Source organism: Wenyingzhuangia sp. IMCC45533, from assembly GCF_054111225.1.
The window spans coordinates 960,857-1,018,527 of record NZ_CM134197.1 but is presented as its reverse complement, the minus strand read 5'-3'; the positions used below and the strand labels follow the sequence as shown (position 1 = coordinate 1,018,527).

General features: G+C 35.6%; 39 protein-coding genes (2 of these 39 running past the window's edge). 23 read left to right on the top strand and 16 right to left on the bottom strand.

Translation table 11 applies throughout. The features are described from left to right. Both trpB and trpA read left to right on the top strand, forming a co-directional pair. Positions 1-140 carry the 3' portion of a tryptophan synthase subunit beta gene (trpB, locus tag ACXGQW_RS04450; protein ID WP_457823894.1) on the top strand. It extends 1,066 nt beyond the left edge of the window, so only the last 140 of its 1,206 coding nucleotides appear in the window; its start codon lies off the left edge, out of view; the stop codon is at positions 138-140. Further along, positions 133-900: a tryptophan synthase subunit alpha gene (trpA, locus tag ACXGQW_RS04445; protein ID WP_457823893.1), complete on the top strand. Its 768-nt coding sequence runs from the start codon at positions 133-135 to the stop codon at positions 898-900. The genes trpB and trpA overlap by 8 nt, the downstream gene beginning before the upstream one ends. Before the next feature lie 347 nt (positions 901-1,247). Here trpA and ACXGQW_RS04440 read toward each other — a convergent pair whose 3' ends face one another. The 3 genes from ACXGQW_RS04440 to ACXGQW_RS04430 all read right to left on the bottom strand — a co-directional run bounded on the left by ACXGQW_RS04440 (position 1,248) and on the right by ACXGQW_RS04430 (position 4,162). Beyond that, a complete protein-coding gene (locus ACXGQW_RS04440; protein ID WP_457823892.1) occupies positions 1,248-1,874 on the bottom strand; it encodes a carbonic anhydrase in 627 nt (208 codons plus the stop codon). Between the two features lie 5 nt (positions 1,875-1,879). Beyond that, on the bottom strand, positions 1,880-3,154 hold the full coding sequence (serS, locus tag ACXGQW_RS04435) for a serine--tRNA ligase (protein ID WP_457823891.1): 1,275 nt from the start codon (positions 3,152-3,154) through the stop codon (positions 1,880-1,882). A gap of 63 nt (positions 3,155-3,217) precedes the next feature. Then, positions 3,218-4,162, bottom strand: coding sequence for a bifunctional riboflavin kinase/FAD synthetase (locus ACXGQW_RS04430; RefSeq protein ID WP_457823890.1), 945 nt, complete (start codon positions 4,160-4,162; stop codon positions 3,218-3,220). Positions 4,163-4,420: 258 nt separating this feature from the next. Here ACXGQW_RS04430 and atpD point away from each other — a divergent pair, with 258 nt between their 5' ends. The 8 genes from atpD (at position 4,421) to bioA (ending at position 28,030) form a co-directional block, all read left to right on the top strand. Continuing rightward, positions 4,421-5,929, top strand: coding sequence for a F0F1 ATP synthase subunit beta (gene atpD, locus ACXGQW_RS04425; protein WP_457823889.1), 1,509 nt, complete (start codon positions 4,421-4,423; stop codon positions 5,927-5,929). Positions 5,930-6,033: 104 nt separating this feature from the next. After that, the gene (locus ACXGQW_RS04420) at positions 6,034-6,327 is read left to right on the top strand and encodes a FoF1 ATP synthase subunit delta/epsilon (RefSeq protein ID WP_457823888.1); all 294 of its coding nucleotides are present in this window, start codon (positions 6,034-6,036) and stop codon (positions 6,325-6,327) included. A gap of 17 nt (positions 6,328-6,344) precedes the next feature. Next, positions 6,345-7,544, top strand: coding sequence for an aminotransferase class I/II-fold pyridoxal phosphate-dependent enzyme (locus ACXGQW_RS04415; RefSeq protein WP_457823887.1), 1,200 nt, complete (start codon positions 6,345-6,347; stop codon positions 7,542-7,544). A 139-nt stretch (positions 7,545-7,683) separates the two neighbouring features. Further along, positions 7,684-8,292, top strand: coding sequence for a dethiobiotin synthase (bioD, locus tag ACXGQW_RS04410; protein ID WP_457823886.1), 609 nt, complete (start codon positions 7,684-7,686; stop codon positions 8,290-8,292). A 96-nt stretch (positions 8,293-8,388) separates the two neighbouring features. Next, positions 8,389-24,168: a Calx-beta domain-containing protein gene (locus ACXGQW_RS04405; protein WP_457823885.1), complete on the top strand. Its 15,780-nt coding sequence runs from the start codon at positions 8,389-8,391 to the stop codon at positions 24,166-24,168. Positions 24,169-24,176: 8 nt separating this feature from the next. Then, entirely contained in the window at positions 24,177-25,082 is a 906-nt protein-coding gene (locus tag ACXGQW_RS04400; protein ID WP_457823884.1) for a PorP/SprF family type IX secretion system membrane protein, read from the top strand. Between the two features lie 14 nt (positions 25,083-25,096). Further along, positions 25,097-26,659, top strand: coding sequence for an OmpA family protein (locus ACXGQW_RS04395; RefSeq protein WP_457823883.1), 1,563 nt, complete (start codon positions 25,097-25,099; stop codon positions 26,657-26,659). A gap of 105 nt (positions 26,660-26,764) precedes the next feature. Further along, positions 26,765-28,030, top strand: a complete 1,266-nt coding sequence (bioA, locus tag ACXGQW_RS04390) for an adenosylmethionine--8-amino-7-oxononanoate transaminase (RefSeq protein WP_457823882.1) — start codon at positions 26,765-26,767, stop codon at positions 28,028-28,030. A 193-nt stretch (positions 28,031-28,223) separates the two neighbouring features. Here bioA and ACXGQW_RS04385 read toward each other — a convergent pair whose 3' ends face one another. The 7 genes from ACXGQW_RS04385 to ACXGQW_RS04355 all read right to left on the bottom strand — a co-directional run bounded on the left by ACXGQW_RS04385 (position 28,224) and on the right by ACXGQW_RS04355 (position 35,574). After that, positions 28,224-29,399, bottom strand: coding sequence for a class I SAM-dependent methyltransferase (locus ACXGQW_RS04385; RefSeq protein ID WP_457823881.1), 1,176 nt, complete (start codon positions 29,397-29,399; stop codon positions 28,224-28,226). Between the two features lies 1 nt (position 29,400). After that, a complete protein-coding gene (locus ACXGQW_RS04380) occupies positions 29,401-30,483 on the bottom strand; it encodes an AI-2E family transporter (RefSeq protein ID WP_457823880.1) in 1,083 nt (360 codons plus the stop codon). After that, positions 30,461-31,063: an acyl carrier protein phosphodiesterase gene (locus ACXGQW_RS04375; RefSeq protein WP_457823879.1), complete on the bottom strand. Its 603-nt coding sequence runs from the start codon at positions 31,061-31,063 to the stop codon at positions 30,461-30,463. The genes ACXGQW_RS04380 and ACXGQW_RS04375 overlap by 23 nt, the downstream gene beginning before the upstream one ends. A 91-nt stretch (positions 31,064-31,154) precedes the next feature. Beyond that, positions 31,155-32,273 (bottom strand): DNA polymerase III subunit beta, encoded by a 1,119-nt coding sequence (dnaN, locus tag ACXGQW_RS04370; RefSeq protein WP_457823878.1) that lies wholly within the window; start codon positions 32,271-32,273, stop codon positions 31,155-31,157. A gap of 113 nt (positions 32,274-32,386) precedes the next feature. Beyond that, positions 32,387-34,018, bottom strand: a complete 1,632-nt coding sequence (gldG, locus tag ACXGQW_RS04365) for a gliding motility-associated ABC transporter substrate-binding protein GldG (RefSeq protein ID WP_457823877.1) — start codon at positions 34,016-34,018, stop codon at positions 32,387-32,389. Then, positions 34,011-34,730, bottom strand: coding sequence for a gliding motility-associated ABC transporter permease subunit GldF (gene gldF, locus ACXGQW_RS04360; RefSeq protein WP_457823876.1), 720 nt, complete (start codon positions 34,728-34,730; stop codon positions 34,011-34,013). Before gldF ends, gldG begins: the two co-directional genes overlap by 8 nt. Further along, positions 34,714-35,574 carry an SAM hydrolase/SAM-dependent halogenase family protein gene (locus ACXGQW_RS04355; protein WP_457823875.1) on the bottom strand — a complete coding sequence of 287 codons (861 nt, stop codon included), beginning with the start codon at positions 35,572-35,574 and terminating at the stop codon, positions 34,714-34,716. Before ACXGQW_RS04355 ends, gldF begins: the two co-directional genes overlap by 17 nt. A gap of 106 nt (positions 35,575-35,680) precedes the next feature. Between ACXGQW_RS04355 and ACXGQW_RS04350 the strand changes: the two genes are divergently transcribed. From ACXGQW_RS04350 to ACXGQW_RS04315, 8 genes are all read left to right on the top strand, one after another. Then, entirely contained in the window at positions 35,681-36,628 is a 948-nt protein-coding gene (locus ACXGQW_RS04350; RefSeq protein WP_457823874.1) for a PhoH family protein, read from the top strand. Positions 36,629-36,664: 36 nt separating this feature from the next. After that, complete coding sequence (locus ACXGQW_RS04345) at positions 36,665-37,918, top strand: hypothetical protein (protein ID WP_457823873.1); 1,254 nt, start codon at positions 36,665-36,667, stop codon at positions 37,916-37,918. Between the two features lie 106 nt (positions 37,919-38,024). Further along, on the top strand, positions 38,025-38,972 hold the full coding sequence (locus ACXGQW_RS04340) for a phosphoribosylaminoimidazolesuccinocarboxamide synthase (RefSeq protein WP_457823872.1): 948 nt from the start codon (positions 38,025-38,027) through the stop codon (positions 38,970-38,972). 209 nt (positions 38,973-39,181) lie between these two features. Next, positions 39,182-40,084 (top strand): helix-turn-helix domain-containing protein, encoded by a 903-nt coding sequence (locus tag ACXGQW_RS04335; protein WP_457823871.1) that lies wholly within the window; start codon positions 39,182-39,184, stop codon positions 40,082-40,084. Between the two features lie 297 nt (positions 40,085-40,381). Beyond that, positions 40,382-40,750 carry a cupredoxin domain-containing protein gene (locus ACXGQW_RS04330; RefSeq protein WP_457823870.1) on the top strand — a complete coding sequence of 123 codons (369 nt, stop codon included), beginning with the start codon at positions 40,382-40,384 and terminating at the stop codon, positions 40,748-40,750. 150 nt (positions 40,751-40,900) lie between these two features. Beyond that, positions 40,901-42,034: a PAS domain-containing sensor histidine kinase gene (locus ACXGQW_RS04325; RefSeq protein ID WP_457823869.1), complete on the top strand. Its 1,134-nt coding sequence runs from the start codon at positions 40,901-40,903 to the stop codon at positions 42,032-42,034. Between the two features lie 101 nt (positions 42,035-42,135). Next, positions 42,136-43,590 carry an RNA polymerase factor sigma-54 gene (rpoN, locus tag ACXGQW_RS04320; RefSeq protein ID WP_457823868.1) on the top strand — a complete coding sequence of 485 codons (1,455 nt, stop codon included), beginning with the start codon at positions 42,136-42,138 and terminating at the stop codon, positions 43,588-43,590. A 1-nt stretch (position 43,591) separates the two neighbouring features. Continuing rightward, positions 43,592-44,191, top strand: a complete 600-nt coding sequence (locus tag ACXGQW_RS04315) for a hypothetical protein (protein ID WP_457823867.1) — start codon at positions 43,592-43,594, stop codon at positions 44,189-44,191. On the opposite strand, the gene ACXGQW_RS04310 is transcribed toward ACXGQW_RS04315, so the two are convergent. Together ACXGQW_RS04310 and rsmG are read right to left on the bottom strand one after the other, a co-directional pair. Beyond that, complete coding sequence (locus ACXGQW_RS04310) at positions 44,186-44,857, bottom strand: outer membrane beta-barrel protein (RefSeq protein WP_457823866.1); 672 nt, start codon at positions 44,855-44,857, stop codon at positions 44,186-44,188. The genes ACXGQW_RS04315 and ACXGQW_RS04310 overlap by 6 nt on opposite strands. Continuing rightward, positions 44,854-45,498 carry a 16S rRNA (guanine(527)-N(7))-methyltransferase RsmG gene (gene rsmG / locus ACXGQW_RS04305; RefSeq protein WP_457824188.1) on the bottom strand — a complete coding sequence of 215 codons (645 nt, stop codon included), beginning with the start codon at positions 45,496-45,498 and terminating at the stop codon, positions 44,854-44,856. Before rsmG ends, ACXGQW_RS04310 begins: the two co-directional genes overlap by 4 nt. Before the next feature lie 173 nt (positions 45,499-45,671). Between rsmG and ACXGQW_RS04300 the strand changes: the two genes are divergently transcribed. After that, a complete protein-coding gene (locus tag ACXGQW_RS04300) occupies positions 45,672-46,763 on the top strand; it encodes a fatty acid desaturase family protein (RefSeq protein WP_457823865.1) in 1,092 nt (363 codons plus the stop codon). Between the two features lie 19 nt (positions 46,764-46,782). Next, entirely contained in the window at positions 46,783-47,970 is a 1,188-nt protein-coding gene (locus ACXGQW_RS04295; RefSeq protein ID WP_457823864.1) for a pyridoxal phosphate-dependent aminotransferase, read from the top strand. Positions 47,971-48,352: 382 nt separating this feature from the next. On the opposite strand, the gene ACXGQW_RS04290 is transcribed toward ACXGQW_RS04295, so the two are convergent. From ACXGQW_RS04290 to ACXGQW_RS04280, 3 genes are all read right to left on the bottom strand, one after another. After that, positions 48,353-50,611, bottom strand: a complete 2,259-nt coding sequence (locus tag ACXGQW_RS04290) for an inorganic phosphate transporter (protein WP_457823863.1) — start codon at positions 50,609-50,611, stop codon at positions 48,353-48,355. A gap of 357 nt (positions 50,612-50,968) precedes the next feature. Then, positions 50,969-51,652: a tRNA (adenosine(37)-N6)-threonylcarbamoyltransferase complex dimerization subunit type 1 TsaB gene (gene tsaB / locus ACXGQW_RS04285; RefSeq protein WP_457823862.1), complete on the bottom strand. Its 684-nt coding sequence runs from the start codon at positions 51,650-51,652 to the stop codon at positions 50,969-50,971. A 45-nt stretch (positions 51,653-51,697) separates the two neighbouring features. After that, positions 51,698-52,750 (bottom strand): endonuclease/exonuclease/phosphatase family protein, encoded by a 1,053-nt coding sequence (locus tag ACXGQW_RS04280; RefSeq protein WP_457823861.1) that lies wholly within the window; start codon positions 52,748-52,750, stop codon positions 51,698-51,700. 55 nt (positions 52,751-52,805) lie between these two features. On the opposite strand from ACXGQW_RS04280, the gene ACXGQW_RS04275 reads away from it, so the two are divergent. From ACXGQW_RS04275 to ACXGQW_RS04265, 3 genes are read left to right on the top strand one after another with little or no spacing between them, the layout of a single operon-like run. After that, a complete protein-coding gene (locus tag ACXGQW_RS04275) occupies positions 52,806-55,358 on the top strand; it encodes a TonB-dependent receptor (RefSeq protein WP_457823860.1) in 2,553 nt (850 codons plus the stop codon). A 10-nt stretch (positions 55,359-55,368) separates the two neighbouring features. After that, positions 55,369-56,712 (top strand): DUF5689 domain-containing protein, encoded by a 1,344-nt coding sequence (locus ACXGQW_RS04270; protein ID WP_457823859.1) that lies wholly within the window; start codon positions 55,369-55,371, stop codon positions 56,710-56,712. A 32-nt stretch (positions 56,713-56,744) separates the two neighbouring features. Beyond that, the gene (locus ACXGQW_RS04265) at positions 56,745-57,302 is read left to right on the top strand and encodes a thioredoxin family protein (RefSeq protein WP_457823858.1); all 558 of its coding nucleotides are present in this window, start codon (positions 56,745-56,747) and stop codon (positions 57,300-57,302) included. Between the two features lie 103 nt (positions 57,303-57,405). Here the strand turns inward: ACXGQW_RS04265 and ACXGQW_RS04260 are convergent, their stop codons facing one another. Then, positions 57,406-57,671, bottom strand: the 3' end of a protein-coding gene (locus tag ACXGQW_RS04260) for a glycoside hydrolase family 31 protein (protein WP_457823857.1). 2,131 nt of this gene lie beyond the right edge of the window; 266 of the gene's 2,397 nt are visible here — the last part of the coding sequence; its start codon lies beyond the right edge, outside the window — the gene reads right to left on this strand; its stop codon occupies positions 57,406-57,408.

Sequence of the window (57,671 nt, the reverse complement as noted above, 5' to 3'; positions counted from 1 at the left end):
CTCACGCGCTAGCCGTTTTAAACAAAATGGAACTTAAAAAAGATCAAGTAATTGTAATCAACCTGTCAGGTAGAGGAGATAAAGATTTGGCAACATACATCACCGAGTTAAACAAAAGAGAAGAAAGAGGAAATGAGTAAATTAAGTCAATTATTCAAAGAAAAACCAAACAGATTATGTTCTGTTTATTTCACATCAGGTTATCCTCAATTAAACGATACGGGTGCTATTGTAAAGAATTTAGAAGCTGCGGGAGCAGATTTTTTAGAAGTAGGGTTGCCGTATTCAGATCCAATGGCAGACGGTCCTACCATTCAGCACACGAGTTCTATTGCCTTAAAAAATGGAATTAACTTAGATGTTATTTTCAACCAGCTAGAGGAAATAAAAAACGAAATTAATATACCGTTAGTAGCCATGGGGTACTTTAATCAGGTAGTGCGATACGGAGCGGAGAAGTTTTGTGAAAAATGTCAGTCTGTAGGGGTTGAAACTTTGGTTTTGCCCGATATGCCCATGATTGAATACGAGAACACCTACAAAGCGCTATTTGCCAAATACGGACTATCTAATGTGTTTTTAATCACGCCACAAACCTCAGAAGAGCGCATCAAAAAAATCGATGAGTTAACCGAGGCCTTTATTTACGTAGTGGCTTCGTCTTCTATCACGGGAGCCAAAGGCAGCATTTCAGATGGGCAAATAGCTTACTTTAACAGAATTAAATCTTACAACTTAAAAAGCACGTTAATAGCAGGCTTTGGAATTTCTAGTAAAGAAACTTTTAACACCGTTTGTAGCCACGTGAACGGAGCTATCATTGGCTCTGCTTTCGTAAAACACATAGGTGTCCACGGAGTAAGTAGTATAGATGCATTTGTTAAAAGCATTATAGCTTAGGGCGTTACCCTAACGGGTCAGGCTTTCGGTACTCGCTTTTTATGGGTTGGTGTTCGAGCGGAGTCGAGAACACCAACCCATAAAAGAGCTCAAACAAAACCTCAATCCTTAACGCAAAAACAGGAGAATCAAGTACTCAATTCAACCCCAATACAGGTGTTTTAGAAGAAACAGACGAAACCAAAATAAAACCAGCCAATCTAACCATTGGTCTAGCGGGATTTGCTCTTAATATCGTCAATTACTTAGTACATAGAAATAAGAGAAAATATCTAAAGCAAGCCATTTATACTTACAATCAATAACAAACAAAAAAGCTTCTGAATTTTCAGAAGCTTTTTTGTTTGTTAATCGAGTTTATAAATTTCCATAATCTCTTTTAAGATTCCCTCAAAATTAATTTCTAAGTCTATCAATTTTCCCTCGGATATATCAAAAACCCAACCGTGTACAGTAACGTTTCTGTCTTTAAATGCTTTTTGATACTGAGAAGTTTTAATAATATTAATACATTGCTCCTGAACGTTCAGTTCAATTAATCTATTGTACCTTCTTGCTTCATCTTTAATAGCATTTAGTTCAGATTTGTGTAACCTATAAACATCTCTAATGTTTCTAAGCCACGGATTTAGAATCCCCAAATCTTCAGATTTCATAGCAGCTTTAACACCGCCACACTCATAATGCCCACAAACTACAATATGATTCACTTTTAAGTGAGTTAAGGCATAATCAATTACGGACATAGCGCTTAAATCCGTATTGGGAACCATATTGGCGATGTTTCTGTGTACAAACACCTCTCCAGGTTTAGCACCCATCATTTTTTCTGCAGTCACCCTACTATCAGAACATCCGATGTATAAAATTTCAGGACTCTGACCTTTGGATAAATCCTTAAAAAAGTCTTTATCAATCGCAGTTTTTTCTTGAATCCAAGTGGAGTTTTTTTCAAAAATAGATTTTAACGGCATCGCAGTTAGTTTATGGTATCAAATCCAGTATAAGGAACTAAAACGTCAGGTATTTTAATACCATCCTCTGTTTGGTAATTTTCTAAAATTGCGGCTAATACTCTTGGTAGTGCCAAAGAACTCCCATTTAGAGTATGTGCCACTGTGCTTTTTCCTTCGCTATTCTTAAACCTTAGTTTTAAACGGTTCGCTTGAAAAGTTTCAAAGTTAGATACAGAGCTAATCTCTAACCATCTATCTTGCCCAGCAGAAAACACTTCAAAATCATAAGTTAAGGTAGAGGTAAATCCTAAATCGCCACCACAAAGATTTAAAATTCTATAAGGAAGCTTTAATTCTTGTAAAATTTCTTTTACGTGGTCTACCATTCCATCCAAGGCCTGTGCAGATTTTTCTGGATGCTCAATTCTTACAATTTCTACTTTATCAAACTGGTGTAATCTATTTAATCCGCGTACGTGTGCTCCATAGGAACCTGCTTCACGTCTAAAACAAGGAGTATAGCCTGTTAAACAAATAGGAAAATCATCTTCTTTAATCAGCTCATTTCTAAAAATGTTTGTCAAAGGAACTTCTCCTGTAGGTATTAAGTACAAATCATCAATAGTAGCATGGTACATTTGTCCTTCTTTGTCTGGTAACTGACCTGTCCCCATTCCAGAAGCTTCATTTACCAAATGAGGCACTTGAGTTTCTTCATATCCTGCACCACTGTTTTTATCTAAAAAGTAATTGATTAAGGCACGTTGTAAACGAGCTCCTTTTCCGCGATAAACAGGAAAACCAGCTCCAGTGATTTTATTCCCTAATTCAAAATCAATTAAATTATATTTTTTTGCCAATTCCCAGTGAGGAAGTTTTTTATCCCCTAACTCAGGAATGCTTCCTTCTTCAAAAATAGTTTCGTTGTCGTCTTCAGAATTTCCAGCAGGAACTATTTCGTTAGGTACGTTCGGAATGTTGTACAAAAGTTCCGTTAATTTACCATCTGCAACATTAAATTGTTCTTGTAATTCTTTAGATTCAGCTTTTAACTGACCAGATTTTTCTTTAAGTAAGTTTGCCTTTTGAGCTTCTCCTGACTTAAACAACATTCCAATTTCTTTGTTTAAAGAATTAGAGGTTGCTAAAACATTATCAAGCTTAGCTTGTGTACTTCTTTTTAATTCGTCAGTTGCTATTACATCATCAATAATAGCTTCTGCATTTTTAAAATTACGTTTAGCCAATCCGGCTAACACACGTTCTTTATTTTCTCTAATAAAAGGGACTTGTAACATACCTGTGTAATTATTTGTAACAAAGTTAATCTTTCCACCGAAACACGGAAACAATCAAATAGATTAAGATACTTTGTTTATGTGTTTTGAAATGTAATCCAAACTGTTTTGTTTGTCTTTGGTTAATTGTTCTCTTAAAAGCTCAACCGAATAAAATTTTTCTTCGTCTCTTAAAAAATGTAAAAACTCCACTTTTATATCTTCCCCATAAATATTCTTATCAAAATTAAAAAGGTGGGCTTCTATGGTTTTATCTTTTCCGTTAACGGTTGGCCTATTCCCAATATTTAACATTCCGTAAAATAAATGATTTCTGTAGGTTACTCTAACCACATACACACCATTCTTGGGAGTGAGTTTGTAAACTTCAGGTATCTCTATGTTTGCAGTAGGGAAACCTATTGTTTTACCCAATTGCTGACCCTTAACAACAATACCGTTCATGTAAAAGGGTTGAGTCAAATATTCGTTCGCTATGTAAATTTCCCCAGAGTCTAAGGCATTTCTAATTTTTGTAGAGCTAACAGCGGTGTTATTAATGTCTTGGGCTTTAATTTCTGTAATACCAAAATCAAAAGTATAACTATATTCCTTTAACTGTTCAAAATCACCTTCTCTATTTTTTCCAAATCGATGATCGTATCCAACAATCAATTGTTTTACATTAAGTTGTGTAACTAGAACATCTCTAACAAAGTCAAAAGCAGATAGATTAGAAAAGTTTCTATCAAAAGGTTGTATCACTAAATAATCTAATTCTGTTTGGCCTAATATCTCAATACGCTCATTAATTGTATTGATGAGTTTGATTGTATTGTTAGATTGTACAACCATTCTAGGATGAGGAAAAAAAGTAAGCAAAACAGATTTTACACCCTTGGCTTTGGATTCCTTAAAAAGTTGACTCAGTATTTTTCTATGACCTACGTGAACTCCGTCAAAAGTACCGATGGTTACAACCGTTTTAACGTTTTCGGGAAAATTATGGTAGTTGTGTATTACTTCCAAAAGTAAATAGTATTTCTAAGCAAATTTATAAATACTATTCAGATAACATTTAACATCCTAAAAAAATAATCTAGCTTTTTAAAATGATTTTTTGAAATGTCGAACGTTTTGTTTAAAACCAAAAGAAAATTAAAAATACCCTCAAATTTTTAACAAATGAGTTGTAGAGATTAATAAAAAAATTATCTTTGCACACACTTAAATTCGTGAAATAATTTAAGTTAAAACTAGAAAATAAATTCTTTTAACAGTATAAAAATGTCTAAAACAACAGGTAAAATCGCTCAAATTATTGGACCAGTAATTGACGTTGCTTTCGAAACTGGGGCTGAGCTTCCAAAAATTTACGACTCTTTAATCATCAACCGTAAGAATGGTAACCAATTAGTGTTAGAGGTAGAACAACACATTGGAGAGAATACAGTAAGATGTATTGCCATGGATTCTTCTGATGGATTGTCAAGAGGTCAAGAAGTGATGGTAACTGGAGAACCTATTAAGGTTCCTGTTGGAAATAATATCTATGGACGTTTATTTAACGTTTCTGGAGATCCAATAGACGGTTTACAAGATTTACCAAAAGATGGTGCTAACGGATTACCAATTCACCGTGAAGCTCCAAGGTTTGAAGACTTATCTGTTTCTACAGAAGTTTTATTTACAGGAATCAAAGTAATCGATTTAATTGAGCCTTATGCAAAAGGAGGTAAAATTGGATTGTTTGGAGGTGCCGGAGTAGGTAAAACAGTATTGATTCAGGAATTGATTAACAACATAGCAAAAGGACACGGAGGTTTATCTGTATTTGCAGGAGTTGGAGAAAGAACACGTGAGGGTAATGACTTGATGCGTGAAATGATTGAAGCTGGAATTATTTCTTACGGAAAAGATTTTGAGCATTCAATGGAAGAAGGTGGATGGGATCTTGAAAAGATCGACCACGAAAAAATGAAAGAATCTAAAGTAACATTCGTTTTTGGACAAATGAACGAACCACCAGGAGCACGTGCTCGTGTTGCTTTATCAGGATTAACTATAGCAGAATATTTCCGTGACGGAGCTGGAGATGGTCAAGGTAAGGATGTATTATTCTTTGTTGATAATATTTTCCGTTTTACACAAGCAGGTTCTGAGGTATCAGCTTTATTAGGTCGTATGCCATCTGCAGTAGGGTACCAACCAACTTTGGCAACTGAAATGGGAGCTATGCAAGAGCGTATTACTTCTACTAAAACAGGTTCTATTACATCTGTACAGGCAGTATATGTACCTGCGGATGATTTAACGGATCCTGCACCAGCAACAACGTTTGCTCACTTAGATGCTACTACCGTATTGTCTCGTAAAATTGCAGAATTGGGTATTTACCCAGCGGTAGATCCATTAGATTCTACTTCTAGAATTTTAACAGCTGACATTTTAGGAAAAGAACATTATGACTGTGCACAAAACGTAAAAGAATTGCTTCAACGTTATAAAGAGCTACAAGATATTATTGCCATCTTAGGAATGGAAGAATTATCCGAAGATGATAAATTAGTAGTTCACAGAGCACGTCGTGCACAACGTTTCTTATCTCAGCCTTTCCATGTAGCTGAACAGTTTACAGGAATTCCTGGAGTTTTAGTAGATATTAAAGATACGATTAAAGGATTTAATATGATTATGAATGGTGAGTTGGATAAGTATCCAGAAGCTGCTTTTAACTTAAAAGGATCTATTCAAGAAGCAATTGATGCTGGAGAAAAAATGTTAGCTGAGGCTTAATCATCATTAGTGAACAATTTACAAAGAGCAATTAATGAAGAGCTTTAATTGACCACTTATTGCAAATTGATCATGATAGTTATTAATTGTTAATTGATTAAATTATGTATTTAGAAATAGTATCACCAGAAGCATCGTTGTTTTCATCAGAAGTAGACTCGGTATCCGTACCTGGAATAGATGGAGATTTTCAAATGTTAAATAATCACGCTTCTATTGTATCTGTTTTAGGAAAAGGATTGATTCATATTCACGTTCATACCCAAGAACATTTAGAGTTAGATGATTTACATGGAGAAATTGTGACTCGTATTGATGACGATAAAGTGTTGACACTTAAAATAAAGAGTGGAACCGTTGAAATGAAAGACAATAAAGTTGTTATTTTAATAGATTAAAACAACAACAAAATAAATTGAAACGCTATCTAAGTTATTTAGATAGCGTTTTTTATTTTTGTGGTATGACAGAATTGCCTAATTCATTGGTTAAAAAAGTAGAGGAAAGAAAAAAGAATAATTCTTTTAGAGTTTTGACTAACCACCAAGAAGGTGTCGATTTTTATTCTAATGACTATTTAGGGTTCTCGAGATCTAAAGAAATAGAATTGAGTGCGCTTGAATTAGTAAAAAATGAAAATTATATACACGGAAGTACAGGGTCTAGACTAATTTCTGGAACTCATCCACTTCATACCGAGGCAGAAAAACTAATCGCTGATTTTCATAACTCCCCCAGTGCTTTACTATATAATTCTGGTTATGATGCCAACTTAGGTCTGTTTTCATCCATTTTACAAAAAACTGATATTGTTTTATACGATGATTTAATTCATGCCTCAATCCGAGATGGAATAAGGTTAGGTTTAGCCAAATCCTTCAAATTTAAACATAATAATATAGAAGATTTAGAAGCAAAATTAAATAAATTCAGCAGTTCAATAGGTCAGTTGTACGTTTCTGTAGAGGGAGTTTACTCTATGGATGGAGACACTTGTCCGCTAAAAGAAGTGGTTGATATATGTAATAAATACAATGCAAAGTTAATTGTTGATGAGGCTCATTCCACAGGTGTTTTTGGAGAATATGGGCAAGGCCTTTTATGTCATCTAGGTTTACAGGAAAAGGTTTTTGCTAGAGTGCATACTTTTGGCAAAGCCATGGGAAGTCATGGTGCGGTTGTGTTGAGTAGTGAGCGTTTAAAAGATTATTTAATAAATTACTCAAGATCATTTATTTATACGACTGCGTTACCATGTCATTCTGTAGCTACCATCATTTCCTCTTACAAAAAATTAGCGCAAAAAAAATATTCAAAACTACTGCAAAATAAAATTCAGTTTTTTAAAGATGTAGTAAAGTCGAAAGAAATTGACCATTTGTTTTTGGAAAGTAATAGTGCTATACAATGTTGTGTCTTTTCTGGAAATCATAATGTCAAGCGTATCGAAGAAAAATTAAAAGAGCACAAAATCATAGTAAAAGCAGTTTTATCGCCAACAGTTCCTAAAGGTAAGGAGCGAATTAGAATATGTCTTCATTTATTTAATTCGGACGATGATATTTTAGGACTTATCGATCAATTATCGTTACTAATTTATAGAAATTCATTTTAAAACACTTTACAGCTTGTTTTTATTACCATCACACTTAGTTGGGTTGTGCAAAAATAAAAAAGTCTTAAACGAGCTAAAAATAAGTGTCTAATGATTGGTTTTGGTTATGTGAATAAATAAAATATAAATTTTAATTATAATGAATGATGTTTATTTTGTTACAGGAATCTCAACAGATGTAGGAAAAACTGTAGTTTCTGCAATATTAGTTGAGGCTTTAAAAGCTGACTATTGGAAACCGATTCAATCTGGAGACTTAGATTTTACCGATACTGATAAAGTCAGAAAAATGGTCAAAAATAAAGAGTCAGTATTCTATAAGTCTACCTATGAATTAACGCAGCCTATGAGTCCGCACGCTGCAGCCAAAATTGACAATGTTGTTATCGATATTGATAAAATAATCCCTCCACAAACTGAAAATACGTTGATTATTGAAGGTGCGGGTGGATTGTTGGTTCCTTTAAACGATAAAAATACCATTTTAGATATAATTCCTCCAAAGGCTAAAGTGGTATTGGTGTCTAAAAACTATTTAGGGAGTATAAATCATACATTAATGTCTATCGAAATTTTACGTAGTAGAGGTTTTGAACCGTTGGTTGTATTCAATGGAGCTGAAAATAAATCTTCGGAAGAAATTGTTGAAAAGTTGGCAAACGTTAAAGCGTTAAATAGGATTCCGATGTTTAATTTTGATAATAATAGAAATATGATTAGTTGTTTTTTAGATAATTATAAATTCTAAGATCTTTTTTAGATTATTGTATAATTTTGTTTTTTTTTATTAACAATGGTTATTTTTTTTATAGTTTTGTGTTCAGGAAACTAAACTTTGAAAAACATGATTTTTTCTTCTATAAAAAGAGTTTGTAAAAAAGCTTCTTTTATTCTGTTATTTTTAACAACTACATTTACTTTTGGACAATCTTTTTTTGATTGTGACAATACACTGTATCAAGTAGTGAGCGGTCAGTTAAATAGATATGATCCAATTACTGCTACTTATTCACCTGTCGGGTCTGTATCTCCTAATGCAACAAACTATAACGCACTAGGTTATAATACTACTGATAATTTTATGTATGCTAGGGTGATACAGCCAAATGCAAATACAGGTGATATCATTAGAATATCTAATGATGGTTCCTCTGTTAAAATAGGTGATCAAGTCGGGTTTTCTTTCGCTGGAGATGTAGATGATGATGATACTTTTTGGTTTACCAAAGTACCTAGTAACAATTTAGAGTTTTATAGATTACCAGATGTATCAACCTATACCAATGCAAGCCAAGCAGTTCCTGGAGATACAAATGTGGTTACGTTTGCACCAGTTCCTGGGGGGACTACGATCCCTGAGGCCAATGACGTAGTGTTCGTCCCAGACGGAGTTACTCCAGGTAGAGGTAATTTATACGGAGTAGGGGTAACAGCTGGAGGTACCAGAGTATTAATTAATTATAATTATACTAATCCTGCCAGCCCTACAGTTTCTATTACGCCAATTACAGGGGCTATTACTTCTAGTTTAGGAACCGCATTTGGTGCTGCTTTTTATAATGAAGCAGGGAACACCTTATTGGTTTCAGATAACGGAGGAGGTTTGTATGCCATATTAAATTTCACATCTTCAAGCCCATCGTCTGGTTATTTAGGGTTAACTGAAACTACTAGTGCTAATGACGGTGCATTATGTATCAACTCTGCTCCAATTTTAGATGCGGATGGAGATGAGGTATTAGACCCTTTAGATGGTGATAGTGATGGAGACGGCTTAACTAATGCTCAGGAATCTGGAGGAGTAAATCCCTATGCTGATGCAGATAGTGATGGGATTTTTAATTACTTAGATCCAAACAATTCAGTTGCTAACACAACAAATGGTCCGGTTCAACCAGCTTTCGATTTTGATGGTGATGGAATTCCTAACTTTTTAGATTTAGATTCTGACAACGACGGTATATACGACATTGTAGAGGCAGGAGCCGGAGATAAGGATACCAATAACAATGATGGTAGATACAATTCTGATGATACCGGTTTTGTGGATAGCAATGGGAACGGTATTCCTAACGAATATGAATCTACACCATTATCTCCAACAAACACTGATTCTAACTTAAATGACGGTCCTGATTACTTAGATATAGATGCTGATGATGATGGTATCGTAGACATTATTGAAGGTCAAACAACGGCTGGTTATCAAGCTCCGCTAAATACAGATGCAGATAACGATGGAGTAGATGATAGGTACGATGCTTTTAACAATATTACAGATGCAGCTGCATCTGGAGTTCCAGGAGGGTCAGTAAATACAGACAGTTCTAATGATGCGTTGCCAGATTATCGAGATTTAGATTCAGATAATGATTCTGTACTAGATGCTGTGGAGGCCTATGATACCAACGGAAGCGGTACGGCTAACACAACATTTGCAGGAAGTGATTCGGATGCAGATGGGTTAGATAATAATTACGATGCAAATGATGCCTTATTAGATGTAGACAACGGAGCTCAGACCCCAGCATCTTTTCCTGATGATGATAATTCAGGAGGTGACAGAGATTGGAGAGATCCTTCTGTTTCAAGTATTTCTATTGCTGCAACTTCTGCTAATAAGGTAGAAGGTAACAGTGGAAACACAGCCTTTACTTTTACAGTAACCAGAACAGGGAATGATAACATCGCGAGTAGTGCAAATTTTGCGGTTACAGGTTCAGGAGCCAATCCTGCCGTGGCAGCAGATTTTGCGGGTGCACCTCTTCCATCAGGTACAGTAAGTTTTGCTGCTGGGGAAACTAGTAAGGTGATAACGATCAATGTATTTGGAGAAACCATATCTGAGAATCATGAAGGTTTTACAGTAACGCTATCCAATCCAGTGAATACCTCTATTGGAACGGCAACGGCTGATGGAGTTATTCTAAATGATGACGTTAATATTACAATTGCAGATACAGCCGTTGTAGAAGGTAATGCTTTAAATTTTACAGTTACGTTAAGTGGGCCAAGCACCACAAATATCACGATTCCATTCACAACAAACGACGGGACAGCAACCTCGGGAGATTACACAGATAATGATAGCTCAATTACAATAAATGCAGGAGATCTAACGGGTACTATAACCGTAAATACAACAGCAGATACTGTTGAAGAAAATCACGAGCAACTGACAGTAGAATTAACGAGTTCAACGACAGGTACTATTACAGATGATACAGCAATTGGAGTTATTGTGAACAACGATTCAATCGATAGTGATGGCGATAATGTTAACAACGTAGATGACTTAGACGATGATAACGATGGTATTTTAGATACGGTTGAAGGAAACTTGTCTTATCAACAGATATTTCCAGCTGATTTATTTCCAAATCCTAGACCAGATAATGTAGATGGTTCTAATAACGTTACTGGGCCTATTAATACAGCTGCTCCTGTAGATATTAGTGCTAAATTTGGTTTTCCAGCAAACTCGGGTAAAGTATTAATTGCCGCTACGGGGGTAATCCTTAATGTCCAAAACAGATTTTTAAGCAATAATGGAACCATAACTAAGTTTACCATAACAGGTACGTATGCTGACCAAGTTTTTATAAGAGGTTTTCATGGTAGAACTATAAATCCAGGTAATAAAGATGGGATTATAGCATATACTTCGGAGGCATATACTCAGACAGCTACTTTAATTTCTGGCTTAACCAATGGGATTGGTACCTTAGATGGAGGAACCAGTTTCTTTGTTCAACGAGACGTAACCTCCACTATGCAAAATCCAGATTCGTTTGTATGGGATGCAAATAAACCTTCTAAAGAAATAGGATTTTTTACTGAAAATACAGGTGCAGGTAGCGTAATTCGCTTATTTTTAGCAGCTCCACAGGACTCGGACAACGATGACATTCCAGATTACTTAGATGTAGATTCAGACAATGATAATTGTTATGATGCTACTGAAGGTGACGCTAACTATACCAATTTAACATCTAGCAATAACTTAGCAGATGATGATGAGGGTAGTGTAGATGCTAATGGAGTTCCAGATCAAGATAAAGATAGCAATGTAGTAGCCTCACAAGGAACAAATACCAATGTTACAACAGCTACGGTAATAGGTGCTATAGGTACAGAACCAAGTAACCAAACAATTACTTTTGGAAGCGATGCTACTTTTACAGTAGTTGCAACGGGAGGAAATCTAGTGTACCAATGGCAAGAGCAAGTCGGAGGAACTGGTTCTTGGAATAATATAACAGATGGAGGAATTTATTCAGGAGCTACTACTGCTTCACTTTCTTTAAATGGTCCCGCTATCTCAAATTCCACAAATAGATATAGAGTAAACATAACTAGTTCTACTAGTGTGTGTACAGACTTAACTTCTGCAGAACGAACTTTAACAATTAACAACAATACTGTTCAGATAGATGCTACAGATGATGAAGCTACTGAAGGAGGAACAGATGATGGAACTTTTACAGTAACTTTAGCGGGAATCAACAGCACGGGTAGTACAATTAGTATTCCTGTAACCATTTCAGGTACAGCAACTAGTGGTGACGATTATACAGCAATTGCTACCACAGTTAGTATTGCTGATGGAAGCAATACTGGAACCATCAATATCAATGCTTTAGATGACACAATTGATGAACCTACGGAAACAGTGATTGTTTCTATAGGAGACTTAAGTGGTTTACCAGGAATTGTAGCAGGGGCCAATATCACTGATACTGTAAACATTTTGGACAACGATGCGACACCAAGTGTAGCCTTTACAAGTGTGAGCAGCAATGGAGCAGAAAGTGTAAGTAGTGCAGATGTAGAAGTATCCTTAAGTGCAGCGAGTGGACAAACGGTAACCGTAGACTATGCCGTTACAGGAACCGCGACAGGATCAGGAACCGACTATACATTAGCAAACGGAACCCTTACGATCAATGCAGGAGATACCGCGAGCGATATCACGATTGCTAGTATTATAGATGATGCGTTAGATGAGACTGATGAGACAGTAATTCTAACCTTATCCAACCCAAGCAACGCCAGTTTAGGAACAAACACGGTTCATACATATACCATTAACGACAACGATGCGACACCAAGTGTAGCCTTTACAAGTGTGAGCAGCAATGGAGCAGAAAGTGTAAGTAGTGCAGATGTAGAAGTATCCTTAAGTGCAGCGAGTGGACAAACGGTAACCGTAGACTATGCCGTTACAGGAACCGCGACAGGATCAGGAACCGACTATACATTAGCAAACGGAACCCTTACGATCAATGCAGGAGATACCGCGAGCGATATCACGATTGCTAGTATTATAGATGATGCGTTAGATGAGACTGATGAGACAGTAATTCTAACCTTATCCAACCCAAGCAACGCCAGTTTAGGAACAAACACGGTTCATACATATACCATTAACGACAACGATGCAGCTACCACAGTAGCCTTTACAAGTGTGAGTAGCAATGGAGCAGAAAGTGTAAGTAGTGCAGATGTAGAAGTATCCTTAAGTGCAGCGAGTGGACAAACGGTAACCGTAGACTATGCCGTTACAGGAACCGCGACAGGATCAGGAACCGACTATACATTAGCAAACGGAACCCTTACGATCAACGCAGGAGATACCACGAGCGATATCACGATTGCCAGTATTATAGATGATGCGTTAGATGAGACTGATGAGACAGTAATTCTAACCTTATCCAACCCAAGCAACGCCAGTTTAGGAACAAACACGGTTCATACATATACCATTAACGACAACGATGCAGCTACCACAGTAGCCTTTACAAGTGTGAGTAGCAATGGAGCAGAAAGTGTAAGTAGTGCAGATGTAGAAGTATCCTTAAGTGCAGCGAGTGGACAAACGGTAACCGTAAACTATGCCGTTACAGGAACCGCAACAGGATCAGGAACCGACTATACATTAGCAAACGGAACCCTTACGATCAACGCAGGAGATACCACGAGCGATATCACGATTGCCAGTATTATAGATGATGCGTTAGATGAGACTGATGAGACAGTAATTCTAACCTTATCCAACCCAAGCAACGCCAGTTTAGGAACAAACACGGTTCATACATATACCATTAACGACAACGATGCGACACCAAGTGTAGCCTTTACAAGTGTGAGCAGCAATGGAGCAGAAAGTGTAAGTAGTGCAGATGTAGAAGTATCCTTAAGTGCAGCGAGTGGACAAACGGTAACCGTAAACTATGCCGTTACAGGAACCGCGACAGGATCAGGAACCGACTATACATTAGCAAACGGAACCCTTACGATCAACGCAGGAGATACCACGAGCGATATCACGATTGCCAGTATTATAGATGATGCGTTAGATGAGACTGATGAGACAGTAATTCTAACCTTATCCAACCCAAGCAACGCCAGTTTAGGAACAAACACGGTTCATACATATACCATTAACGACAACGATGCGACACCAAGTGTAGCCTTTACAAGTGTGAGCAGCAATGGAGCAGAAAGTGTAAGTAGTGCAGATGTAGAAGTATCCTTAAGTGCAGCGAGTGGACAAACGGTAACCGTAGACTATGCCGTTACAGGAACCGCGACAGGATCAGGAACCGACTATACATTAGCAAACGGAACCCTTACGATCAACGCAGGAGATACCACGAGCGATATCACGATTGCCAGTATTATAGATGATGCGTTAGATGAGACTGATGAGACAGTAATTCTAACCTTATCCAACCCAAGCAACGCCAGTTTAGGAACAAACACGGTTCATACATATACCATTAACGACAACGATGCAGCTACCACAGTAGCCTTTACAAGTGTGAGTAGCAATGGAGCAGAAAGTGTAAGTAGTGCAGATGTAGAAGTATCCTTAAGTGCAGCGAGTGGACAAACGGTAACCGTAGACTATGCCGTTACAGGAACCGCGACAGGATCAGGAACCGACTATACATTAGCAAACGGAACCCTTACGATCAACGCAGGAGATACCACGAGCGATATCACGATTGCCAGTATTATAGATGATGCGTTAGATGAGACTGATGAGACAGTAATTCTAACCTTATCCAACCCAAGCAACGCCAGTTTAGGAACAAACACGGTTCATACATATACCATTAACGACAACGATGCAGCTACCACAGTAGCCTTTACAAGTGTGAGTAGCAATGGAGCAGAAAGTGTAAGTAGTGCAGATGTAGAAGTATCCTTAAGTGCAGCGAGTGGACAAACGGTAACCGTAGACTATGCCGTTACAGGAACCGCAACAGGATCAGGAACCGACTATACATTAGCAAACGGAACCCTTACGATCAACGCAGGAGATACTACGAGCGATATCACGATTGCCAGTATTATAGATGATGCGTTAGATGAGACTGATGAGACAGTAATTCTAACCTTATCCAACCCAAGCAACGCCAGTTTAGGAACAAACACGGTTCATACATATACCATTAACGACAACGATGCGACACCAAGTGTAGCCTTTACAAGTGTGAGCAGCAATGGAGCAGAAAGTGTAAGTAGTGCAGATGTAGAAGTATCCTTAAGTGCAGCGAGTGGACAAACGGTAACCGTAGACTATGCCGTTACAGGAACCGCAACAGGATCAGGAACCGACTATACATTAGCAAACGGAACCCTTACGATCAATGCAGGAGATACCACGAGCGATATCACGATTGCCAGTATTATAGATGATGCGTTAGATGAGACTGATGAGACAGTAATTCTAACCTTATCCAACCCAAGCAATGCCAGTTTAGGAACAAACACGGTTCATACATATACCATTAACGACAACGATGCGACACCAAGTGTAGCCTTTACAAGTGTGAGCAGCAATGGAGCAGAAAGTGTAAGTAGTGCAGATGTAGAAGTATCCTTAAGTGCAGCGAGTGGACAAACGGTAACCGTAGACTATGCCGTTACAGGAACCGCGACAGGATCAGGAACCGACTATACATTAGCAAACGGAACCCTTACGATCAATGCAGGAGATACCACGAGCGATATCACGATTGCCAGTATTATAGATGATGCGTTAGATGAGACTGATGAGACAGTAATTCTAACCTTATCCAACCCAAGCAATGCCAGTTTAGGAACAAACACGGTTCATACATATACCATTAACGACAACGATGCAGCTACCACAGTAGCCTTTACAAGTGTGAGTAGCAATGGAGCAGAAAGTGTAAGTAGCGCCGATGTAGAAGTATCCTTAAGTGCAGCGAGTGGACAAACGGTAACCGTAGACTATGCCGTTACAGGAACCGCGACAGGATCAGGAACCGACTATACATTAGCAAACGGAACCCTTACGATCAACGCAGGAGATACCACGAGCGATATCACGATTGCCAGTATTATAGATGATGCGTTAGATGAGACTGATGAGACAGTAATTCTAACCTTATCCAACCCAAGCAACGCCAGTTTAGGAACAAACACGGTTCATACATATACCATTAACGACAACGATGCAGCTACCACAGTAGCCTTTACAAGTGTGAGCAGCAATGGAGCAGAAAGTGTAAGTAGTGCAGATGTAGAAGTATCCTTAAGTGCAGCGAGTGGACAAACGGTAACCGTAGACTATGCCGTTACAGGAACCGCAACAGGATCAGGAACCGACTATACATTAGCGAACGGAACCCTTACGATCAACGCAGGAGATACCACGAGCGATATCACGATTGCCAGTATTATAGATGATGCGTTAGATGAGACTGATGAGACAGTAATTCTAACCTTATCCAACCCAAGCAACGCCAGTTTAGGAACAAACACGGTTCATACATATACCATTAACGACAACGATGCGACACCAAGTGTAGCCTTTACAAGTGTGAGCAGCAATGGAGCAGAAAGTGTAAGTAGTGCAGATGTAGAAGTATCCTTAAGTGCAGCGAGTGGACAAACGGTAACCGTAGACTATGCCGTTACAGGAACCGCGACAGGATCAGGAACCGACTATACATTAGCAAACGGAACCCTTACGATCAACGCAGGAGATACTACGAGCGATATCACGATTGCCAGTATTATAGATGATGCGTTAGATGAGACTGATGAGACAGTAATTCTAACCTTATCCAACCCAAGCAACGCCAGTTTAGGAACAAACACGGTTCATACATATACCATTAACGACAACGATGCGACACCAAGTGTAGCCTTTACAAGTGTGAGTAGCAATGGAGCAGAAAGTGTAAGTAGTGCAGATGTAGAAGTATCCTTAAGTGCAGCGAGTGGACAAACGGTAACCGTAGACTATGCCGTTACAGGAACCGCGACAGGATCAGGAACCGACTATACATTAGCAAACGGAACCCTTACGATCAATGCAGGAGATACCACGAGCGATATCACGATTGCCAGTATTATAGATGATGCGTTAGATGAGACTGATGAGACAGTAATTCTAACCTTATCCAACCCAAGCAACGCCAGTTTAGGAACAAACACGGTTCATACATATACCATTAACGACAACGATGCAGCTACCACAGTAGCCTTTACAAGTGTGAGTAGCAATGGAGCAGAAAGTGTAAGTAGCGCCGATGTAGAAGTATCCTTAAGTGCAGCGAGTGGACAAACGGTAACCGTAGACTATGCCGTTACAGGAACCGCGACAGGATCAGGAACCGACTATACATTAGCAAACGGAACCCTTACGATCAATGCAGGAGATACCACGAGCGATATCACGATTGCCAGTATTATAGATGATGCGTTAGATGAGACTGATGAGACAGTAATTCTAACCTTATCCAACCCAAGCAACGCCAGTTTAGGAACAAACACGGTTCATACATATACCATTAACGACAACGATGCGACACCAAGTGTAGCCTTTACAAGTGTGAGCAGCAATGGAGCAGAAAGTGTAAGTAGCGCCGATGTAGAAGTATCCTTAAGTGCAGCGAGTGGACAAACGGTAACCGTAGACTATGCCGTTACAGGAACCGCGACAGGATCAGGAACCGACTATACATTAGCAAACGGAACCCTTACGATCAATGCAGGAGATACCACGAGCGATATCACGATTGCCAGTATTATAGATGATGCGTTAGATGAGACTGATGAGACAGTAATTCTAACCTTATCCAACCCAAGCAACGCCAGTTTAGGAACAAACACGGTTCATACATATACCATTAACGACAACGATGCGACACCAAGTGTAGCCTTTACAAGTGTGAGCAGCAATGGAGCAGAAAGTGTAAGTAGTGCAGATGTAGAAGTATCCTTAAGTGCAGCGAGTGGACAAACGGTAACCGTAGACTATGCCGTTACAGGAACCGCGACAGGATCAGGAACCGACTATACATTAGCAAACGGAACCCTTACGATCAACGCAGGAGATACCGCGAGCGATATCACGATTGCCAGTATTATAGATGATGCGTTAGATGAGACTGATGAGACAGTAATTCTAACCTTATCCAACCCAAGCAACGCCAGTTTAGGAACAAACACGGTTCATACATATACCATTAACGACAACGATGCAGCTACCACAGTAGCCTTTACAAGTGTGAGTAGCAATGGAGCAGAAAGTGTAAGTAGTGCAGATGTAGAAGTATCCTTAAGTGCAGCGAGTGGACAAACGGTAACCGTAGACTATGCCGTTACAGGAACCGCAACAGGATCAGGAACCGACTATACATTAGCAAACGGAACCCTTACGATCAATGCAGGAGATACCACGAGCGATATCACGATTGCCAGTATTATAGATGATGCGTTAGATGAGACTGATGAGACAGTAATTCTAACCTTATCCAACCCAAGCAATGCCAGTTTAGGAACAAACACGGTTCATACATATACCATTAACGACAACGATGCGACACCAAGTGTAGCCTTTACAAGTGTGAGCAGCAATGGAGCAGAAAGTGTAAGTAGTGCAGATGTAGAAGTATCCTTAAGTGCAGCGAGTGGACAAACGGTAACCGTAGACTATGCCGTTACAGGAACCGCGACAGGATCAGGAACCGACTATACATTAGCAAACGGAACCCTTACGATCAATGCAGGAGATACCACGAGCGATATCACGATTGCCAGTATTATAGATGATGCGTTAGATGAGACTGATGAGACAGTAATTCTAACCTTATCCAACCCAAGCAACGCCAGTTTAGGAACAAACACGGTTCATACATATACCATTAACGACAACGATGCAGCTACCACAGTAGCCTTTACAAGTGTGAGTAGCAATGGAGCAGAAAGTGTAAGTAGCGCCGATGTAGAAGTATCCTTAAGTGCAGCGAGTGGACAAACGGTAACCGTAGACTATGCCGTTACAGGAACCGCGACAGGATCAGGAACCGACTATACATTAGCAAACGGAACCCTTACGATCAACGCAGGAGATACCACGAGCGATATCACGATTGCCAGTATTATAGATGATGCGTTAGATGAGACTGATGAGACAGTAATTCTAACCTTATCCAACCCAAGCAACGCCAGTTTAGGAACAAACACGGTTCATACATATACCATTAACGACAACGATGCAGCTACCACAGTAGCCTTTACAAGTGTGAGCAGCAATGGAGCAGAAAGTGTAAGTAGTGCAGATGTAGAAGTATCCTTAAGTGCAGCGAGTGGACAAACGGTAACCGTAGACTATGCCGTTACAGGAACCGCAACAGGATCAGGAACCGACTATACATTAGCGAACGGAACCCTTACGATCAACGCAGGAGATACCACGAGCGATATCACGATTGCCAGTATTATAGATGATGCGTTAGATGAGACTGATGAGACAGTAATTCTAACCTTATCCAACCCAAGCAATGCCAGTTTAGGAACAAACACGGTTCATACATATACCATTAACGACAACGATGCGACACCAAGTGTAGCCTTTACAAGTGTGAGCAGCAATGGAGCAGAAAGTGTAAGTAGTGCAGATGTAGAAGTATCCTTAAGTGCAGCGAGTGGACAAACGGTAACCGTAGACTATGCCGTTACAGGAACCGCAACAGGATCAGGAACCGACTATACATTAGCAAACGGAACCCTTACGATCAACGCAGGAGATACTACGAGCGATATCACGATTTCTAGTATTATAGATGATGCGTTAGATGAGACTGATGAGACAGTAATTCTAACCTTATCCAACCCAAGCAACGCCAGTTTAGGAACAAACACGGTTCATACATATACCATTAACGACAACGATGCGACACCAAGTGTAGCCTTTACAAGTGTGAGCAGCAATGGAGCAGAAAGTGTAAGTAGTGCAGATGTAGAAGTATCCTTAAGTGCAGCGAGTGGACAAACGGTAACCGTAGACTATGCCGTTACAGGAACCGCAACAGGATCAGGAACCGACTATACATTAGCGAACGGAACCCTTACGATCAACGCAGGAGATACCACGAGCGATATCACGATTGCCAGTATTATAGATGATGCGTTAGATGAGACTGATGAGACAGTAATTCTAACCTTATCCAACCCAAGCAATGCCAGTTTAGGAACAAACACGGTTCATACATATACCATTAACGACAACGATGCGACACCAAGTGTAGCCTTTACAAGTGTGAGCAGCAATGGAGCAGAAAGTGTAAGTAGTGCAGATGTAGAAGTATCCTTAAGTGCAGCGAGTGGACAAACGGTAACCGTAGACTATGCCGTTACAGGAACCGCGACAGGATCAGGAACCGACTATACATTAGCGAACGGAACCCTTACGATCAACGCAGGAGATACCACGAGCGATATCACGATTGCCAGTATTATAGATGATGCGTTAGATGAGACTGATGAGACAGTAATTCTAACCTTATCCAACCCAAGCAACGCCAGTTTAGGAACAAACACGGTTCATACATATACCATTAACGACAATGATGCAGCTACAATCAGCATAGCGGACACAGTTGTAACAGAAGGAGATACAGCAGAGTTTACAGTAACGTTGACTAACCCAAGTAGTGAAGCTATTGAGGTAACGTTCACCGTAGATGATGATAGTGCAATTGAGCCAGGAGATTACACTGAGCCAACCACATTAACAGTAACAATTCCAGCAGGAGCAACGACAGCTACGATCTCGGTACCGACAGTTAATGATACGACAAACGAGCCAACAGAGGTGTTTGACGTAAATATTACAGGAGCAGAGACTACAGGAACCAATACAGCAATAACGGTAACTGATGACAATGCAGAAGGAACGATTAATGATAATGATGGAGTACCAACAATCAGCATAGCGGACACAGTTGTAACAGAAGGAGATACAGCAGAGTTTACAGTAACGTTGACTAACCCAAGCAGCGAAGCTATTGAGGTAACGTTCACCGTAGATGATGATAGTGCAATTGAGCCAGGAGATTACACTGAGCCAACCACATTAACAGTAACAATTCCAGCAGGAGCAACGACAGCTACGATCTCGGTACCGACAGTTAATGATACGACAAACGAGCCAACAGAGGTGTTTGACGTAAATATTACAGGAGCAGAGACTACAGGAACCAATACAGCAATAACGGTAACTGATGACAATGCAGAAGGAACGATTAATGATAATGATGGAGTACCAACAATCAGCATAGCGGACACAGTTGTAACAGAAGGAGATACAGCAGAGTTTACAGTAACGTTGACTAACCCAAGTAGTGAAGCTATTGAGGTAACGTTCACCGTAGATGATGATAGTGCAATTGAGCCAGGAGATTACACTGAGCCAACCACATTAACAGTAACAATTCCAGCAGGAGCAACGACAGCTACGATCTCGGTACCGACAGTTAATGATACGACAAACGAGCCAACAGAGGTGTTTGACGTAAACATTACAGGAGCAGAGACTACAGGAACCAATACAGCAATAACGGTAACTGATGACAATGCAGAAGGAACAATTAATGATAATGATGGAGTACCAACAATCAGCATAGCGGACACAGTTGTAACAGAAGGAGATACAGCAGAGTTTACAGTAACGTTGACTAACCCAAGTAGTGAAGCTATTGAGGTAACGTTCACCGTAGATGATGATAGTGCAATTGAGCCAGGAGATTACACTGAGCCAACCACATTAACAGTAACAATTCCAGCAGGAGCAACGACAGCTACGATCTCGGTACCGACAGTTAATGATACGACAAACGAGCCAACAGAGGTGTTTGACGTAAATATTACAGGAGCAGAGACTACAGGAACCAATACAGCAATAACGGTAACTGATGACAATGCAGAAGGAACGATTAATGATAATGATGGAGTACCAACAATCAGCATAGCGGACACAGTTGTAACAGAAGGAGATACAGCAGAGTTTACAGTAACGTTGACTAACCCAAGCAGCGAAGCTATTGAGGTAACGTTCACCGTAGATGATGATAGTGCAATTGAGCCAGGAGATTACACTGAGCCAACCACATTAACAGTAACAATTCCAGCAGGAGCAACGACAGCTACGATCTCGGTACCGACAGTTAATGATACGACAAACGAGCCAACAGAGGTGTTTGACGTAAACATTACAGGAGCAGAGACTACAGGAACCAATACAGCAATAACGGTAACTGATGACAATGCAGAAGGAACAATTAATGATAATGATGGAGTACCAACAATCAGCATAGCGGACACAGTTGTAACAGAAGGAGATACAGCAGAGTTTACAGTAACGTTGACTAACCCAAGTAGTGAAGCTATTGAGGTAACGTTCACCGTAGATGATGATAGTGCAATTGAGCCAGGAGATTACACTGAGCCAACCACATTAACAGTAACAATTCCAGCAGGAGCAACGACAGCTACGATCTCGGTACCGACAGTTAATGATACGACAAACGAGCCAACAGAGGTGTTTGACGTAAATATTACAGGAGCAGAGACTACAGGAACCAATACAGCAATAACGGTAACTGATGACAATGCAGAAGGAACGATTAATGATAATGATGGAGTACCAACAATCAGCATAGCGGACACAGTTGTAACAGAAGGAGATACAGCAGAGTTTACAGTAACGTTGACTAACCCAAGTAGTGAAGCTATTGAGGTAACGTTCACCGTAGATGATGATAGTGCAATTGAGCCAGGAGATTACACTGAGCCAACCACATTAACAGTAACAATTCCAGCAGGAGCAACGACAGCTACGATCTCGGTACCGACAGTTAATGATACGACAAACGAGCCAACAGAGGTGTTTGACGTAAATATTACAGGAGCAGAGACTACAGGAATCAATACAGCAATAACGGTAACTGATGACAATGCAGAAGGAACGATTAATGATAATGATGCGACGCCAACTGTTGCTAATTTGAGTTCAAGTTCAGCAACAGAAGGAAGTGCTATCACACATACTGTTACTTTAACCAATGCAAGTAGCTCAGCAATTAGCTTGGCGGCTAGTCTTTCCAATGGAACGGCAAGTAATTCAGATTATGACACGGACTTATCAAATGCTGTATTAAGTAATGGAGTAACATACAATGCAACGAATGGCGAATTTGATATTCCAGCTGGAGTGACAAGTTTTACGATAGCTATTAATACCACTACGGACGCGATTGATGAAGAAAACGAGACGTACGTGTTAACAGTAGGAGGGCAAATTGCTGCAGGAACAATCAATGATGATAACTGTGCAGATGATCCTAACGGAGATTGCGATAATGATGGAGTTAAAAATATCGACGAAGCTGTAACTGTTTCAGGAGATTGGAAAAATTTAAATAACGATACGGATGGTGATGGAATACCAAACTATTTAGATGTTGATGATGACGGAGATGGAGTTGATACTAAAGATGAAAACGTAGAGTCAAGAGACAATGATCCGACCAATGACGATACAGATGGAGATGGAAGACCGAACTATTTAGATGACGATGATGACAACGATGGAATACTGACTCAAGATGAGAATGTACAATCAGATGACAATGATCCAACCAATGACGATACAGATGGAGATGGAATACCTAATTATTTGGAAGAAGATGATGATGGAGATGGTGTTAAAACAATCGATGAAGATTTAGATATAGATGGTGACAATGAGGATGACGATACAGATGGAGATGGAATACCAAATTATTTAGACGATGACGATGACGGTGATAGTATTAAAACAATTGATGAAGATGTAGAAAATGTTGATGGAGATCCAGAGAATGATGATACAGATGGAGACGGAACACCAAACTATTTGGATACAGACGACGATGGGGATGGTATAGACACTATTGATGAAGTAAACGATAGTGATAGTAATACGGATCCATTGAGAAGAGATGATATTGTATTAACAAAATTAATAACTCCAAATGGAGATAATGCTAACGACGGCTTTGTAATTAATAATATCGAAAAAATCTATCCAAATTTTGAAATAGTAATTTTCAATAGGTATGGTAATGAAGTATTTAGATACAGACATAATGGAGATAGAAACAAGGAGCCAGAATGGTGGCAAGGTTTTTCAGATAACAGAAGAGATTTTATCAATTCAGATTTATTACCAGTTGGGACTTATTTCTACTTGATATATAAAAACAACGGATCTACAGATAATCCTATAATTCAAGATTGGATATACTTAAATAGATAATGATTATTATGAATAAAATATATTTAGTATTATTATTAGTTTTTGTTTTTAGCATAAAAACTTATAGTCAGCAAGACCCTCATTATACAATGTATATGTATAATATGAATATTGTAAATCCAGCCTATGCTGGATCTACAAAGCATTTAAATATTTCTGTTTTAGGTAGGGAGCAATGGGTAGGAATAGAGGGAGCACCATCTACTTATACAGCGAACATCCATTCTAGAATTGGAAAAGGATTTGGATTGGGTGTTTCATTAATTACCGATAAAATTGGACCTCAAAGCGAAAACAGTTTATTTGCGGATTTATCATATACATTTCCAGTATCAAGAACAGGAAATTTATCTTTCGGATTGAAGTTAGGGGGATCTGCGTTTTCTATTGATAGAATTACTGAATCAAATGATTCGGATAGCACTTTAGATGGCGGTAGAACTGAATTATTTCCTAATACAGGAGCAGGAGCTTTATATCATACCGATATTTTTTACGTAGGTTTATCAGTTCCCAATTTTTTACGAGCAGATCACATTAACGACGATGATACAAGTGAAGCTGAGGAAGTAGAACATATATTTTTTACTAGTGGGTATGTTTTTCAAGCCAAGGATTACTTGAAGATAAAACCATCAACGCTAGTGAAATTTGCCCCTGGTACGCCAGTTTCTATAGATTTATCCTTAAACTTTTTATTTTACGACAAATTTGAATTTGGTATTTCTAATAGGTTGGATGATGCTTGGGCAGGAACTTTCAATTTCCAAGCAACAGATGCTATCCGATTGGGGTATGCTTATGACTATACAACATCAGAATTGAATGAGTTCAGTAGAGGTTCACACGAATTTTTTATTTTATATAAAATTCCGTTATCTGCTAGAAACATCAAATCACCTAGATTCTTTTAAAGCATAGAAACATTATGAAAAATATAATATACGCTAGTTTAGTACTATTAAGTTTGTCTGCGTTGTCGCAAAAGCGCAAAGTATCTACGAATTACAAATTAAGAAATTATAAAATAGATACGCTATCTATTAATACAGATCAATCTGACTTTGGTGTGAACTACATCGGCGACAAAGAAGTTGTTTTTTCTTCTCCGCAAAAGGATAAGCTATTTATGCGTAAATGGAGAGAAAACGACCAAGGCTATTTGGAATTATACAAAGGACGTTTAGGTAGTGATGGGGCGATTGTTGATGTTGAAAAATTTTCGAAAGACATTAACTCAAGATATCATGAGGCGGAGTTAACTTTTACTAAAGATGGTAAGTATGTATACTTTACAAGTAATAATCATGTAGATAACAAAGGAATCAAGGGAGAAGATGGTTATAACAATCTGCAGTTATACAAAGCAGATGTAATCGATGGAGAGTTTAAAAACGTAAGACTTTTACCTTTTAACAGCGAAAATTATTCAACAGGTCACCCATATTTGTCTGCTGATGACAAAACATTATATTTTGTTTCAGACAGACCTGGAGGTTTTGGAGGAACAGATTTATACAAAGTACCTGTTTTAGAAGAAAACACCTATGGAGAAATTACCAATTTAGGTGAAAGAATTAATTCCAGTGGAAAAGAAATGTTTCCTTTTTTAGACATGGACGACGTGTTATACTTTTCGTCTGATAGAATCGGTACTAAAGGAGGATTAGACGTTTATGGAATTTCATTGTCTGATGAAAGTGATTATATTTTCCAGTTACCCTCTCCAATTAACACAATTAATGATGATTTCGCCTTTGTGCTAGGAAAAGGAAGCTATGGCTTTTTATCATCTAATAGAGAAGGTGGAAAAGGCGATGACGACATTTACAAACTACAAGTAGGTTGTTTACAACGCTTGGTAGGTACAGTGGTTAATAGTAAAGACCAATTAGGTATTGACAAGGCAAGTGTTTATGTATATCAAAACAATAAATTATTAGATTCTATATTTACGGATAACCAAGGTAAATTTACCTCTAACATTAACGTGTTGTGTAGTAATAATTATGTTGTAAAGGCAAGTAAGGCAAACTTTAAAAAGGACTCTTTAAACTTGGATACACCTTCTCTAAGGTTGTTTGAAAATAAAGTTAGTTTGAGTTTAACGCCGTACTTTATAGATAATAAAATTAATATAGAACCTATTTATTTTGATTTTGACAAATGGAATATTAGACCTGACGCAGCAATTATTTTGGATGGTGTGGTAGCAACCATGAAAAAATATCCGAACATAGTTGTAGAGGGTGGTTCTCACACAGATAGTAGAGGTAAAGATAAGTACAACGAAAAATTATCTGCAAAAAGAGCTAAAGCTACTGTTGATTATATTATTTCTAAAGGAATTTCGCCAGATAGAATAAGTTCTAAAGGTTATGGAGAAAACCAGCTAGTTAATAAATGTAGCAATGGAGTTAAGTGTAGCAACGAAGCTCATCAGTTGAACAGAAGAACAGAGTTTACCGTTATTCAGAAAGAACAAGAATAGCTTACATATTAATAATTTATAATAAAACGGAGTACTTTACACAAAGTACTCCGTTTTGTTTTTGTGTACCTTAACAATACTTATTTTTGTTTAAAATATTTTGAGATGAATTTGAACGAAAGAGATCAAAAACACTTGTGGCATCCGTTAACGCAGCATAAAACAGTTAAGAATCATATTGGTATTGTGAAGGCAAATGGAGTTTATCTGTTTGATGAAAATGGTAATAGGTACATAGATGCTATTTCATCTTGGTACACTTGCATGTATGGTCACTGCAATCCTTATGTGGTTAATAAAATAACGGCACAAGTATCACAGCTAGATCAAATTGTGTTTGCAGGGTTTACACACGAACCTGCAGTAGTGATGTCAGAAAAGCTAATGCAAATACTACCTTCTAATCAACAAAAAATTTTTTTTTCTGACAATGGGTCGACGACTGTAGATATCGCTATTAAAATGAGTTTACAATATCATTTTAATCAACAAAAGAAGAAACTTAGAATCATCTCTTTTGAAAATGCGTTTCACGGAGATACTTTTGGGGCGATGTCTGTTTCAGGTTTAGATGTGTATAACGGTCCTTTTGAAGATGTTGTTTTAAACGTAGATAGGATTTCTGTGCCCACAACAGATAATATTGACCAAGTTGTTTGTGATTTTAATCGATTGGTTAAATCTGGTGAAGTTGCCTGTTTTATTTTTGAACCTTTGGTACAAGGAGCTAATTGCATGAACATATACAAGGCTAAATACTTAGACACTCTGATAAAAATAGCCCAAGAAAATGACGTGATTTGCATTGCCGATGAAGTGATGACAGGGTTTGGAAAAACAGGTAAGTATTTCGCTTCTGACTATTTAGAACACAAACCTGATGTTATGTGTCTTTCTAAAGCATTAACAGCTGGAATGCTACCTATGGGATTAACGACTTGCTCACAAAAAATTTACGATGCTTTCTACGACGATAATATTGCCAAAGGCTTTTTTCACGGACATACATACTCGGCAAATCCTTTGGCATGTAGTGCAGCTATTGCGAGTATAGATTTATTACAGTCCAAAGAAATACAAAAAGGAATTGGTATGATTACCGATAACCATAGAATATTTGTGGATAAACTAAAGGGGCATAAAAATGTAAGTAGCGTAAGAACTTTGGGAGTAATTCTGGCGATTGATTTAAATGTGTCGATAGATAGATATGGGAAAGATAGAAACCAAATATTTGAACATTTTATGTCCAAGGGAATATTCCTGAGACCTTTAGGAAACACCATTTACATTCTACCCCCTTATGTGGTTACTCGACAAGAGTTGGAGTTTGTGTATAAAACTTTGTTAGATTATATAGAAAATATTTAGTGGCAGTTTTTGGTAAGTTCTGTTTTCCTAAACAGGCTTGCAAAAGAAATCTATGAGGTAAATTAGAGAACAATAGTAGTTTTATCGTATGCTGGTAAAGTAGTTCCTATTGATTTGATGAAATAAGAGGAAATAAAAAAAGCAAACACTGGCCAAGAGAAATGTCAATGGTGAAATAGTTTACATGTAAGAATTAAACGATTTTATGGCACAGTAAAACTATTTGTTCGTTTTTAGGATTAGTGGTAAAAAACAAATAAGTATCTCCACCATCCTTGATTCCTGTTTTTTTTCTGATAGTAGCTACCGATTCTTTAAAGTTTCTTGTAGTAATATTTGCTTTCTTTAAAGGCAATTTTTTTAAAATTTGTTTTTTATTATAATTCAGTACATCCATAATTTTAAATTTTCTCCCAGGAAAATCTATAAGTGATTGTGAAGTATACAAATGTGAGTTAGCATGTAGTTTTTGAACATCAAATTGACGGCATAACGCATGGAATCCACCCGCTTTTAAAATGGAGGCATTAGGCTCGTACAGGTAGGTTAGAGGCTCAGATAAATTATATTGATACTCTTTTTGATAGATGAAATCAAACGAAGTGGTTTGCTTATCTACGTTTACAGCAGTAATTCCAATGTTACCAACGTATTTGTTTTCAACGGCGATTAAAACTTCTTTAACTTCATTTTTAAGAGCCACAACGTAAATGTTTTTCACATAATTTAGCTCCTTTATACAGCTGGTTAAATCTATTAAAGGGGAGTTTTTAATTAAAATACGCTTACTTTTTTCAAGTAGAGCATCTAAGTGTTCAGGAATATTAGGTAGACAATCTTTTAGTAAAAAAACTTTTCCTTTCAGATCATTTCTTCTAGAAGGATCTACGTAGATCCAATCGTAAATTTTATCACCATTGACAATATACTCTATACCGTCACCTTTGTGATAATTGATATTTAAGATGTCTAAATGATGAAAATTATGTTTCACAATCTCCGAAAGAGATGGATTTATCTCGCAATGGGTAACTTTATTAAATTTTTGAGCAAAGGCCCAGCAATCTACACCAAAACCACCTGTAATATCAATGATAGAATTTCCACTCATCAAATTTGCTTTGTATAAGGCAGTTGCTTGTGATGACGTTTGCTCTATATTTAATTTATTCGGGTAGTAGATATTAGGACTATCAAACCATAGCGGTAATTTTTGAATACATTTTTTTTTGGCTTCTATTTGCCCAACAATCTCGGTCGTACTCAACTCATTAAAAGGAGAGCCTTTTAAAATCAACTGCGTAATATCGGTGTTCAAATGATTTTGGATGAATTGTTGAACCTCGGGAACAAGAACCTCTACATTCACACTAAAAATCTTTAGTTAATAATTTTACCGCTTTGTACTTGCTAAAAAACTCTTTGGCAACTACTTTAATTGCTGTGTAAGCAGGGATTGAAATGACCATTCCAACAATGCCAAAAAGATTTCCAAAAATTAGAATCACCAAAAAGATTTCTAAAGGATGAGATTTTACACTCTTGGAAAAAATGAGCGGTTGACTCACAAAATTGTCTATCAATTGCGCAAATAAATATCCTAACATGATATACATAGAATTAGGCAAAATTTCTGTTTGAAAGTTCAAATCTAAATTACTCGTTGTAGACAAAATAAACATTACAACGGCACCAATCAAAGGACCTATGTAAGGAATAAGATTAAACAACGCGCATAAAAAAGCAATCGTAAAAGCATTTTCTATGCTAAATATGTTTAAAATAATACTATAAATAACAAATAGAACGCTTATTTGAATGATGAGTCCTACGAAGTATCTAGACAATAAATCCTTAATAGTTTCTATAGACCTGGCAGCATGTATTACGTGTTGCTTTGGAATGAATGCAAAAGTTCCCCTCGACATAATTTTTGCATCCCGCATAAAAAAGAAGGAAATAAACAATACGGAGAATAACCCCATGCTAAAAGATCCTAGTTTGCCAAGTATGACGTTAAGCATATTGGGGATGTTTTTTATACTAGGTATGATATTGATATTTTTTGCTCTTTCTAGAATATCAATGTCATGAAATTTTAAGTAATTATTAATTTCGTCACTCAGCTTTTCTATATTATTTTTAAAATTATCGGAATTTAAAAGAGCAATGTTTTCACTTTGTTTGGTAATTAACGGTGTAAATGCATTTAAAATTAAGGCAATAAACAAACTGTAAACTAAAATAGTTAGTACAACAGCTACGCTGTTATTCAGTTTTAATTTTCGAGTTAAAAATTTTACACCAGGTCTAGAAATTAATGCTAGCACAGCCGATATGACGACATAGATAATGATGGTTTTAATTTGAATAAAAAACCACAATAAAACGATGAAACCGAGTAGAACAGCAATAGTTCTTAGTAATCCGTTACTTAATGTTTTCGCTGTCATGATGTTGTAAAAATTTAGTACAAAATAATTGAAGTTCGGCAAAGAAATTTGTGAAATCTTGTTCAAAAATAAGATAATTATCCTCTAAGTCTACCACAGCTTCATTCATTTTAGAAATCCCTTTAGTTCTTACATTCATATCGTGTAAAATACTAGTAATTCCAAAAACATTACGATACATATACAGCCAGTTCTGCTGCGTCATATATGGGAGTAAATGCTGAGTTTTAGTAGGCAACACATCGTAATTATCGTTTAATAATTGATAGACTCCTTGGCTAAAAACAGATAGTGGTACGTTGGAATAATCCAACCAATTTTTAGCCAAAAAATGATCATAAAGAATATCTATAATTACTCCTTTGTACAACTTGTATTTATCATCTAATCGTCTTTTACTTTGTCTAAAAATAGGATGTTCATCCGTAAAAGTATCTATAGCCCTGTGCATTTTAATACCGAACTGAATATCCTTGGAAAAATGTGCTATTTTACTTCCTTTCACATTATCTGCTATAAAATTGCCTATAATGATGTTCTTATTACTACTAGCCAAGTATAAATGAGCAAGAAAATTCATAGCGTATATTTTTACAAGAATGATAAAGTTAAAATAAAAAGCGTTTTGCAAAGATGCAAAACGCTTTTTTTAAATATAGTTTAGTTGTAGTTTAGTTACTTAACATAACGGGCATCACTAACATGGTAATTTGTTCTCCCTCCTCAGTTCCATCAGCGGGAGTTAAAATTCCAGCTCTGTTAGGTAAAGACATTTCTAAAGAAACATTTTCAGAAGATAAATTGTTTAACATCTCTGTTAAAAAACGTGAATTAAAACCTATTTCTAAGTCGTCTCCTTGATAATCGCAGTTTAAACGTTCGTTGGCTTTGTTAGAAAAATCAATATCCTCAGCAGATATGTTTAACTCTGTTCCAGCCATTTTTAATCGAATTTGATGCGTTGTTTTACTAGAAAAAATAGAAACACGCTTAGTAGAACTCAAAAAGCTAGTTCTAGAAATGTTCAATTGATTTGGATTCTCTTTTGGGATTACCGCATTGTAATTTGGGTATTTACCATCAATTAGTCTACAAATTAAAGAAACGTTGTCAAAGGTAAATTTAGCATTTGCCTCGTTGTACGAAATAGAAACTTCGGCATCAGAAGTAGCTAAAATTCCCTTTAAAATATTCAACGGTTTTTTAGGCATAATAAATTCCGCAGCTTCATCGGCCTTTACATCTGTGCGAGTGTACTTTACTAATTTGTGGGCATCAGTAGCTACAAAAGTCAAGTTGTCGGTTCCAAACTGAAAGAAAACTCCACTCATCACAGGTCTCAAATCATCATTACCTGTAGCAAAAATAGTTTTAGATATTGCGTTTGCTAACACATCAGCAGGTATTAGAGTAGTGCTTGGGTTTTCTAAAGAAACTGCCTTAGGAAATTCGCTTCCATCAAAATAAGGCATTCCATAGTTTCCTTGCTCAGAGGTAATTTCTACTTCACTGTTTCCCTCAATTTTAAAAGTTAAAGGTTGGTTTGGCAAAGTTTTTAAAGTGTCTAATAAAATTCTAGAGGGTACTGCTATAGAACCTTCGTTATCAGATTGAACTTCAATGGTGGTAGACATAGTAGTTTCTAAATCCGAAGCAGATATTTTTAGCTCGTTTTCACCTAACTCAAATAAAAAATTATCTAAAATAGGTAAGGTGTTACTAGTGCTAATAACTCCGCTTAAAACCTGCAATTGTTTTAACAATTGAGAGCTTGATACTATAAATTTCATAGGTTATGTTGTATGTAATGATACATGATTCGGATAGCTAATATAGCAGTAAAACAATAGGTTTCAAAGAAATGTTTTAAACATAATTAAGCAAAGTGTTGATAACCTTAATCCTAATATTTTGATTTTCTGTAGTACAGATTTAAGAATGCAAAAACAATAATAACGGCCACAGGTATCAATAGATTAACAAGTTGCCATTTTGTTTTTTCTTTAAAAGCTTTAGGTCTATTAATAGTGTCAATAGATATATTTTTTGCTTTTGATTGAATAAGCCCATCATCATTTAAAAGATAACTTACTGTATTGGTTAAAAATTCTTTGTTTGCATAATAAGCGTTTGTCCATTTATCTAAGCCTAATTCCGTAGGTTTTCCTTTACTGATTTGATTAACGCTTATATCACCGTCTGCAATTACTACCATTTTTCCGGTTTTAGTAGCTGCCTTAAAATTATTATCAAAAGGTTTTACTCTGTTTTTATATGCAGAGCCAAATTCACCTTCTAGCAGAATACCTAGTACTTGACTTCCTTGGTTGTATGTGCTGATATCCGCATTGTTGGCAATGCTAGCTAAGTCAACAAAATTGGGAACTTTAAAGTTTTTAGATAGTTGTGAGCTTTGTAGTAGAACTGTTTTTTTAATGTTAGGTTTTAACGTGTCAATACTATTGGTAAATTCCAGTTTTACATCTCCTATATTTCTATTAATAACGTGTTTATTGTTGGTTTTTATCAATGGGTAAAAATCCCATAAAAACTCATCAAACTGAGTTTTGTTGCCTACATTACCCACAGCCAAAGGAATTTTGGCAGCGTATAAATCTTTTACCAATACTTTATTGATTCTAACTCCGTAGTTAAAGAAATAATCAGTTAAATTTAAATCTCTTTGATAAGCTAGTACCTTACCATTTTGCATTAAACTATCTTTTGGGGTGTGAACCATATCTAGCAGCCATAGTGTTTTACCTCCACTAATGGTGTACTGATCTAGTACAAATTTTTCTTTTTCCGTAAAAGCTTCGGTGGGTTTTGTAATAATAGCTAAATCGTAGGTGTTTAACTGGTTTAAGGTCTTTTTTGGTTGAAAGGAAACCGAGTCTAAAGTAAAAGGAGCTAAATAATAATTTTGACCTAAAGTTTTTAAAAAGTCGTATTGATAAATATCTTTAACCTCCCCATTTCCTTTGAGGATGGCTATTTTTTGTTTTTTAGTAGCAGTTGCTTTTTGAATTCCGTTGATAAGGGCAAATTCTAGGTTTTGTATAGAATTTTCTATTTGAGAAGTTTCGTTGCCAAAAGAAGAATTTTTTAAAAGGCCGATGGGAACTGCTTTTTTACCTGATTTAGCTATAGCCCACGGAAAAATAATACTTTCCGAAACTTTTCCATCTTCCTGTACAGTTAATCTACTTGGAGCAAGTCCTTGTTTGGCTAGCCATTCTTCTTTCCCTTTTGTACTTGCGAATCGGAATTTGAGATTGCTGTTGTAGTTTTTTAAATCTTTTAAAAGATACCTAGTCTCATTACTCAATCGTTCAAAATCAAAAGGCAAATCTCCTGTAAGATAAACGGTGATAAAAACATCCTGATTGATATTTTTTAAAAACTCTTTGGTATTATTAGACAAACTGTATTTGTGATCCTTGGTAACATCTATTCTAAAGCTGAATTGGCTAATTAAAATATTTGCAACTATAAAAACAACAAACAGCCCTATGTATTTTTTCTTTTTAGTCATTGTCTAGCTGTAATTTGGTAAAACCTAGAAAAAGAAAGGTAATAGAAATGAAATACATTATGTCTTTTACATCGATAATACCCCTACTGATGTTATTAAAATGTTGAGGGATTCCTAAAATATTCAATCCAATATTGGAGGTGGCAGAAATATTCTCTAAAGCAGAGAATCCAAAATATAAAATAACATTGATAACAACACTCAAAACAAAAGCAGTGATGTTGTTTTTGGTGATGATAGAGCTGAAAACTCCGATGGAAATATAAGTGCTCGCCAACAATAACAAACCTAAATAAGAGCTAAAGGTACTACCCAAATCAATATTTCCTAAAGGATTCCCTAATTGATAAATACTATAAATAAAAATTAAAGTGGGCAACAACATGATGCTAACAATTGCACAGAAAGCAAAAAATTTACCCAAAACAATGTGTAAATGAGATATTGGAAGCGTTTTTAAAATTTCGATGGTACCTAAGCTCTGTTCATCCGCAAAACTTTTCATAGTAATAGCTGGAATTAAAAAAGCAAAGACCCACGAACTGTTCTCAAAAAAAGGATTTAAGTTGGCAAAACCTGTGTAAATAATATTACTGTAACCTTTAAACACCCACAATAGTAATGCATTAATAACCACAAAGGACATCAGTAAAAAATATCCAATAGTGTGGTTAAAAAAAGATTGTATTTCTTTGTTAAAAATTGCTCTCATTCTGCCCAGTAATTAATTTTTCAAATTCAATACTAATCGTACTTCTATATCCAAGTCCAAGTAAGTTAGAGGCACCTCCTACTGTTTGTAAGTTACTTTTGTAGATGGCAATTTCTAGATAATTCCCAGAATTAAATAAAGCAAGCTTGCTTCCTGCAGAATTTCTCTCGCTAACAGGTAGGGCAAAGTCTACAATATCGCCATACTTGTTTAATACTTTTTTAAAAGTATACCTACTTGCAGAGATGGTAAATTTTCGGCCTTTACCCACTTTGCCAAACAAATCTTTGGTAATGTTTGTAATTACGTTTCCATAATTATCAATATAAATAACAGAGCCTATAATTTTGGTTTCTGATACTACCTGAGGTTGCATTTCTACAATTTGTTTAATTTCACTTAAAGGTTTTCCTATCACCTCTAAGGTGCCTCCTCTAGCAATATGGCAAGCAACATTTACAAAAACATCTAACACAGAAAAGCTAGTTTCTATTCTATCGTGAATATTAATTTCAACAATTTTTGTAGGCTTAATTTCCGAAGCAATTAAAGATATAATTCCATTATCCGGACAAATAAAATATTGCTCATCTAGTAATAAAGCGATATGTTTATTCTCGGGAGTAAATTCTGAATCTACACCAACAATGTGAATGGTACCAACAGGAAAACTTTTATAAGCATTCTTTAGAATATAGGCTGTTTCCGTAATGTTAAATGGAGATATTTCATGAGAAATATCCACAATGTTAGTTTCTGGCAATAAGCTAAAAATGGCACCTTTTACTGCAGATACAAAGTGATCTTTCTTGCCGAAATCTGTAGTTAAGGTGATGATAGCCATATGTTGGATTAAATCTTGCTTTTTTGAAAATTATTCCTAGCAAATTTACAGAATTGTAAATGATATTTATGTAATTTGTACTTGCAATTTATAAACAGTTTTTAGTTTGAACGAACGTTTAATTACTCTAGAAGAAATCAATCCAGTAGATTTTTTTGGACCTAATAATTCCAATATCAACATCATAAAATCGTACTACCCCAAGTTAAAGCTGGTTGTAAGAGGGAATGAGATAAGAGCTTATGGAGAGGCAATTATTTTGGATGATTTTGAGGAAAAAATAGAAGTCTTGGTAAACTACCTAGCAAAGTACAATAAGCTTGATGAAGTAAGTATTGAACAGCTCTTACTCTCTTCTGGTAAAGAACTCCAAAAAAAACAGAATTACAATGATGTATTGGTTCATGGAGTTGGAGGGAACTTGATTAAAGCGCAAACCATTAATCAGCAGAATATGGTAAAAGCAATGGCTGTTAATGATATGTTATTTGCCACAGGACCTGCAGGAACGGGTAAAACTTATACTGCAGTAGCCATGGCTGTAAGAGCTTTAAAAGAAAAGGAAGTTAAAAAAATTATATTGACAAGACCCGCGGTGGAATCTGGTGAGAATTTGGGTTTTTTACCAGGGGATATGAAAGAAAAGCTAGATCCTTACATGCAGCCTTTATATGATGCTTTACGTGATATGATTCCTGCAGAAAGACTAGCATCGCACATGGAAAAAGGAATTATACAGATAGCTCCGTTGGCTTTTATGCGTGGTAGAACCCTAGACAACGCTTTTGTTATTTTAGACGAAGCTCAGAATACAACGCATCAGCAAATGAAAATGTTTTTAACTCGTATGGGGAAAAGAGCAAAGTTTGTGATTACTGGAGACCCTGGACAGATTGATTTACCTAGAAAACAAGTTTCTGGTTTAAAAGAAGCGCTGCTGGCGTTAAAAAATGTGAAGGGAATATCTCAAGTGTTTTTAGATGGAAAGGATGTTATTCGTCACCGATTGGTTAAAGAGATCATAACCGCTTATAAAAGTATTGAAACAGAGTAGAATAATTTTTTATATTTGTGAAAAAATAGAAAAAACATGAAATTATTTAAGGTAGCTCTCTTTTCGTTGGCAATATTATTTTCTTGTAAAAAAGACAGTGATATGGAAAATATTTCAGATGAGAGAAGTGCAAGTTTAGAGGAAAGGGTTTTAGATGTGAATAAAGTGGCAACTGCTACTAAAATTGGCATAGGAGATGAGGATTCAAATTCCGATGTAAAGAGTGTAAAAGTAATTTCGGCAAGTGAAATACCCCCTACTACAGATGAGGTTCAAATTATTTTACCTAAAGAGACTCAAACAGCATTCCAGCAAAGTGGATTGGAATTCAAAATTGGTGGAAGTCAAGATTTTGATGGAGTATATATTAGGGTGAAAGATGACAATGGAAATTTATCCGAAGACGTTCTAAAAGTTGAGTTCGATAATTATGAGCCAGTATTTAGCAGAGCTAATCAGCTAAAGACATTTAAAAATAGTAGAAATCAAGCTAATAATGATTTGTTTACGCCAAAAACAAAGGTTTTACAAAGTTTAAGTACAGACGTAGCTGCGGAAAGAACAATAGATATTGATTTTGAAGGACTAGAACCAGGTAGATTTTGCTATTCTATTTGTGTGTATGTAGAAAATGCCGACGGAAATGGAGGTGAGTTCGTTAGTCAGCCAGGAGACGTATGTGTAGAAGTAGAGGCATGGGGAGGTAATAGCGCATTGGTAAGAAACTGGAAATTTATAAGACAAGAGTTTTATGAACTAGAAAAGATTTGTACCAAGGTAACAGGTGAAGATTATATTTGTAATGATAGGGAAGAGGAAGGTTTTTGGGAGAATAATGTAGAATACGAAGAGGAAAGTAGCTATTGTGGGAAAGAAGGAACTTACTTACAAAAATCGTTAAATAACTTTTCTGAATTTGATATCAGAGCTAACGGAACAATTTCCTTAAAACTTTCTGGCTACGACTACGAAACTTATAATGATGAAGACGGGACCTGTTTTGACACTCCAAAAAGAGACGATTTCACTCAAGAAGGTTTAGGTAATTGGGCTTACAACGAGGAAAGAAATGAGTTGACAATAGTATTGTTTAGAATTAGAAGTAATAGTAGTTTGGAAGGAGAATTCGACGAAGAAGTTCCAGAAGGATTCCTGTTTATAGATGCTGGGAAAGTTACTTTTGAAGGAAATTCTTTAAAGATTTTCCAGAAGGATGTTGATGAATATAATAATTCAGAAAACTCAAAAGAAGTTTACACTGATGAAGTTACATTTATATTAAACAGATAGTAGCAACCATTTGTACTTTTAAACTTTAAAACCTCACATTTGTGAGGTTTTCTTTTAAGTACCTTTGAGTAAAAACCCTTACTTTTGCAACAAATTAAATTTTAAAATGAGCAATACCATAAACGATACTAATTTTAATTTTCCAGGACAAACAGCGGTTTATAAAGGTAAAGTGAGAGAAGTGTACACGGTTGATGAAAAATTAGTAATGATTGCCTCGGATAGGCTATCTGCTTTTGATGTCATCATGCCAAAACAAATCCCCTTTAAAGGACAAATTTTAAATCAGATTGCTGCTAAAATGTTAGAAGCAACCAAAGATACTTGTCCAAACTGGGTGTTGGGTACCCCGGACCCTAACGTAACTGTTGGCTATGCTTGCGAACCTTTTAAGGTAGAAATGGTAGTACGTGGCTATTGCACAGGACATGCTTGGAGAACTTATAAAAGTGGACAGAGAGTATTGTGCGGTATTACTATGCCAGAAGGACTTAAAGAAAATGATAAATTTCCAAATCCTATTATTACACCAACAACCAAGGCTGACTTAGGAGATCATGACGAAGATATTTCCAAAGAAGAAATTTTGTCTAAAGGAATTGTGTCTGAAGAAGATTACAAACAATTGGAAGCATATACTTTAGTTTTGTTTAAAAAAGGAACTGAGTTGGCTGCGGAAAGAGGCTTAATTTTGGTTGATACCAAGTACGAGTTTGGAAAAACAGCGGAGGGTAAAATTGTAGTGATTGACGAAATTCATACTCCAGATTCTTCTCGTTATTTTTATGCAGAAGGATACCAAGAAAGACAAAATAGAGGAGAAGCTCAAAAACAATTATCTAAAGAGTTTGTTCGCCAGTGGTTACTGCAAAATGGATTTCAAGGAAAAGAAGGTCAGCAAATTCCTGAGTTGACTCATGAAAAAATAGAAGAAATTTCTAACCGTTATATCGAGTTGTACGAGCAGATAACAGGGGAAGCATTTGTAAAGGCAGATATTTCTAACGTATTAACTCGTATAGAAAAAAATGTGTCTGCTTTTTTAAGTGAATAATCTAAATTTAGTTCTTTTCGAAATTCGCTTCTATAAAGAATTGGGAGAAACCTAATTTTAAATGATATCAATAAAAACCTCAAGCCCACTAATTGAGGTTTTTGCTTTAGCGGTAGGTTTTCTGATAAAGTATTTTATCAATACAAAAGTTTTTTTTTCATAATAGTTTATTAATAACTATATAGATTTGCAAGAGCAACTCGTTGTACATGAGACTTCAATCGTTAGTTGAATCGAAAAACTCCGACAAACTAACCAATAAAAGATATACAGTGGCTATTCAAGATATCAATACTTACAATTACAAAAATATATTTTCGCTAAGCACCGTAAATTTTGATGCTGCCTGTGTGTTTAATAGACCTGAACAAGTAGATGTTTATAATATTTATTGGATTAAAGAAGGAAAAGGAACTTATCATATAGATTTTAAAAAATATGAATTTCATGATAATGTGGTTTTTTTTCTATCACCAGGTCAGGTTTTTTCTATTGATTCCGAAAAAATAAAAAGAGCGTATAAAATTAGCTTTACCAAAGACTTTTACTGCATACAAACTCACGACAAAGCTGTTGCATGCAACGGTGTTTTGTTTAATAACGTATACGAAACTCCCTTTGTAAAACCTTGTGAGAAAGATACCCAAAAGTTAGATTTTATTTTGGAAAGTCTTGAGGAAGAATTTAAAAGAGAGGACATTGCTCAATATGACATGCTTCAATCTTACTTAAAACAATTTATAATCATATCAGTAAGAATAAAGAAAGAGTTAGCTCCTTTGAAGACAGATATTGAGACTAAGTTGTTTAAAGATTTTAGTTTGCTAGTAGAGCAAAATTATAAAGTGATGCACACGGTGACTGAATATGCCAGTCGCTTAGCATTGTCACCAAAATCGTTAGCTAAAAACTTTCAAAGGGTAGGAGCCCAATCTCCTAGTGACTTTATAAAAGATAGAATTCTTTTAGAGGCTAAGAGACAATTAATTTATACCAGCCAATCGGTTAAAGAAATAGCTTATGATTTAGGGTATAACGATGCAGCCTATTTTACGCGTTTGTTTACCAAATCAGAAAAAAAATCGCCACTTCAATTTAGAAAAAGCTACTAGAAACAATTGCGAAGAGTACGAGGTTTAGCGCGCAAAATTGTAAGATCATTTGTACCGTTAAAATAAATTTGGAGGTAACAAGCTATCATTATTGTTGAGATTGCTTAGGTGAATACAAAACTTAAAGAGTTCGCAATTTTTATTCTATTTTATATCAGTTTTCTCCTTCAATAAAAAGTATAAGGAGTTTTAAAAAAGAGTGTCCAATCATTGAGAACTTTTGTCCATTTTTTCAAGCCCATATCAGTTGCATCTTTGTAGTAGTAATAAAAACAAAAATTAAAAATCAAAACAATCATGAAAAATTTAGTATTAGGATTATTAGTAGCAGTGGGAACTTTATTTAGTGCTAACGCACAAAAAAAACAAGTTAAAACAGTTTCATTAGAGCAAACTAAAGGCGAGTTTACTCAAAAAGCAATCACTTTATCAGAAGGGACTTATGTGTTTGAAATTGCAAACAAAGAAGTAGGACACGATGTAGGTTTTGTATTAGCTCCAAAAGGACATACAGATCAAAAGCATCATATTAAAAATGCGTATGTAACTAAAGTTGTGGCTAACAACACAACGGGTCATTCGAAAGAAGTTAAGTTAGAAAAAGGAGAGTATGTTTATTTTTGTCCTCTAAACCCTACACCTCAGTATACATTGGTAGTAAAATAAAAATTTGATTGACAGTATCTTATAAAGCAGTTATGAATTTTTCATAGCTGTTTTTTTTATATTTGACGATTGTAGGTAAACTAAAAAATAGATTTGACATCATTATTAAAATAAAGGTTTATTTTTGAGCTTGCGCAAAATTGCTGTTTTATGAAAAATACAGGACATTTTAACATCTTTGACAACATGATTGAAGGTGTGCACGTATTGGGTAGCAACTGGCAATATATTTACGCAAATCAGTCTATGATTGAGCAAAGTAAGTATAGTAGTGACGAATTATTAGGTTCCTCTATGCTGGACTTATATCCTGGTATAGACAAAACAAAGCTTTTCGAGTACTTTATTAGTGGTATGATTGATAGGGAAGAAGTGAGTGTTATTAATAATTTTACTTTTCCAGATGGCTCCACAGGTTGGTTTGATGTGAGAATCAAGCCTATAAAAGAAGGAGTGCTTGTAATGTCTAGCGATATTACGGAGCAGAAAGAAATGCAGGATGAGTTAAAAGCCATCAACGAAACTTTAGAAATAAAAGTCAAAGAAAGAACCTCTCAGTTAATGGAGTCTTTGGAAAGAGAAAAAGAGTTGAATCAAATGAAAAATTCTTTTTTATCTATGACCTCTCACGAGTTTAAAACTCCGCTAAGTGCCATATTAACAAGCTCGTCGCTGATAGAGAGATATCAAAAAAGCGATGAACAAGACAAACGAGAAAAACACTGTCAAAGAATAAATTCCTCGGTGTACAATTTACTGAGTATGTTAGATTACTTTTTGTCAGTCGATAAAAAAGACAATCAAAAAGATGCTGCAAGTTATCGTAAAATCAATTTTACAAAATTAATTGAAAAATCTCAAGATGACTTGGCAGGTATGAGGAAAAAAAATCAAAGTGTAAAGTATGAACACAAAGGTATAGATGTTGTTTACAGCGATGAAAAAATACTGAGGAACATTATTATCAATTTGCTGAGTAACGCACTTAAATACTCGGAAAAAGACGTACTAGTAATATCACGCATTGATGTTGATTCTATTGAGTTGATTATCAAAGATCACGGAATTGGGATTCCTAAACAACAGCAATCTCAAATGTTTAGTAAATATTTTAGGGCCCACAATACAGCAAGCGTTGATGGAACGGGCTTAGGTTTAAATATTGTAAAACATTATGTGGAAATACTAGAAGGAAGCATAAGTTTTACTAGTGATGAAAATATAGGTACAGAGTTTTCTGTAAAATTACCGAACAAACATTATTCAGTAGTAGACCTTGTTTAGCGTAAATACTTTTCGGCATTAAATTTGATGGGGGTTTGTCTTGTTTATAACTAATACTTTAGCTATCTTAGTTAAACAAGGGTTTAACACTTAAAAGTACTATGCTAAAACAGAGTTTAAATTTAAAACTATCTCAAAAACTTTCTCCTCAACAAATTCAGTTGATGAAAATGATTCAATTGCCAACGCAAGCTTTTGAACAAAGATTAAAGCAGGAAATTGAAGAGAACCCAGCACTAGAATCAGGAAAAGAGAAAGAAGAATCTATTGAAGATAATTATGACGATTATCAAGAAGAAGGTAATGAGTCTATTTCAGCAGACGAAATTAATATTGATGAATATCTAAGCGATGATGATATTCCTAGCTATAAATTACAAGCTAATAATTATTCCTCAGATGATGAGGATAAAGAAATTCCTTATGCTGGAGGTTTAAGTTTTCATCAATCGTTAATTAATCAATTAAATACTTTTAGCCTATCCGATGAAGAATATACTATTGCTGAATTTTTGGTGGGTAGTATTAACGACAATGGATACCTAAGAAGAGAAACGTTGGACATTGTTGACGATTTGGCATTTACTCAAAATGTGTTTACCGACGAAAATAAGGTGGAAGATGTTTTGTTTGATGTTGTACAAAAATTAGAACCTTTAGGAGTAGGAGCTAGAGACCTTAAAGAGTGTCTAATTATTCAGTTAGAAGGAAAAAAAGTAACAAAATCTATAGAACTAGCGATTCATATTTTAGATCAGTCTTTTGATTCATTTGTTAAAAAGCATTACAAAAAACTATTGGCCAAATTTGATATTACTGAAGAGGAACTAAAATTAGCCATTCAAGAAATTGAAAAATTAAACCCTAAACCAGGTAGCTCTATTGTTGGAAGTACAAAAATAGTAGAACAAATTGTTCCAGACTTTACCGTGAGAATTATTGATGGAGAATTGGAACTTCTGTTAAATTCTAGAAATGCACCAGAATTGCATGTATCTAGGGAGTACAATAATATGTTAAAAGGCTATAAAGAAGCTAAAACCAAAAGTAAATCTCAAAAGGATGCAGTTTTGTTTATCAAGCAAAAATTAGACTCAGCCAAATGGTTTATTGATGCCATCAAGCAAAGACAACAAACCTTGATGGTGACTATGAATGCAATTATCGACATACAAAAGGAGTATTTGTTAACAGGGGACGATAGTAAGTTGAAACCGATGATTCTGAAAGATATTGCAGAAAAAATAGGAATGGATATTTCCACAGTATCTAGAGTAGCGAATAGTAAATATTGTGCCACTCCATATGGAACCAAGTTGGTTAAGGAGTTTTTCTCAGAATCGATGAAAAACGATCAAGGAGAGGATGTGTCTACAAGAGAAATTAAGAGCATTTTAAAAAATGTAATTGAAGAAGAAGATAAAAAAACTCCTTTAACAGATGATAAACTATCTGCTCATTTAAAAGAAAAGGGGTATTTAATAGCAAGAAGAACAGTAGCGAAGTATAGAGAACAATTGGATATTCCAGTGGCGAGATTAAGGAAAAAAATTTAGTATGAAAGACTTTTATAAAGTGCTGTCAGTTGTTTTACATCCAGTTTTTTTACCAACGATAGCAACGCTTATTTATTTGTTGGTGTTGCCACAGCCGCTACATTTTGCACAACAATCTTTAGTTTTCGCTATGGTGTTTGGAGCAACTTGTTTGGTTCCTTTACTGACTCTTTATTTACTAAAGCTGGTAGGGTATATTAAAACATTCCAAGCGGAAAGCATACAAGAAAGAAAATTACCTGTAGTGATTATGATTGTCAATTACTTGTTTTTAGCTCAAGTTTTACAGGAAATTTGGCAATTAAGAGAACTAACTATTTTAGCCTACTCTACGGCAATAGGGTTGATTATTACCAGTTTCTTATTTTATGCCAAAACGAAGTTGAGTTTGCATATTTTAGGAATGGCAGGGATTATAAGTTTTGCGTTGCTATATGGTGCTAATTATCAGTATGCGAATAAAACCATTGCATTGTTGGTTCTATTACTTGGAGCTTTAGCGACTGCTAGGTTGCAATTAAAGGCACATAATTTTAGAGAGGTAATTCTAGGACTATCGTTTGGATTATTGACCCCCATGCTGCTAAGTTATTTTTTATAGAATATAAAACATAATTCCAATTTTAAGTTGATTAAAATTCAGAGGTTTATTATCTGTTGTTCTTATGCTGTCCTTAAACGGCGATCTAATATAATACTTTAGGTGCAAATTCCAAGTTCCATAGCCTACAGAGGTGTACAGCGTATAATTGGTTTTGTTAAAAATGTCAATATCAGTAAAAGTGGTGGTATTTCCACCAGAGCTTAACTCTGTTTTATTACTAAAACTATAGATGTATGATACCCCTGTATAAATTCTCCAAAAATTATAGACCTGAGCGGTTGAGGTTCTCCATCTAAATTCTAAGGGAATTTCTAAGTTATGAGATAAGTATCTTGAACTTCCTATATTGGAGTTAATGTTTAACTCAATATCATCATCATCATTGATGGTAATATTTGGACGTAAAATATCATAACTATATCCAATTCCCAATCCAAAGCCCATGTTTCTTTGTTTGTTCAAAGGAAAATCTTTGATAAATCCAGCTTCAAAACTGTAAGGCACTCCTATGTTTTCTATATCATTTTTAGTGTTTAACAATGCATTGTACTGCACACCTACGTAAAATTGATCCTCGTAATATTTGTCATCAATTAATTGATTTTCTTGTGCATGCAAGAAAATAAACGAAAAGAAAAGTAATATAGAAGCACTTATTTTCATGATACTGGCTTGTACTTTAAAGGTAAGTGAACTACTTTTTTAGTTTCAAAAAAATCTTCTTCAAAGTAATTTGGTAAATCGTACAAAGTACTGTTAGAAAAATCTTTCAATTCATCTGTTAAATCCCCTCCTTTGAGATACAAAATTCCGTTTTTTAACTCGTGATTTTGTTTTTTACAGCACTTTTTCTTTACCCACTTCACAAAATCTGGCATGGCTGTTACTGCTCTACTTACAACAAAATCAAATTCACCTCTTACTTTTTCAGCTCTCATATGCTCGGCCTGCAAATTCTCTAAACCAATACCTTCTGCTACTCCTTTAACTACCTTAATTTTTTTACCAATAGAATCTACTAACAAAAATTCGGTTTCAGGAAAAAGAATAGCCAACGGAATACCAGGGAAACCTCCACCAGTGCCTACGTCTAAAATTTTACTTCCGGGTTTAAAACTTTGTACTTTGGCAATGCCTAGAGAGTGAAGTACATGTCTAATATATAATTCATCAATATCTTTTCTAGAAATTACATTGATTTGTGAGTTCCATTCCTTGTATAGTGTTTCGAGTTTGGTAAATTGGGCTATCTGGGTCTCAGATAAATTAGGGAAGTATTTTAAAATAATATCTACTGTAATCATCATAAAGGCAAAAGTAATCCATTTCACCCAAAATCAAATCATATTATGGTTATTTGGTAGTTAGTTCTTTACATGTGTAACAAAAGTGTTTAAAACTTAAATTTCTGTACCCCATAATAAAATAGAATGAATAAAAAATAGTTATTTTTGTAGACTGAATATTAAATTATTACATGCAGCAAGTAAGTTTTTCTAGAGATGATAACAATTTGTTTTTTAAAACACTAAATCAGAGGGTAAATAAGTATTTTAGAGACAATAATTTAAAACGAACAGGTAACTGGGTGCTTTATACCAAGGCTGCAGGTATGTTTGCGTTGTTATTCGTTCCTTATTTTATGCTGATGCTGGTGGATATGAGTCATTGGCTACGTTTGTTCATGTGTGTTATCATGGGCTTTGGAATGGCTGGAGTGGGTATGAATGTAATGCACGATAGCAATCATGGTTCTTTTTCTAGTAAATGGTGGATCAATCAATTATTGGGGAATAGCATTTATATACTGGCCGGAAATGTTTACAACTGGAAAATTCAACACAATTTATTGCATCATACTTATACAAATGTCGAAGGTGTAGATGAGGATATAGATATACAAGGAGTGATACGATTGTCCAAACACGAGAAGTGGAAGCCGTTGCACAAATACCAAAAGTTCTATGCTTTCTTTTTGTACGGCTTGTTAACCATTCAGTGGGCATTGGTTGTAGATTTTAGACAAACTCCTAGATACATAAAAAAGGGATTAAGCGCTGAAGGAGAATTGAACCCAACCAAAGAGTGGTGGTTGCTTATTATGGCCAAAATTGTTTATTATTTGTTTTGGTTGGCGTTACCTATGTTGATACTGCCTATTGCTTGGTATCAATGGTTGTTAGGTTTTTTTGTAATGCACTATGTGGCGGGAATCATTCTGAGTGTTGTGTTCCAATTAGCACATATTACAGATGTTGTTGAGGTAATTTCTCCAGAAGAATTGGCAAAAGAAAAAAGGAGCTGGGCAGCTCATCAATTGTTAGAAACTGCTAATTTTGCTACCAAAAATAAATGGGTCAGTTACTTTTTAGGAGGCTTAAACTTTCAGATAGAACATCATATTTTTCCAACAGTATCTCATGTACATTACAAAGAGTTGGCTAAAATTGTAAAAAAAACAGCCAAAGAATTTAAGTTACCTTATCACGAATACGATACTGTAACTTCCGCATTTAAAGCGCACCTAAATCAACTAATCACATTAGGAAAACAACCCCATTTGGGATAATTATACAATAACAACTATAATGAAAGAACATTTATCAGAAAGAATTACGAGTTTGCCAGCATCTGCCACTTTAGTAATGGCTGCAAAAGCAAGAGAGTTGAAAGCTGCCGGAAAAGACATCATAAGTCTAAGTTTGGGAGAGCCAGACTTTAATACACCTGATTATATTAAAGAAGCCGCAATACAAGCAATTAATGACAACTACAGCTCTTACAGCCCTGTTGATGGATATGCAGACCTTAAAGAAGCTATTTCTCTAAAGTTTAAGAGAGATAACAACATTGATTATAAGCCAAGCCAAATTGTTGTTTCTACGGGAGCTAAACAATCCTTAGCAAACATTACTCAAGTATTATTAAATCCAGGAGATGAGGTACTATTGCCTGCACCATATTGGGTATCTTACACAGCGCAATCAATACTAGGTGGAGCTACTTGTAAAGAAATTCCTTCTACTATTGAAAACGATTTTAAAATTACTCCAGCGCAGCTAGAAGAGGCGATTACTCCTAAAACTAAATTGGTGTTTTTTAACTCTCCAAACAACCCAAGTGGAACTGTTTATACAGAAGAAGACTACAAGGCTTTGGCTGCGGTTTTAGAAAAGTATCCAAATATATTTATTGTTTCTGATGAGATTTACGAGCACATCAATTACGGAACTCCAAACTTTAGTATCGCTTCTATTCCCTCTATGTATGACAGAACAATTACAGTAAATGGTTTGGCAAAAGGATTTGCGATGACAGGTTGGAGAATTGGGTTTATTGGTGCTCCAGAATGGATTGCAAAAGCTTGTACAAAAATGCAAGGTCAAATTACTTCTGGTACAAACTGTATTGCTCAAAGAGCAGCTATTACAGCTTTATCAGAGCCTGTTTCTAAAATTCAGTACATGGTTACCGAATTTGAGAAAAGAAGAGATATGATGCTAGAGTTATTAGGTAATATTAAAGGTTTTAAATTAAACGTACCTAAAGGAGCTTTCTATATTTTTCCTGATGTTTCTGCATTTTTTGGAAAAGAAATCAAAGGAAAGCAAATTGAATCTGCAGCAGATTTTTCTATGCTTTTATTAGAGGAGGCAAACGTAGCTACAGTTTCTGGAGAGTCTTTTGGAGCTCCAAATTGTATTCGTATTTCTTATGCTGCTTCTGAAGCTCAACTAAGAGAAGCTGTTTCTAGAATTAAAGCAATGTTGTCTTAAGCAGAAGAAATCTAAGTTATTACTAAACGATTTTATATCAAAAAAAGCCATACCTAGTGTATGGCTTTTTTGATGGTTTTATTTTCGAGTGTGGTTATTGTGGAAAGTTTCAATTAATCATTAACCTAACGTCATTCCATGCTTGTTTCGGAATCCCGTCTTATTGATGATTAGGGTTGATGCGATCCTGAAACAAGTTCAGGATGACTAACTGTAAGTTCTCTAGTAATTTTTTGTATTGAAGTAATCTATTAATAATAGTCAATCCAACGTCATTCCGTGCTTGACACGGAATCATATCTTGCAAGTAGTTAGAGTTTATATAGCCCTAAAACAAACAAGCTGGGTTGACTCAATTAATTAACTTGTTATCTACAGGAATCTACAGTTCTAGAGATTTAGAGTTGGTATAGTAATTTTGATATTGGATAGATAAACTAATCAGAGCAGAAACTAAATCTTTAGTTTCTAATATAATTCCAAAGTATAACGTACTATTTTTAGCAGAGGTTTCGGTAGTTCTAATTCTCTTAATTTGGTCTTCCACAGATTTTGAAACCTTGTCTAACAAATTTTGTTTGTTGGATATGATACTTGATAATTTTCCAAAATCGTTGGACTCGAAAAACACCATCATCTGATCGAAAATTAAGCTGAGTTGTTCCTCTGTTTTGGTTAAATCTTTAATCTGCTCTTTCTTTAATTTTTTATGATTGTTATTAACGTGCTGAAAGCTAATTTTGGAGATGTATTCCACAGACTGTGCTACATCTTGTACATACTCTAAGGCAACAATGTAAAATTTACTAGCAGTTACAGAGTTTTCGTCTAAAGACTTTACAAAATAGAAAACATCAGATTTTAATGCTTCCATGTCTTCGTTAAGTTTTTTAATAGACTTATTATTCTTTTTTAGATTGTCTAAGTTTTCATCAATTAAATTGAGAATTACGTTACTGTAAAGTTTTTTTACTCTTTTAGTAATGCTGTAAATTTTATCAGAACTATCTTCTATGACACCACTAATGGTATCAATCACTTCTTTCTCTTTTTCAAGTTGAATGTCCTTTTCTTTTTCTTTTTCAGCACTTTTAAAGAAGTTTCTGCTTAAAAGAAAAACAATCAAGGCTAAGAAAATAACGACTGTAACAATACTACCTAGGTAGATTAAATAGGCAATAATAGCCGATGCTGTAAAAGCGACAATAGCTGTTAAAAACCAACCACCAATAACGCTCAAAACTCCTGCAATTCTATACACGGCACTCTCTCTTCCCCAAGCTCTATCTGCTAGAGAAGTACCCATAGCCACCATAAATGTTACATAGGTAGTAGATAAAGGCAGCTTTAATGAAGTACCAATAGAGATCAATATTCCAGCAACTACTAAGTTAATAGAGGCTCTCACCATATCAAAAGCGGGTAAGTCTTTAATGTCAGTTTTATTAAGATCTACCTCTGGTTTTGTGAATTTACCGTCTATATAGTTAAGAGTCTTCTGAGGAATTATTTTTGTGTACACGCTATTGATAGCAATTCCAGCTCTTACCATTGAACGAGAAGCAGCATTGGGCTTAAATTTTTCATGTCCTTCTCCTTGTCTAGACAAGTTAACTCCAGTCTCTATAACCAATCTTGCTTTTTTAGAAAACCATAACGTTACTACCATAATAGCTCCAGCCAAAATAAGCAGAAGATTATTAGAGGGTACTTTTTTTGCCAATACACCCATAGAAAATTGATCGGCAGGTAACCCTGATATAGACCATGCTTCATAGGAGTTCCAAGCAGCAATAGGTACACCAATAAAGTTTACCAAATCATTTCCAGAAAATGCCATGGCTAGAGAAAATGTACCAATAGCAATAATCAATCGTAAAATATTTAGTTTAAAAACAGTAACAAATAAAAATGAGATAAGTGTCCAAAAAACAAATCCTATCCCCATAATCTCAAGAGTGTTTTGAGAAATCACTCCCTTAATATCATCATAAAACTCAGTACCCTTCATTCCTTTAATTACAATAAAATAAGTAATAGCAGTGATAGAAAGCCCTCCGAAGATAGCATTGATGTAATTGGGTCTTTTATCAAAATTAAAAGAATACACAATCCTAGAAAAAAACTGAACGATGGCTCCAATAGAAAATGCGACAAAAACAGATAACAAAATACCTATAATAATGGTCAATGCTGTTTGGTAATTGATATAAGACCAAATATCGTTTAAAGTTTGGCTATCATTTCCTAAAATTTTTATCACAGATATGGTAACTGCAGATCCTAAGAGTTCAAACACGATAGAAACAGTAGTAGAAGTCGGCATCCCGAGTGTATTAAATACATCTAACAGAATAATATCAGTAATCATCACTGCCATAAAGATGTACATAATTTCATTAAATTGAAATTGGCTAGGTATAAAAATACCTTTACGAGCAACTTCCATCATACCGCTAGAAGAAAGTGCACCTGCAAGTACCCCTAAACTAGCAATAATCATTATTTTTTTAATTGGAATAGCCTTGGATCCAATAGCAGAATTTAAAAAGTTAACAGCATCATTACTCACACCTACCACAAGGTCGATGATTGCCAAAACAGCAAGTGCAATAACCATTAAAATATAAATATCACTCATTTTATCATCTTTAGTTTAAAATGTTACAAAAGTATCTAAGTTGCTTGGTCAGTCTGTTAAATTAACATTACTATTTAAAGCAACTATTCTTGGTAGCAAAAATAACTTTTCTTGTTAAACGCTTATCGTTAAATTATTTTTTTCACGAAAACATTTTAAAAATTAAACAACCTAGCGAAATGTTGATTTGTTGTGTTCAACTTAGGTAGCAAATTTTGTGGTTTCTTACAAATTACCAAATCAAGAAACACATATATGGGGAGAATCGTGGATTGTTAGATTAGTTATAATGACAGAATAAAAGAGGTTGCTAGAATACCCGCAAAATTCAACATAAACAGATGAACTCATTACTAATTAGATAAGACTTTTCTTTTTCTGAGGAGTAACAACAAAGTCTTTTAAATAAAAAGGTTCAAAGTAAGCAGTGTCTTCAAAGTTTTTTTCGTTGAATTTAGTCTCGGCCAACAAACTCATTTCATTGGCAGATGGAAATTTATGATTTATGAAGATTGCATTAGGATGCTTAATCAATTCTTTACATTTTTCTGCCCCATCACCCACAAAGTAGGTAGATTGATTTCCTAGTAAATCAGCAAAAGAGGTTTCGTCAATAATTTGGGCTTCAACTTTTCTTATCATTTCAAAATCATCAGAAAAAACAGCAGAATAGACTTCTAGTCTTCTGGCATCAATCATAGGAACAATCATTCCTTTAATGTTGGTTACCTGCATGGCTAATGTCTTGAGAGTTTCTACGGAAATTAGAGGAATATCTAAAGAATAAGCCAAGCCCTTGGCTGCGGAAACACCTATTCTAAGGCCAGTGTAAGACCCGGGACCTTTACCTACGGCAACGGCATCTATATCATTAGCATCTAGGTTGTTCTCTTTTAAAAGTTCTTCTATAAAAACATGGAGTTTTTCGGCATGTGAGTAATCCCCGTTATTAGCTTCTTTAATAGCTAACGTAATTCCATCTTTAGAAAGTCCTACGGAACAATTTTTAGTGGAAGTTTCTATGTTTAAAATTAAAGCCATTGCAACGTATTATTTGTAAGCAAAGATACGTTAGAAAATCAAAATTTAACGATTCTTGTTTTCTTTAATTAAATAGATGTAAACCGGATAATGGTCGCTGTAACCCCCCAAGTAAGTGCCTCTACTGAAACTTCTTTTTGGACTACCCTTGTATTTGCCCGTTTGTAGTGTCATATAATTGGGGTTGTGTATACCTGCTTTGTAAATTTTAAAAGTGTCGTAATTATTTTGTTGATTGACAAACGAATAATTAATAATGATTTGATCGAATAAAAATAAATCGCTTTTGTAGGTTAAGGTGTGGTTTCCTTGTTTGAACATTTTCTCAAAAGGGTTGAATAATTCTTTAGATAATGTTTGTTTTTTTGTCTTTTGGGTTCCTAGTATTTTTTTGAGGCTCTTGTTATTAGGGTTGTCATTAAAATCTCCCATGATGATGACTTTCGCCATAGAGTTTTCTAGATAAATATCGTTTACAATTTGTTTTAATCGATAAGCTGCCTGTTCCCTTAAAACACCACTTTTTCTGACACCACCTCTTCTGGAAGGCCAGTGATTAATGAGTAAATGTACTTTTTCATCCATCAAATATCCCGTGGTGTAAAGAATGTCTCTAGTATCAATTTTAAATCCATTCTTATTGATGTTTGCTGGTAGACTTTCGTTAAATATGGGTTTGTAAATAAGTGGATTATAAATGAGAGCCACGTCGATTCCTCTTTGGTCGGGAGATTCGTAATGAATGATATTGTATCCGTACTGTTTCAGTGGAGGAGTATTAACTAAATCTTCAATAACTCTTTTGTTTTCTACCTCGGCGATTCCAATGACGCTAGGAGGAGTTGTGTTTTTTTGGGTTCCAATTTGTACTAATACATTAGCTAATTTTGATAATTTATCTTTGTAGGCATACGACTTATTTTCAATTTCCATAATAGGACTCAATTCATCTAACTTATCGGGATGATTGATTGTATCAAACAAATTTTCGAGATTGTAAAAAGCGATAGTTTGAATAGAGAATTTACTTTGTGCAGTGGATAAAGTTGCGGAGAATGTGAGAATAAAAAACAGTAAATGTTTGATGTTTAGATTCATAGTTTTTCTTTTTCAATTTTTTCTTTTAAATTAAAAAGAAAAAATTGAAAAAGAAATGTTACAAATTACCATAGTTTGTAGTGCATTTGTTTTTGTATGCACGATTTACAGCCAAGAAAAAAAAGTTCCGAAAAAAACAGCCACACAAGTTTTTAGTACAATTAATTTGGCGGACGAAGATTTGAATGACGATACAGGTGAGGTGGCAAATGTCTCTGGAGTTTTTTCTGCCTCGGATGATATCTACCTAAATACAGCAGGATTCGAATATCAAGGAGTTTTCTATAGAGTAAGAGGATTAGATGCTTCTCAAGTTACTTTTTTATTGAACGGAGTTAACCAAAATCGTTTGTATGATGATAGACCTGCTTGGAATAACTGGGGAGGAATTGATGGAATTTACAGGAGTCAAGATATTTCTGAGCCCCTAAGAGCTTCTGAAAAAACTTTAGGTAGGGCTTTGGGCGTAAATTCGTTAACTACAAGAGCTTCAGTATATCAAAAAGGAACAAGAATATCCTATGCTCGTTCTAACCGTTCTTATCAGAATAAAGTATCATTAAACCACTCCTCGGCTTATAAAAGTTGGCATTATGTGTTGTCTGCGAGTAGACGTTGGGGTAATGAGGGCTATAGGACTGGTACTTTCTACGATGCCAATTCATTAATGTTTAGTGTAGAAAAATTAATCAATCATAAACACAGCATCAATGCCTCTATTTTATATACTCCGAATAAAAGAGCAGCTGCTGGAATATATACGAACGAGGTTTACGAATTAAAAGGAAATACTTATAACGGAAGTTGGGGTTATCAGAACGGAAAAAAGAGGAATGCCAGAGTTAGAGAGATAAAAGAACCTTTGTTTCTGCTAACGCACACTTACCAAAACAGCAATCAAACTCGATGGGAAAATTCTATACTTTACCAAACGGGTTTTAATGCCTACTCTCGTATAGATTACAATAGAGGAGTAAACCCTGATGCGGCTTATTATCAGAATTTACCGAGTTACTGGTTGTCGAGAAATAGGATAGATTATCAAAACGTGTATCGGTACGAGCAGGAATTTATCAGAAACGGGCAACTCGATTGGAACGGAATTTATGAAGCCAATCAAGAGGCAGCCGTAAATGGGAATCCCAATACTTATGTATTATATAATGACAAAAGAGTTGAGACAAGAATACAATTCAATAGCAATTTAACTCGAAAGCTGAGTGAGAAATGGCATCTGAATACAAGTTTGGATTATAGAAAAACTACAGCTAAAAATTTTGCTGAGGTTTGTGATTTGTTAGGAGGTAATGGCTATTTGGATGTGGCCATATTTACCTTGGCACAAAGCGATGTAAATAGACCCAATAGAATTGTAAAGGAGGGGGACAAGTTCAAATATCATTATGATATAGTGAGTACACAGCTTGATTACTTTGTACAAACTTTGTGGAAAGGTAAAAAACTAGAAGTTTCTGAAGCGTTAGGTGCAACCTATGTAAATCATCAGAGACAGGGTTTTTACAATTTTGAGAACAGTTCTGATGCTCAGGGAAAAAGTGCTAAGATTAATGTGTTTTCAGTACAAGGGAAAGTAAATGCACTCTATAAAATATCAGGTAGAAATTTGTTAGATATCAAATCAGCTTATTTACAAAAGCCACCAAATGTAAGACAGATTTTTCCTAATGCTAGGTATAGTAACAGTACGTTGCGAAACTTACGCTCGGAAAATATATTTTCCAATTCACTGAGTTACATCCGTAGAGGCTTAAACCATACAGCCAAATTAACAGGTTATTATAATTTACAGACTAACGTAACAGAAACTTCATTTTATTTTGCAGAGGGTTTTGGAACAGATGCAAATGACAGTCCAGAAAATCAAGACTTGCTAGATAATAACAGTTTGTTCGTGCAAGAAGTATTGAGTAATATCAAGAAAAAATATTGGGGTTTGGAGTTTGCAGCTTCCTACAATTTAAGCTCATCAACAACAATAAAAGGGGTAATGGGTTTAGGTAATTATGTGTATGCCAACAATCCAAACCTATTGCTGCATACGGAGAATACTCCTGAGGCTGTCGAGTTAGGGTTTGTTCAAGGAGAAAAGAATTTTGGAGAAGCAGATATAAAAAACAGAAAATTGTCAGTAGGACCTCAACAAGCTTTTTCATTTATTTTGGAGTACACAGATCCAACTTATTGGAGAATTAAAGCGAGTTTAAATCACTTTAGGAATAATTATGTAGATATTGCTCCGTTGCAACACACTCGTAATTTTACCAGCGAAATCAACGGAAGTGCAATACAAGGAGTCGACCATGCTTTGGCTCTAAAGTTTAGAGAGCAAGAGCGTTTAAAAAATTTCACGCTTGTTAATCTATCAGGAGGAAAATCTTGGAAAATAAAAAATAGTTATATCAGTGTTTTTTGGACAGTACAAAACGTTTTAGGAATAAACTACCAAACAGGAGGTTTTACTAGCGGAAGGCCTGCCAACTATAGTGAACAGTTAAAAGAGTACAACAGAGAAAAACCCTTGTTTGGCAATCGCTACTTTGTAGGAAACGGAAGAACGTTTTTTACGGGATTGTACTATTCCTTTTAAAATAGAATTTATGAAAACAGTAATATTAAGTTTAACGATTTTACTAATGATGGTTTCTTGTGTTGAAGACAATGACCATGATGCCATCGCTAGAACTTTTGACCCCAACCTAGAAGGCAAAGTAGAAATAACTTTTAAAGAATTGTTTGATTTGCACAATCGTACCATAGGCAAAGATACCATAGTTACAGGGTACGTAGTTTCCACGGATGACGAACGTAATTTTTATAGAGAAATTTATGTTCAGAATACCTTGAGCACGGATAATTTAGCTAGAGACAATCCAAGAATGGGATTGAGGGTTAGATTAGGACTAAGGTCTACAAGTGCAAAATATGCTTTGGGTAGAAAAGTAGCGATTAACCTAGAAGGATTAAAAAAAACAACCACTAATAACATTTTAACCGTTGGAGCTGTAAAGGATAATTTCATCAAAGATATTGTAGAATTTGAGGTAGATAAGCATGTTCTCAAGCTAGATGAGGTACAGGAAATAATGCCCAAGTCAATTCAAATATCAGCGTTAACTGAGCAAGAATTCAATACGCTTATTAGTATTAGTCATGTTCAATTTAAAGAAATAGAGCTCGGTAAAACATTGGCTAATATGCCTTCTGATCGTTTTGATGGAGAACGAACTTTGGAGTTTTGTAATACTTTTACAAAAGATACCATTGTTTTAGAAACAAGTAATTTTGCAAATTTTGCTTCCGAAATCATCCTAAGAAATCAATTAAAAGTGACAGGTATTTATACCTTAAGTTTTGATGATGTACCTGTGTTAATTTTAAATCGTTTTAACGACTTGCAGTCTGTGGGTACTTATGAGGACTGCAATCCTTTAACTCCTGATGTTTTTATTACGGAGGTAGCGGATCCAGAAGAATCTTCCAAATCTAGATTTGTTGAGTTGTACAATCAGACAGAAGAGGCTATCAACTTAAGCGGATGGTCATTACTTAGGTATAATTATACGGCTAGTAATAATACCAAAGAAAAAGCTGCTTTAAAAATACCTTTAAAAAACCTTGTCGTTAAGTCTAAAGGTTTCGTTGTAATTGCAAGAGATAACGTGACTTTTAAAGATTATTTCAATATCGAGCCTAACCTCGTTTCCTCCAAGCTAGATGGTAACGGAGACGATGCATATGAATTAATGGATGCTTCTGGAAAGGTGATAGATGTTTTTGGAAATAGCAATATAGACGGGTCCGATACTGAATGGGATTATACGGACGGTATTGCCAAAAGAAACATAGATGTCGTAAAAGGAGGTAGTGTTTTTAAACTTTCAGAATGGGAAATTATGCGAAATGTAAAGGAACGATTACGCTACACTCCTTATGAGAGATAAGTTTTATATTTTTGAAACAAAAAATAATATTTATGTCACTAACCCCTTCAAATAAAATGATGAAAGGAGCAACAGCTCCAAATTTTGAGTTATCAGACGTAGTCACTGGTAACCTAACAAGCTTAACGGATGTACAAGGAAAAAACGGGACGGTCGTGTTATTTATTTGCAATCACTGTCCCTTTGTGATTCATGTCAACTCCTTATTGGTTTCGCTAGCAAACGAGTATCAGTCTAAAGGGATTGGATTTGTAGCGATTAGCAGTAATGACATAGAAAATTATCCACAGGATGCACCGCATCTAATGAAACAGCACGCAGTAGAGAACGAATATCCTTTTCCTTATCTGTATGATGAAACGCAGCAAGTAGCTAAAGATTATGATGCTGCTTGTACACCAGATGTTTACGTGTTTGATGAAAATTTGAAATCGTACTATCATGGCCAACTTGATGATTCTAGGCCAGGTAATGGAATTCCAACAACGGGAACTGATATAAAAACAGCATTAGACTTAATGTTAGAAAATAAAGAATATACAGAAATAGAAAAACCTAGTATAGGTTGTAATATTAAGTGGAAACAATAATTGTTCTCTAAATTGTAAAACTGAACACAATCAAAATAAAAAAACTCCCAGACTGAAAAGTCTGGGAGTTTTTTTAAATATATTTGCTTCGAATGTATTGCTCTTATCCAAAAATTTGAATTTGATTAAATTCTTTAGTGACTTCAAAGCTTTTGTCAATCAATTTCAAATCTGCCAAGCTAATTTCTTCACTATCCACTTTAATAGTTTTAACCTCAAAAGGTAAACCTATCAGGTTAACTTTAAACGTTTCATAACCTGTAATATAAGTTCCAGATTTATGTTGTTTTATCGTTAGCTTGTTTTCTTTACCAATTAAAGTAAAGTGTCTCAGGCAGTAACGTCCTTTAGTGTAGTCGTAACCATCAT

Bases quoted from the DNA above. Each gene is read 5' to 3' on its own strand.
- ACXGQW_RS04325 (WP_457823869.1), top strand. From the start codon at position 40,901: ATGAAAAATACAGGACATTTTAACATCTTTGACAACATGATTGAAGGT.
- ACXGQW_RS04290 (WP_457823863.1), bottom strand. From the start codon at position 50,611: ATGAGTGATATTTATATTTTAATGGTTATTGCACTTGCTGTTTTGGCA.
- ACXGQW_RS04340 (WP_457823872.1), top strand. From the start codon at position 38,025: ATGAGCAATACCATAAACGATACTAATTTTAATTTTCCAGGACAAACA.
- ACXGQW_RS04345 (WP_457823873.1), top strand. From the start codon at position 36,665: ATGAAATTATTTAAGGTAGCTCTCTTTTCGTTGGCAATATTATTTTCT.
- ACXGQW_RS04330 (WP_457823870.1), top strand. From the start codon at position 40,382: ATGAAAAATTTAGTATTAGGATTATTAGTAGCAGTGGGAACTTTATTT.
- ACXGQW_RS04400 (WP_457823884.1), top strand. From the start codon at position 24,177: ATGAATAAAATATATTTAGTATTATTATTAGTTTTTGTTTTTAGCATA.
- ACXGQW_RS04335 (WP_457823871.1), top strand. From the start codon at position 39,182: ATGAGACTTCAATCGTTAGTTGAATCGAAAAACTCCGACAAACTAACC.
- ACXGQW_RS04275 (WP_457823860.1), top strand. From the start codon at position 52,806: ATGTTACAAATTACCATAGTTTGTAGTGCATTTGTTTTTGTATGCACG.
- trpA (WP_457823893.1), top strand. From the start codon at position 133: ATGAGTAAATTAAGTCAATTATTCAAAGAAAAACCAAACAGATTATGT.
- ACXGQW_RS04315 (WP_457823867.1), top strand. From the start codon at position 43,592: ATGAAAGACTTTTATAAAGTGCTGTCAGTTGTTTTACATCCAGTTTTT.
- ACXGQW_RS04265 (WP_457823858.1), top strand. From the start codon at position 56,745: ATGTCACTAACCCCTTCAAATAAAATGATGAAAGGAGCAACAGCTCCA.
- bioA (WP_457823882.1), top strand. From the start codon at position 26,765: ATGAATTTGAACGAAAGAGATCAAAAACACTTGTGGCATCCGTTAACG.
- ACXGQW_RS04355 (WP_457823875.1), bottom strand. From the start codon at position 35,574: ATGGCTATCATCACCTTAACTACAGATTTCGGCAAGAAAGATCACTTT.
- gldF (WP_457823876.1), bottom strand. From the start codon at position 34,730: ATGAGAGCAATTTTTAACAAAGAAATACAATCTTTTTTTAACCACACT.
- serS (WP_457823891.1), bottom strand. From the start codon at position 3,154: ATGTTACAAGTCCCTTTTATTAGAGAAAATAAAGAACGTGTGTTAGCC.
- rpoN (WP_457823868.1), top strand. From the start codon at position 42,136: ATGCTAAAACAGAGTTTAAATTTAAAACTATCTCAAAAACTTTCTCCT.
- bioD (WP_457823886.1), top strand. From the start codon at position 7,684: ATGAATGATGTTTATTTTGTTACAGGAATCTCAACAGATGTAGGAAAA.
- ACXGQW_RS04280 (WP_457823861.1), bottom strand. From the start codon at position 52,750: ATGAATCTAAACATCAAACATTTACTGTTTTTTATTCTCACATTCTCC.
- ACXGQW_RS04405 (WP_457823885.1), top strand. From the start codon at position 8,389: ATGATTTTTTCTTCTATAAAAAGAGTTTGTAAAAAAGCTTCTTTTATT.
- rsmG (WP_457824188.1), bottom strand. From the start codon at position 45,498: ATGATTACAGTAGATATTATTTTAAAATACTTCCCTAATTTATCTGAG.
- ACXGQW_RS04300 (WP_457823865.1), top strand. From the start codon at position 45,672: ATGCAGCAAGTAAGTTTTTCTAGAGATGATAACAATTTGTTTTTTAAA.
- dnaN (WP_457823878.1), bottom strand. From the start codon at position 32,273: ATGAAATTTATAGTATCAAGCTCTCAATTGTTAAAACAATTGCAGGTT.
- ACXGQW_RS04440 (WP_457823892.1), bottom strand. From the start codon at position 1,874: ATGCCGTTAAAATCTATTTTTGAAAAAAACTCCACTTGGATTCAAGAA.
- ACXGQW_RS04295 (WP_457823864.1), top strand. From the start codon at position 46,783: ATGAAAGAACATTTATCAGAAAGAATTACGAGTTTGCCAGCATCTGCC.
- ACXGQW_RS04380 (WP_457823880.1), bottom strand. From the start codon at position 30,483: ATGACAGCGAAAACATTAAGTAACGGATTACTAAGAACTATTGCTGTT.
- tsaB (WP_457823862.1), bottom strand. From the start codon at position 51,652: ATGGCTTTAATTTTAAACATAGAAACTTCCACTAAAAATTGTTCCGTA.
- gldG (WP_457823877.1), bottom strand. From the start codon at position 34,018: ATGACTAAAAAGAAAAAATACATAGGGCTGTTTGTTGTTTTTATAGTT.
- ACXGQW_RS04395 (WP_457823883.1), top strand. From the start codon at position 25,097: ATGAAAAATATAATATACGCTAGTTTAGTACTATTAAGTTTGTCTGCG.
- ACXGQW_RS04270 (WP_457823859.1), top strand. From the start codon at position 55,369: ATGAAAACAGTAATATTAAGTTTAACGATTTTACTAATGATGGTTTCT.
- ACXGQW_RS04420 (WP_457823888.1), top strand. From the start codon at position 6,034: ATGTATTTAGAAATAGTATCACCAGAAGCATCGTTGTTTTCATCAGAA.
- ACXGQW_RS04310 (WP_457823866.1), bottom strand. From the start codon at position 44,857: ATGAAAATAAGTGCTTCTATATTACTTTTCTTTTCGTTTATTTTCTTG.
- ACXGQW_RS04375 (WP_457823879.1), bottom strand. From the start codon at position 31,063: ATGAATTTTCTTGCTCATTTATACTTGGCTAGTAGTAATAAGAACATC.
- atpD (WP_457823889.1), top strand. From the start codon at position 4,421: ATGTCTAAAACAACAGGTAAAATCGCTCAAATTATTGGACCAGTAATT.